53 protein-coding genes and 1 pseudogene (2 of these 54 running past the window's edge) are annotated in these 57,671 nt (G+C 46.3%); 21 read left to right on the forward strand and 33 right to left on the reverse strand.

Going from position 1 to position 57,671, the window contains the following annotated elements; translation table 11 throughout:
- The 7 genes from MKY28_RS23995 to MKY28_RS24025 all read right to left on the reverse strand — a co-directional run.
- Positions 1 to 216, reverse strand: the beginning of a protein-coding gene (locus MKY28_RS23995) for a carbohydrate ABC transporter permease (protein WP_340027812.1). The gene continues 699 nt to the left of window position 1, outside the view; the window shows 216 of its 915 coding nt (coding positions 1–216); it begins with the start codon at positions 214 to 216; the stop codon falls past the left edge of the window.
- Positions 217 to 567: 351 nt separating this feature from the next.
- Complete coding sequence (locus MKY28_RS24000; RefSeq protein WP_340937223.1) at positions 568 to 1,269, reverse strand: hypothetical protein; 702 nt, start codon at positions 1,267 to 1,269, stop codon at positions 568 to 570.
- 30 nt (positions 1,270 to 1,299) lie between these two features.
- Positions 1,300 to 2,595: an ABC transporter substrate-binding protein gene (locus MKY28_RS24005; protein ID WP_340937225.1), complete on the reverse strand. Its 1,296-nt coding sequence runs from the start codon at positions 2,593 to 2,595 to the stop codon at positions 1,300 to 1,302.
- A gap of 103 nt (positions 2,596 to 2,698) precedes the next feature.
- Positions 2,699 to 3,466, reverse strand: a complete 768-nt coding sequence (locus tag MKY28_RS24010; RefSeq protein ID WP_047840401.1) for a response regulator transcription factor — start codon at positions 3,464 to 3,466, stop codon at positions 2,699 to 2,701.
- A 5-nt stretch (positions 3,467 to 3,471) separates the two neighbouring features.
- The gene (locus MKY28_RS24015; RefSeq protein WP_047840402.1) at positions 3,472 to 5,295 is read right to left on the reverse strand and encodes a cache domain-containing sensor histidine kinase; all 1,824 of its coding nucleotides are present in this window, start codon (positions 5,293 to 5,295) and stop codon (positions 3,472 to 3,474) included.
- A gap of 243 nt (positions 5,296 to 5,538) precedes the next feature.
- Positions 5,539 to 5,727 (reverse strand): aspartyl-phosphate phosphatase Spo0E family protein, encoded by a 189-nt coding sequence (locus MKY28_RS24020; protein WP_340937226.1) that lies wholly within the window; start codon positions 5,725 to 5,727, stop codon positions 5,539 to 5,541.
- Between the two features lie 191 nt (positions 5,728 to 5,918).
- The gene (locus MKY28_RS24025) at positions 5,919 to 6,188 is read right to left on the reverse strand and encodes a hypothetical protein (protein ID WP_340937227.1); all 270 of its coding nucleotides are present in this window, start codon (positions 6,186 to 6,188) and stop codon (positions 5,919 to 5,921) included.
- Positions 6,189 to 6,602: 414 nt separating this feature from the next.
- Between MKY28_RS24025 and MKY28_RS24030 the strand changes: the two genes are divergently transcribed.
- The 3 genes from MKY28_RS24030 (at position 6,603) to MKY28_RS24040 (ending at position 8,778) form a co-directional block, all read left to right on the forward strand.
- Positions 6,603 to 7,388, forward strand: coding sequence for a hypothetical protein (locus MKY28_RS24030; protein ID WP_340937228.1), 786 nt, complete (start codon positions 6,603 to 6,605; stop codon positions 7,386 to 7,388).
- 174 nt (positions 7,389 to 7,562) lie between these two features.
- Positions 7,563 to 7,931, forward strand: a complete 369-nt coding sequence (locus tag MKY28_RS24035) for a PadR family transcriptional regulator (protein WP_445670908.1) — start codon at positions 7,563 to 7,565, stop codon at positions 7,929 to 7,931.
- The gene (locus MKY28_RS24040; RefSeq protein ID WP_237177547.1) at positions 7,897 to 8,778 is read left to right on the forward strand and encodes a permease prefix domain 1-containing protein; all 882 of its coding nucleotides are present in this window, start codon (positions 7,897 to 7,899) and stop codon (positions 8,776 to 8,778) included. Before MKY28_RS24035 ends, MKY28_RS24040 begins: the two co-directional genes overlap by 35 nt.
- 18 nt (positions 8,779 to 8,796) lie before the next feature.
- Here MKY28_RS24040 and MKY28_RS24045 read toward each other — a convergent pair whose 3' ends face one another.
- The 4 genes from MKY28_RS24045 to MKY28_RS24060 form a co-directional block, all read right to left on the reverse strand.
- On the reverse strand, positions 8,797 to 8,970 hold the full coding sequence (locus MKY28_RS24045) for an aspartyl-phosphate phosphatase Spo0E family protein (RefSeq protein ID WP_340937232.1): 174 nt from the start codon (positions 8,968 to 8,970) through the stop codon (positions 8,797 to 8,799).
- Positions 8,971 to 9,173: 203 nt separating this feature from the next.
- Entirely contained in the window at positions 9,174 to 10,166 is a 993-nt protein-coding gene (locus tag MKY28_RS24050; protein ID WP_340937234.1) for a hypothetical protein, read from the reverse strand.
- Positions 10,159 to 10,509, reverse strand: coding sequence for a helix-turn-helix transcriptional regulator (locus MKY28_RS24055; RefSeq protein WP_340937236.1), 351 nt, complete (start codon positions 10,507 to 10,509; stop codon positions 10,159 to 10,161). The genes MKY28_RS24050 and MKY28_RS24055 overlap by 8 nt, the downstream gene beginning before the upstream one ends.
- Before the next feature lie 256 nt (positions 10,510 to 10,765).
- A complete protein-coding gene (locus MKY28_RS24060) occupies positions 10,766 to 12,151 on the reverse strand; it encodes a transcriptional regulator (protein ID WP_340937237.1) in 1,386 nt (461 codons plus the stop codon).
- 264 nt (positions 12,152 to 12,415) lie between these two features.
- Here MKY28_RS24060 and MKY28_RS24065 point away from each other — a divergent pair, with 264 nt between their 5' ends.
- Positions 12,416 to 13,540 (forward strand): LLM class flavin-dependent oxidoreductase, encoded by a 1,125-nt coding sequence (locus MKY28_RS24065; protein WP_340937238.1) that lies wholly within the window; start codon positions 12,416 to 12,418, stop codon positions 13,538 to 13,540.
- 94 nt (positions 13,541 to 13,634) lie between these two features.
- Here the strand turns inward: MKY28_RS24065 and MKY28_RS24070 are convergent, their stop codons facing one another.
- Entirely contained in the window at positions 13,635 to 14,219 is a 585-nt protein-coding gene (locus MKY28_RS24070; RefSeq protein WP_340937239.1) for a TetR/AcrR family transcriptional regulator, read from the reverse strand.
- A gap of 281 nt (positions 14,220 to 14,500) precedes the next feature.
- Here MKY28_RS24070 and MKY28_RS24075 point away from each other — a divergent pair, with 281 nt between their 5' ends.
- Positions 14,501 to 15,715 carry an MFS transporter gene (locus MKY28_RS24075; RefSeq protein WP_340937240.1) on the forward strand — a complete coding sequence of 405 codons (1,215 nt, stop codon included), beginning with the start codon at positions 14,501 to 14,503 and terminating at the stop codon, positions 15,713 to 15,715.
- Between the two features lie 112 nt (positions 15,716 to 15,827).
- Here the strand turns inward: MKY28_RS24075 and MKY28_RS24080 are convergent, their stop codons facing one another.
- Positions 15,828 to 16,238 (reverse strand): DUF2000 family protein, encoded by a 411-nt coding sequence (locus MKY28_RS24080; protein WP_127548030.1) that lies wholly within the window; start codon positions 16,236 to 16,238, stop codon positions 15,828 to 15,830.
- Positions 16,235 to 16,798: a hypothetical protein gene (locus MKY28_RS24085; RefSeq protein ID WP_036673091.1), complete on the reverse strand. Its 564-nt coding sequence runs from the start codon at positions 16,796 to 16,798 to the stop codon at positions 16,235 to 16,237. The genes MKY28_RS24080 and MKY28_RS24085 overlap by 4 nt, the downstream gene beginning before the upstream one ends.
- A 217-nt stretch (positions 16,799 to 17,015) precedes the next feature.
- On the opposite strand from MKY28_RS24085, the gene MKY28_RS24090 reads away from it, so the two are divergent.
- On the forward strand, positions 17,016 to 18,257 hold the full coding sequence (locus tag MKY28_RS24090) for an ATP-grasp domain-containing protein (RefSeq protein WP_340937242.1): 1,242 nt from the start codon (positions 17,016 to 17,018) through the stop codon (positions 18,255 to 18,257).
- 66 nt (positions 18,258 to 18,323) lie between these two features.
- The gene (locus tag MKY28_RS24095) at positions 18,324 to 19,607 is read left to right on the forward strand and encodes an MFS transporter (protein WP_076253919.1); all 1,284 of its coding nucleotides are present in this window, start codon (positions 18,324 to 18,326) and stop codon (positions 19,605 to 19,607) included.
- 41 nt (positions 19,608 to 19,648) lie between these two features.
- Here the strand turns inward: MKY28_RS24095 and MKY28_RS24100 are convergent.
- From MKY28_RS24100 to MKY28_RS24120, 5 genes and pseudogenes are all read right to left on the reverse strand, one after another.
- Positions 19,649 to 19,771, reverse strand: a pseudogene (locus MKY28_RS24100) (alkene reductase); the annotation flags it as partial.
- Between the two features lie 384 nt (positions 19,772 to 20,155).
- Positions 20,156 to 22,222 (reverse strand): methyl-accepting chemotaxis protein, encoded by a 2,067-nt coding sequence (locus tag MKY28_RS24105; RefSeq protein WP_340937244.1) that lies wholly within the window; start codon positions 22,220 to 22,222, stop codon positions 20,156 to 20,158.
- Positions 22,223 to 22,452: 230 nt separating this feature from the next.
- Positions 22,453 to 23,559 (reverse strand): Leu/Phe/Val dehydrogenase, encoded by a 1,107-nt coding sequence (locus tag MKY28_RS24110; RefSeq protein WP_338707587.1) that lies wholly within the window; start codon positions 23,557 to 23,559, stop codon positions 22,453 to 22,455.
- Positions 23,560 to 23,846: 287 nt separating this feature from the next.
- Positions 23,847 to 24,476 (reverse strand): sporulation-specific diadenylate cyclase CdaS, encoded by a 630-nt coding sequence (gene cdaS, locus MKY28_RS24115; RefSeq protein ID WP_047840418.1) that lies wholly within the window; start codon positions 24,474 to 24,476, stop codon positions 23,847 to 23,849.
- Positions 24,477 to 24,685: 209 nt separating this feature from the next.
- Positions 24,686 to 26,200, reverse strand: coding sequence for a DUF6359 domain-containing protein (locus tag MKY28_RS24120; RefSeq protein ID WP_340938032.1), 1,515 nt, complete (start codon positions 26,198 to 26,200; stop codon positions 24,686 to 24,688).
- Between the two features lie 224 nt (positions 26,201 to 26,424).
- Between MKY28_RS24120 and MKY28_RS24125 the strand changes: the two genes are divergently transcribed.
- The 3 genes from MKY28_RS24125 to MKY28_RS24135 all read left to right on the forward strand — a co-directional run bounded on the left by MKY28_RS24125 (position 26,425) and on the right by MKY28_RS24135 (position 27,709).
- Positions 26,425 to 26,718, forward strand: a complete 294-nt coding sequence (locus tag MKY28_RS24125) for a hypothetical protein (RefSeq protein WP_076329895.1) — start codon at positions 26,425 to 26,427, stop codon at positions 26,716 to 26,718.
- Between the two features lie 153 nt (positions 26,719 to 26,871).
- Positions 26,872 to 27,027 carry a hypothetical protein gene (locus tag MKY28_RS24130; protein ID WP_017691064.1) on the forward strand — a complete coding sequence of 52 codons (156 nt, stop codon included), beginning with the start codon at positions 26,872 to 26,874 and terminating at the stop codon, positions 27,025 to 27,027.
- Positions 27,028 to 27,151: 124 nt separating this feature from the next.
- Positions 27,152 to 27,709 (forward strand): GNAT family N-acetyltransferase, encoded by a 558-nt coding sequence (locus tag MKY28_RS24135; RefSeq protein WP_340937245.1) that lies wholly within the window; start codon positions 27,152 to 27,154, stop codon positions 27,707 to 27,709.
- A 160-nt stretch (positions 27,710 to 27,869) separates the two neighbouring features.
- Here the strand turns inward: MKY28_RS24135 and MKY28_RS24140 are convergent, their stop codons facing one another.
- Entirely contained in the window at positions 27,870 to 28,646 is a 777-nt protein-coding gene (locus tag MKY28_RS24140) for a Crp/Fnr family transcriptional regulator (RefSeq protein WP_240768291.1), read from the reverse strand.
- Between the two features lie 376 nt (positions 28,647 to 29,022).
- Here MKY28_RS24140 and MKY28_RS24145 point away from each other — a divergent pair, with 376 nt between their 5' ends.
- The 6 genes from MKY28_RS24145 to MKY28_RS24170 all read left to right on the forward strand — a co-directional run bounded on the left by MKY28_RS24145 (position 29,023) and on the right by MKY28_RS24170 (position 33,236).
- Positions 29,023 to 29,454, forward strand: a complete 432-nt coding sequence (locus tag MKY28_RS24145) for a GAF domain-containing protein (RefSeq protein WP_340937247.1) — start codon at positions 29,023 to 29,025, stop codon at positions 29,452 to 29,454.
- A 109-nt stretch (positions 29,455 to 29,563) separates the two neighbouring features.
- Entirely contained in the window at positions 29,564 to 30,214 is a 651-nt protein-coding gene (locus tag MKY28_RS24150) for a response regulator (RefSeq protein WP_017691068.1), read from the forward strand.
- Complete coding sequence (locus MKY28_RS24155) at positions 30,207 to 31,322, forward strand: PAS domain-containing sensor histidine kinase (RefSeq protein ID WP_036673065.1); 1,116 nt, start codon at positions 30,207 to 30,209, stop codon at positions 31,320 to 31,322. Before MKY28_RS24150 ends, MKY28_RS24155 begins: the two co-directional genes overlap by 8 nt.
- 271 nt (positions 31,323 to 31,593) lie before the next feature.
- On the forward strand, positions 31,594 to 32,088 hold the full coding sequence (locus MKY28_RS24160; RefSeq protein WP_036616550.1) for an Lrp/AsnC family transcriptional regulator: 495 nt from the start codon (positions 31,594 to 31,596) through the stop codon (positions 32,086 to 32,088).
- Positions 32,089 to 32,100: 12 nt separating this feature from the next.
- The gene (locus MKY28_RS24165; protein WP_017691071.1) at positions 32,101 to 32,688 is read left to right on the forward strand and encodes a chromate transporter; all 588 of its coding nucleotides are present in this window, start codon (positions 32,101 to 32,103) and stop codon (positions 32,686 to 32,688) included.
- 2 nt (positions 32,689 to 32,690) lie between these two features.
- Positions 32,691 to 33,236 carry a chromate transporter gene (locus MKY28_RS24170; RefSeq protein ID WP_340027830.1) on the forward strand — a complete coding sequence of 182 codons (546 nt, stop codon included), beginning with the start codon at positions 32,691 to 32,693 and terminating at the stop codon, positions 33,234 to 33,236.
- Positions 33,237 to 33,393: 157 nt separating this feature from the next.
- On the opposite strand, the gene MKY28_RS24175 is transcribed toward MKY28_RS24170, so the two are convergent.
- Positions 33,394 to 35,766, reverse strand: a complete 2,373-nt coding sequence (locus tag MKY28_RS24175) for an Ig-like domain-containing protein (protein ID WP_340937249.1) — start codon at positions 35,764 to 35,766, stop codon at positions 33,394 to 33,396.
- A 211-nt stretch (positions 35,767 to 35,977) separates the two neighbouring features.
- Between MKY28_RS24175 and MKY28_RS24180 the strand changes: the two genes are divergently transcribed.
- Complete coding sequence (locus tag MKY28_RS24180; RefSeq protein ID WP_036616541.1) at positions 35,978 to 36,583, forward strand: methyltransferase domain-containing protein; 606 nt, start codon at positions 35,978 to 35,980, stop codon at positions 36,581 to 36,583.
- Between the two features lie 385 nt (positions 36,584 to 36,968).
- On the opposite strand, the gene MKY28_RS24185 is transcribed toward MKY28_RS24180, so the two are convergent.
- From MKY28_RS24185 to MKY28_RS24210, 6 genes are all read right to left on the reverse strand, one after another.
- On the reverse strand, positions 36,969 to 38,105 hold the full coding sequence (locus MKY28_RS24185; RefSeq protein ID WP_340937251.1) for a glycoside hydrolase family 88 protein: 1,137 nt from the start codon (positions 38,103 to 38,105) through the stop codon (positions 36,969 to 36,971).
- Positions 38,106 to 38,292: 187 nt separating this feature from the next.
- Positions 38,293 to 40,245, reverse strand: a complete 1,953-nt coding sequence (locus MKY28_RS24190; protein WP_076253930.1) for a glycosyl hydrolase — start codon at positions 40,243 to 40,245, stop codon at positions 38,293 to 38,295.
- On the reverse strand, positions 40,238 to 42,229 hold the full coding sequence (locus MKY28_RS24195) for a heparinase II/III domain-containing protein (RefSeq protein WP_076253931.1): 1,992 nt from the start codon (positions 42,227 to 42,229) through the stop codon (positions 40,238 to 40,240). The genes MKY28_RS24190 and MKY28_RS24195 overlap by 8 nt, the downstream gene beginning before the upstream one ends.
- A gap of 304 nt (positions 42,230 to 42,533) precedes the next feature.
- Positions 42,534 to 43,190 carry an SGNH/GDSL hydrolase family protein gene (locus MKY28_RS24200; RefSeq protein WP_047840427.1) on the reverse strand — a complete coding sequence of 219 codons (657 nt, stop codon included), beginning with the start codon at positions 43,188 to 43,190 and terminating at the stop codon, positions 42,534 to 42,536.
- A 135-nt stretch (positions 43,191 to 43,325) separates the two neighbouring features.
- A complete protein-coding gene (locus MKY28_RS24205; protein WP_076253932.1) occupies positions 43,326 to 43,655 on the reverse strand; it encodes an AzlD domain-containing protein in 330 nt (109 codons plus the stop codon).
- On the reverse strand, positions 43,646 to 44,350 hold the full coding sequence (locus MKY28_RS24210; RefSeq protein ID WP_036616527.1) for an AzlC family ABC transporter permease: 705 nt from the start codon (positions 44,348 to 44,350) through the stop codon (positions 43,646 to 43,648). Before MKY28_RS24210 ends, MKY28_RS24205 begins: the two co-directional genes overlap by 10 nt.
- A 445-nt stretch (positions 44,351 to 44,795) precedes the next feature.
- Between MKY28_RS24210 and MKY28_RS24215 the strand changes: the two genes are divergently transcribed.
- On the forward strand, positions 44,796 to 46,796 hold the full coding sequence (locus MKY28_RS24215) for a methyl-accepting chemotaxis protein (RefSeq protein ID WP_076253933.1): 2,001 nt from the start codon (positions 44,796 to 44,798) through the stop codon (positions 46,794 to 46,796).
- Between the two features lie 475 nt (positions 46,797 to 47,271).
- On the opposite strand, the gene MKY28_RS24220 is transcribed toward MKY28_RS24215, so the two are convergent.
- The gene (locus tag MKY28_RS24220; RefSeq protein ID WP_036673216.1) at positions 47,272 to 47,748 is read right to left on the reverse strand and encodes a MarR family transcriptional regulator; all 477 of its coding nucleotides are present in this window, start codon (positions 47,746 to 47,748) and stop codon (positions 47,272 to 47,274) included.
- 290 nt (positions 47,749 to 48,038) lie between these two features.
- On the opposite strand from MKY28_RS24220, the gene MKY28_RS24225 reads away from it, so the two are divergent.
- Both MKY28_RS24225 and MKY28_RS24230 read left to right on the forward strand, forming a co-directional pair.
- Positions 48,039 to 48,440 carry a RidA family protein gene (locus MKY28_RS24225; RefSeq protein ID WP_340937254.1) on the forward strand — a complete coding sequence of 134 codons (402 nt, stop codon included), beginning with the start codon at positions 48,039 to 48,041 and terminating at the stop codon, positions 48,438 to 48,440.
- A 24-nt stretch (positions 48,441 to 48,464) separates the two neighbouring features.
- Positions 48,465 to 49,961, forward strand: a complete 1,497-nt coding sequence (locus tag MKY28_RS24230; RefSeq protein ID WP_340937256.1) for a monooxygenase — start codon at positions 48,465 to 48,467, stop codon at positions 49,959 to 49,961.
- A gap of 188 nt (positions 49,962 to 50,149) precedes the next feature.
- Here MKY28_RS24230 and MKY28_RS24235 read toward each other — a convergent pair whose 3' ends face one another.
- The 3 genes from MKY28_RS24235 to MKY28_RS24245 form a co-directional block, all read right to left on the reverse strand.
- Positions 50,150 to 50,323, reverse strand: a complete 174-nt coding sequence (locus tag MKY28_RS24235; protein WP_340937257.1) for a hypothetical protein — start codon at positions 50,321 to 50,323, stop codon at positions 50,150 to 50,152.
- Between the two features lie 99 nt (positions 50,324 to 50,422).
- A complete protein-coding gene (locus MKY28_RS24240) occupies positions 50,423 to 51,616 on the reverse strand; it encodes a DUF2087 domain-containing protein (protein ID WP_340937258.1) in 1,194 nt (397 codons plus the stop codon).
- A 217-nt stretch (positions 51,617 to 51,833) separates the two neighbouring features.
- Positions 51,834 to 53,807 carry a methyl-accepting chemotaxis protein gene (locus MKY28_RS24245; protein WP_162158995.1) on the reverse strand — a complete coding sequence of 658 codons (1,974 nt, stop codon included), beginning with the start codon at positions 53,805 to 53,807 and terminating at the stop codon, positions 51,834 to 51,836.
- A gap of 266 nt (positions 53,808 to 54,073) precedes the next feature.
- On the opposite strand from MKY28_RS24245, the gene MKY28_RS24250 reads away from it, so the two are divergent.
- Positions 54,074 to 55,474, forward strand: a complete 1,401-nt coding sequence (locus MKY28_RS24250; RefSeq protein WP_036616509.1) for a serine hydrolase — start codon at positions 54,074 to 54,076, stop codon at positions 55,472 to 55,474.
- A 168-nt stretch (positions 55,475 to 55,642) separates the two neighbouring features.
- Here MKY28_RS24250 and nagZ read toward each other — a convergent pair whose 3' ends face one another.
- The gene (gene nagZ, locus MKY28_RS24255; RefSeq protein ID WP_340937259.1) at positions 55,643 to 57,361 is read right to left on the reverse strand and encodes a beta-N-acetylhexosaminidase; all 1,719 of its coding nucleotides are present in this window, start codon (positions 57,359 to 57,361) and stop codon (positions 55,643 to 55,645) included.
- Positions 57,362 to 57,392: 31 nt separating this feature from the next.
- A protein-coding gene (locus MKY28_RS24260) for a DUF1343 domain-containing protein (protein ID WP_340937260.1) crosses the window boundary here: on the reverse strand, positions 57,393 to 57,671 show its 3' end. The gene runs 918 nt beyond the window's last position; only the last 279 of its 1,197 coding nucleotides appear in the window; its start codon lies off the right edge, out of view; the stop codon is at positions 57,393 to 57,395.

The raw sequence follows: 57,671 nt of genomic DNA on the forward strand, positions 1-57,671 counted from the left end.
CGCGTCTGTCATAATATTCCGGTAATTCTCCAATCCAATAAAATGATGATCTCCCAGCAGCGGCCAATCGGTCAGGCTCATGTATAACGCGAGACCCATGGGAAATAACAGCAGCAGGGTAAACCCAAGCACCATCGGCGATACAAACAGCCAACCTGCGATCTGGGCCTCTCTGGCGAGCGGCCCCCCTCTTTTGCGCTTGCGTGAATGGGTCAATCAGGCCTCCCCCTTTTAAACAAATTTCCTCCGAAGCTGAACTCTGTGACGATTCTATATAAGGTGCTGTCTCAAAAGGAATGATCCCCTCGCTCCAAATCGCTAACGAATCGGCCGCATCTTATATGGCAGATTTTTAAAGAATGCACCGGGTAACGAATCTCAGTCATCTTATATCTCTATAAAATGTCGCCAGAACCTTGTAAATCGACCAAATGGACGAAATAACGTCTCTCTGATTCCTTAAACTTCATTTCCGTACAAATAGGCGCGAGTAACATGTGCTCGATTCGTTAGAACAAATGAACGCTAACATGGGGTGTCCCCCGTGATTCACGTGACTTTCACTGATTAGTTTGGACGGTTCAGACTGTCCACCGCATTGCGGAACCCGTTCACAGCCCTTCGCAACTGCTCCTCCGTGTTGCCTGTCACGACCGCCCCAAGCATGATCGCCTTTACCCCGGTATCGCGCAGCACCCGAACATCCTCCGGCACCAGCTTTCGCTGGGAAGGAACCAATACCGGAACCTGGGCTTGCAAGACCAGACGGCGATACTTAAGTACATCCGCGAAGCTCAGCGGTGTACCATATTCTTTTCCAGGTACAATGGATGCCTCCAGAGCGGTGAAGCCGAAGTGCGCTGCCGATGTTACGAGGGAAGCATCATATTCCTCATTGATCGCAAACGTTGGGTCCAGCCTCAAGTCATTCAACATGAAGGAAGGCAAGTGATGTGCATAGATGGAATAGAAATCAAAACCCAGCCCGGAAAGCCCCTCCACATCCTCCCTTTGTGCTCCATCAATACTGCCAGAAGGTACAACCCCAAGCGGGCCACCAAACTCACTGCGGATCGCCCGAAACACCTCGGCGTACATGTCCAATGGACCAAAATGATTCCCGCTGGCGCGATGACCGACATTATAATGTACCTTCAGTGCATCAGCGCCCTCTTCCATAGCTGCCCGTGCCAAAGCAATATCATTCTCAGGCAGGCTGACCACCAGCGACAGCGGTTCCCGTTCAAGTAATTCTTTGAAATTGCCCATTGTTCTCACCTCCGGTTTCGATCGAATGATTTAGGGTTGCAACACGCTTTGGATCTCTTCCTGCATTTGTTTCAGGTTATCCTCAGCTGTCGCTGTCTTGGCAAACAGTCGGTCAAATCCCTGCAATACCGCATTGTCGATATCCTGCCAACGGATATGACCGGGAATTAAGCGCGCTTTTGGCATTTCATCAATGACGGCCTGCACGATATGCTCTTTGCTCGGATTATTTGGCTGGAGAATGAATGCATCTGAGTTCAGAACAGAGGTACGCGGAGGTACAAAGTAGGTGGCTGTCGCCTGAATCCCCTGCTCACTGGCAAAATACTTCAACAGTTTCTTCGTTTCCTCTGGATGTTTGCTGTCGTTGAACATGGCATATCCGGCCTGCCCCAGCATCGGCACACTGCCTTGAGAACCGGAAGGCATAGGAGCGATGCTCCATTCAAAATCCGTAATTTCCCTTGCTTTGGAAACATAGCTGTAATTATCAAAGAACATGCCCACATTACCCGCATCAAAGCTGACCTGTTCGCCCGCCTTTGGGTGTGATTCATCGGTGAACATCATGCGTTCCAGTAATTCAAAGGTCTGTACGCCATAGGCATCGTTCCAGGTGAACGTTGTCATGCCTTCGTCGAATGGACCGCTTCCATTGGACCAGGAGTAGGAGGAAAGCACCGCCCAGGTCTTCCAGTCGCGAAAAAAGTTGGCACCATAGACTCGATTGGTCGCATCCTTACTGGTAACGGCTTTGGCGGACTCTTCGAACTGTTCCCATGTCCATTGTCCTTGGGTGGCAAGTGAGTTTGGATCAGTCAGGCCGGCTTGGTCGAACAGCGTTTTATTGTAAAACATGACCACCGGAGGTGTAGAGAAAGGTAGCCCTAGCAGTTGATCGCCATCACGGAACAAATCCAATGTACTTGGAATATAATCATCCAGCTTAAACTGTGCATCATCCTTGAACTCGGATACATCGGCCAAAATGTGGTTGGACTTGAATTGTGGTATCATTCGCTCTGATACCCAGGCGAGATCGGGAAGGGAGCCTCCGGCAGCAAGCACCGAGATTTTTTGCTGGTATTCTGCGAAAGGTACGGATTCCATCGTTACTTTGATGCCTGGATTTTCCTTTGTGAAGTCATCGATCAACTTGTTGTATACATCCATATGCGCCTGATTGCCCCACATCATGAACTTCAGCTCGACCTCTCCATTCTCTCCGCTTGCACTCCCAGATTCACTGTTAGAATTGGAGCTTGCGCACGCGATTGAAGCCATCATCATGAATATAAAAACCAGTATCAGTCCTGCTTTTTTCATGTAAATCCCCCTTATGGACGTCGTGGTATACATGTGCAACCAAAGTATAACGAAAGCATCGTTCCCCCTTAAATCACGTCAACTACAGAAATGGTATGGTTTTTCAAGAGATACTGAATCGGTCTCGATATTCTCCCGCGGTCCATCCCACCTGCTGCTTGAACACCAACATGAAGTGTTTGGGGCTCTGATGCCCGGATAACCGTGCCACATCATAGATTTTGAGACCCGTGTTGATCAGCAACCACTTGGCCCGCTCCATACGTGCCTCTGTGATGTATTCGGAATAATTGATGCCTATTTCATTCTTGAACAATTGGCTTAAATAAGTAGGGTTCAAGTTAACAAGATCGGCTATCGTCTGAAGTCGCAGATCTCCATCGGGATGTTGCTTGATGTGCTCCTTCACATCTCGGATAATCTTCCGTGTATCTCCAGCAGCTTGTTCTGTTTTCCCAGATGGCTCAGGGATAGAAAGGGTTGAAATACCGTATCTGCGATCCAGTAGCAATTGAATCTTTTGTATGCATAATGCCAGTTCATAACGATCGATTGGCTTCAACAGGTAGTTCAACACCCCGAACTCCATCGCTCTGCGTGCATATTCAAACTCGCCGTAGCCGCTAATGATGAGCATTAGCAATTCAGGGTACATGTCTCTTGCTTTGCTTACCAAAGTTAGTCCGTCCATTTCACGCATGCGGATATCCGTGATTAACACATCCGGCACCTCACATCTCAGAAAATCCAGCGCCTCGGTACCGCTCGATGCTTCGCCCGTTACCTGAAACTGAGAAGACACTTGTACGATCAGTTCCCTCAGTCCCTGACGGATGACCGTCTCATCCTCTACAAGCAATACTTTATACATGCACTTCAATCCCCTTTCGGTAGAAGTTGAATGGATATCGTGACCACCAGTCCCTGCCCGGGACTTCCATCAATGCTTAGGCTGCCGCCTTCTCCATACATGATGCGAAGCCTTTGGGCGATATTGTTAAGCCCCAGACTGTCCCCGGCATGGCAACGTAATGCCTCATTGGAAGGTTGTTTTGATATGGATTCATTTAACTCGTCAATCTTTGCCTGAGTCATACCCTTACCGTTGTCTCGTACACTAATCAGCAGCTCATGGTCGAATTTCAAGGCAGATACCCAGATTACTCCTCCATTTTCCTGCCCTTCAATGCCATGGTAGACTGCATTCTCCACCAGCGGTTGCAGTACCAGCTTGGGAATCAAATACTCGGTTATTGCTTCTTCGATGTCATAGATAATCTCTAACTTGCCGTTGTAACGGACCTGCTGAATGCGTACATAGGATTGTACAAAAGCAAGTTCTTCTCCAAGTGGAACCATCCGGTCCACCTTATCAATCGTATAACGCAGCAGCTTGCCAAGCGCCGTCACCATGTCCGATACCTCAGCATGCTTCTGGCGAATGGCCATCATGTTAATGGACTCCAGCGTGTTGTATATAAAATGGGGATTCATCTGGCTTTGTAACGCTGACAACTCGGCCTCCCGCTCTTGAATACCCAGCAGAAACACCTCATTGAACAGTCGATGAATCTCTTCCATCATTCGGTTAAAGCCCCGGCTAATCTGTCCGAATTCATCACTGCTGAAGTATGATACACGCTGGCTAAAATCTCCCTGCTCCACCCGAATCATGTGGTGCTTCAGTCGAATCAGTGGCCGGGTGATACGATAGGATAACAGAACCGCCAGAATCGCTATACCCGCCATACATAACACTGCGAACCATATTGTAAAGGTGAGCATCTCACCCGACTCCTTTTGAATCACAGCAATAGGTGTAAGACTGATCACCGAAAGCCCGGAATAGCTGGAATGGTGTTGTACATAGAGATAGAGTTGCCCATCCAGAATAACTTTTTGGTTTCCTGCATAGCTTTGAAGCTGTCCCTGCATTAGCAACTGGTCGTACGCAGACATTCCTCCGATTGAGGTCCGTTCGAACAGCAGACGCTGCTTGCTGTCTACAATCATCAGACTTGCATCTTGCTCATAATTCAGATTGGATAACAGTTGACCGAAAGCCTCCAGACGAATGTCAATCAAAATGTAACCCAATCGCTGGAGCGTTCCCGGATCTCGAAGCACTCTGCACACCGATATATACGATTCTTGCTGACCGCCCGTGTAATAGCCGGGTTGATGCGGAGGAAGCAGACGCCATGTCCCTTCCGAGTCTTCAAGCTCTGCAAACCATTCATCCTGCCTACTGTCCCATACCGGCTTGACCGCCAGTGAATCGAGATTGGAGAACAAAATACCGCTGTTGCTGATCAGATGAATTCCCCGAATCTCGGGCCGGTCATAAGCTTGACCCGATGTGTAAAGCTTCATTTTCAGATAATCCTCAGACCTCGCCCATGTTCCCGACCCCATTGAAGCGTTGTATTTGCCCAGAATGCCAAGCACCATCTGATCGTAAAGCGGCAAGAGCGACAACCGCTCATAGTCCTTCAGCAGCCGATTCAGATTGGCGTTAATCTGGCGAACCATATCAATGGTGAATTGCTCGGTCTTGCGATCCATCGTCTGCGAGAAATGCTTGTAGTTCATCAATCCCTGCAAACTTAGCGGCAGCAACGTCAGCGCCAGGAACAACAGGAGCAACTTGGTGCGCAGGTTTACATTTTTTCCGAAAAAAATGCGTACCTTGTCCATCATTTCCGTTCATCCCTCCCTCTCCCGATCATTGTATGAGCCCCCTTCACAGATCAATCTGGATATAACTGGGGTCATCATATCCAGTTTTAATGATCATCCGCTATCCTGCCAATCCTGGAATTGGTACGGAATTTCAAGTTATACGCATAGGTTTCAGGGTGAACGCAAAAAAAGCCGACTGTATCGCTACAGTCGACTACGCTATTTCTATAGAACACTAATTAGACCAAAAAACCGACTGCATTATGCAATCGGTTGTCTGTTCCTGAGTTGGCTTTTATATTTGAATCGATAATATTCATTAATAAGCTCGTCTAGTACCATGGACTGTCGGAGGACTTTGTTGTCCTGCATGCCATGATTCTCCGCCAAACGACTCAACTCTTGCCTGTTCCGTTCGATTTTATCTGTGATCTGTATCGGTTCACTCACAGCATGCACCCCCTCTTTGTATAACATTTTAGGATACATTGCCAAAAAATTCATATTATATTCCTTTGCAGAATAAAATGTTTATTTACAAAAGTTTTCAAAGAAATTCAACCTTTTTCATACTTATATGTTGAACTAAAGATTAAATTGTAAATAAGAAAAAAAGTATTCGGGACCCGAATACTTTTTACTTATTTACTTCGTAATGAATTTGCTAAATACAACATTAACATCCCTACAAATATCAATAATATTCCTTCAATTTTATACGACCAAATCTCTGAGTTTATAAAACTACCAAAGATATCAGAGGTATCAGACTTTACATTTTGGTATTCTGCAAGAACCAACATAGCTTTGCTCATACCCCAATCAGTACTTTGAGCAATAAACTGAAATCCAATAACAAATAATACAAATGAACAGATAAGGGCTACTAAGGAAATCATTTTACTTTTCAAATTTAAATTCTCCTTTGATAATACAATATTGGAAATGGGAACTTCAAAACTCAATTAAAGTTAAATATCATCTCAGTCTATTTCATGTTACGTATAATCTCAACAGATTCTATTTTCCACGTGATATTATTGCCAATCATCCTAAAAATTAGAGCGCCCGATTTGATAGCAAATATGCCAAAATCACCTCTCTAATTATTTTTTTACATTATTATCACTATTTTCATTAAAATAACAAAAATAATATTATGCAAATAAACTTATCATCAAAACAGGAGGTGTTATTATCTAAAATTATTCTTCAAACAAGGCAAAATCATCATATAAGACTTAATTAAGTCTATCTAGTTCTAGCCTAAATTAACTTGAGGAATATTTAATCTGACTAAAAAACTAAAGGAGATGCTAATCAAAATGATAAGAAAACTGTTAATCCCTTTATTGTCTTTAACCGTTACTCTTGGAGGCGTTTTTTATTCTCCCCCTACCGTTAAGGCATCCGATAATCCGGAAGTAGCTGCTAAATTAGTTGTACAAAAATTTTTCGATACTATGTCTGAAGGGAATTTCGCTGAAGCTACAGAGTTAGTTGTAGACTTGAGATACCCAAGTAAAGAGAAACAAATCGCAAAATACGAACACTACAATTCTGTAAGTGACTTTGAATCGATGAAAATCATTGATGCACATACAGAGAATGAATCGACAGTTGTTGTAACATTTCAGGGTAACGTTTCGGGAGTTGAATCCAAAAACGAACTATATGTTAAAGAGTCTGAAGATGAATGGAAATTGATTTTAGGTGATGATGATCCCGCTACTGTAGCGGCCTTAAATGTACCAGAATTCAGTACACATGCTATGGTTGATTACTATTCTTTTACTGGTTTTAATTATGGAAGAGCTCACTATACCATTAACTCTTTTTCTACACAGGGTAATGCTGTAAGTCTCATAGGTTGGCAATATGCTAGCAGTGATTACCATGCAGATGTTTCTTATCAAGTCGCTCAAGATTCTTTTATCGGATGGAAAACATTCGGAAATGCTTCTTCTGTTTACGGTAACTATACATCCGCTGCAGGTGATCGTTTCACAATTTCTTTAACAGGTGTTCCCAAAGGAAATGATTATCACATTCGCATTGTGAATTGGGCACCAGTATCCGTTGATGGTGCAGGGAATGTTTATACTAATTAGAATTCATTAATCTAAATTGCCCACTCGGCACCTTTATTTCTAGCAAAGGTTACGAGCAGGGCTTTTTTATGCTTTCGTTAAGAATAGATACAACTTTATAAAAGATATAATTCTTGACCTTGAATTATTTTCAAATATATGTTAATTTATCTACATAGAAATACATAGTAGGTGGTGTATGAGTTGAAGAATGAGATGATTAAAGGATATATCGATGGCATTGTGCTCTCCATCCTGAGTCAAAAAGATGCATACGGTTATGAAATATCTCAACACATTAATCAAGTAACCGATGGGGCATTTCTGCTCAAGGAAGGTACGCTGTATCCTGCATTAAAGAGGCTGGAAGCCAATACTTACATTGAAGGCTACTGGGGTGATCAAGAAGGTGGGCCTAGACGAAAATATTACAGGATAACAGATGAAGGCCAACTTCGACTTGAAGCGATCAAAACCTCATGGGAACAAAATACACATATCATCAATATTTTCTTAGGAGGAACGACGAATGGACATTCAATCTTATTTAGACCAAGTGTTTAAGAGAACCTTTTTATCCAAGCGAGAGCGCGATGAATTGGCTGAAGAAATGGCTACTCATTTACACTCTTCCAAAGAGCATCATATCAATGAGGGATGCACTGAAGAACAAGCCACCACAAAAGCTATAGCGTCCTTTGGCGATCCGATCAGCATAAGAACTAAACTGACTCAAGAGACTTATGGTCTATCAAGTAAACTGATCCTACAGTTTATAACCATGAGCTTGATCCTGTATTTAAGCTCCCTGTTCACAGGAGTAGCTCTTCATTATTATGATGTTCATAACAGAGTGGTCGAACTTTTCCCAATAGCCTTCATTACACTATGTGCCTTGAGCAGTGCTTTGCTGCTAACTCGCAAAAACATTGATCGTTGGTGTCTATTGTCCGTTCCCATTTTATTTGGATTAGGATATTTGCAGGCATATCTGGGTCTTTTCAAAAATATGTTTGGTGCCCTCGATTCATTTACGCTTTTTGAGAATTTATTTTTCAGCGGCGCTTATGACTTTTCAGGGCGCAGTAGCTTCATGCTTATTGGTGGTCTGATCCTAGCTATTCAAACACTCATTTTGTTTGTTATCAGCAAAAATATCTACATCTCTTTGACGCCCTTTGCCTTCTCTATTTTGTATACAGTTTCTCATATGGTCATTTTCGGATCATATTATCTGTTCTTTGGGGATCATTTTAGTTCATCTATCACCAATGGATACAATGTTTTTGCCGCCGGTAACATTCAACGCCTCTCAGATATCGGTGTGAAATTAGGTATGTGTCTTGTATTGTTTTTCACTTTAAGTTCATTGAAGAAGCTGATCTTTAAATCTAAGCTTCAAGCTGGATGAGTTGGAATGACATATTATTTACTTTTTCAGGTTCATTCTAAAGGAATATCGATTATATTCATTAATCAGCTCATCCAACGCCATCGATTGCTCAAGCACTTTCACATTCGGGATTCCATATTGATCTACCAAGCGACTCAACTCTTGCCGACCTTGCTCGATTTGGTCTTTCAAGATACTTAGTTCTCTCATGGCTGTACCCCTCTAGGACATTCTAGAAAAACATTTAATGTGAGTTTGCTATTAGTTTCGCTAATGACTATAAGTGCTTTTTAGAACATAATACGTTTTGCATAATATTGTAAAAATAAAACTTTAGAAAAGGCATTGCTCTCTGCCTAATCCTTTTTCAAAACACAAAACAGCCTACCTCAGAAGCAGATAGGCTGTTTGTTTTATTTAATATTTATCGTCTTTAATAATTGTGAATACGTCTCTTGCTGAGACAAACTAGCTTGCTGTCTGTAAGTTCCGTATAAATCAACGCATTTTACTGTCATGTGATCGTCTTGGTTCAATGTTGAAAGAGATAAGTTATAAAGTATTATATCTATACCGTTTTGGTAATCTTGTCGATTGCATTTATACTTTGCAAGTTCATAATTAAACAACATATATCTATGAGTCATTATCCGTGAATTGCACCCTTCATCTAAATAAAATCGTTTGATTTTGTTCTCATATTTTTCTAAATCAAACTCAATTTTAAGGGATTGTTCATTAGCAACTTCAATAATATTAATAAAAGCAGTTAACGTTTCCTCAGAGTAAAGTTCCAGGTAATTAAGATACTCAAGAATGAACTCTTGATTTCCAGACATTAGATTAATTGTTATGCGATTTCCTTGAGCCCATCTCTTAAATTTGGCGATCATAACCCCTTCTTCTTCTGATGGTTCAGGAATATCAACTACTCTCTCATAGATATCTGTATATTTTAAAGCCATTGCATATTCTTTACGTGCTTCAAACACACTTGCCTTTAGCAGGCTTGCATAAGCTTTGTAAGTAATTAAAGGATAAACCGTAATACGTTTAGTCTTTCCTCGCGACCTAAAACTTAATAGAGCATCAGATTTTCTTTCTAATTCTTCTGCCAATGAATAAACTTTTCCCCATAAGTGCATTGTACTATATACATTAGCCAATTCCTTGATCGCATCCAACTGTACCTCTTCATTCAGCTTCTCTACATAAATCTCTAAACGAATGGCTGCATTAAGATTATCAAATTTTTTTAAGCTTATACTAATCAGAAATATACGAAATTGGCACATAGCCAAACGTTCAGAGTGCTGATATTTTTCGCATTCAGACACACATTCATACAGTATAAGTGCTGCTTGCTTCATTCCTTTGTTATACAAATCTTCAGCTACTTCAAACAACTATATATGAATGATCATCTGTCACATGAGTAATGACTTGTTGAATACAATCCAGCTTGTTAAGTTTGGCACACTCATATAGATATGGTTCTAATCGTCTCCAGTGAGGTGCAGATTCAATGAAGGATTCTACTCCGTAACTTTCATAAAAGTAACCTTTTTCCAATCCCATGCCTGAAGTGATCTGATCCAGTTGGTTCATAGACATTTGTCTGCTGCCTTTAAGAATGGCACTCAACGTTCCAACGTTAACACCAGTAATATCAGAGAATTGTTGCAATTTAAATCCATGTTCCCTCATGTGATTCTCAATATATGCACGTATCGTAGGTGCAAGTTTCAATTCTCCCACCTCCATCAACCAAATGGAATTAAATATTCAATAATTTATAATAATTGTAATTCTAATCTTGTGTGTTACATTGGTCAATCTCCGCATAACAAAAAACTCACCCCCAATTCCGGAAGTAAGTTTATAGTAATCAACAAATTTCTGATTTAATAACTACAGACCGCCGCCTCCATGCACATGGAATAATGCTTGAATAGGTGACACATCATCGAGAGTAACCAATTGACTAACGTTAATAACAATAAAGCTAAGCAAGATTAAATGCAGGATTTTCTTTTTTATCATAATATCTCTGGACCTCCATCATTATTAATTTATACTGATGCTCAATTTCAGCATTTGCGATATTTCTATATTTCTCATATAACGCTACACAATGGATAATATCTGTTTGATTTTTTATTTTGACGGCTTCCCTCAAACAATGCATCAGCTGCTTTAGACCTTCTGGATATTCACAACGATTGAGATGGTAGATGGTCCGTTCAAGTAAAAACGTGATGTACATATCTAATTCCACCTGTTCAGTATATCCCTTTAACCGCGTAACTTCTGAAGTAATCTGGTCGCTGAACTTGTAGATGATATCATCAATATTATGATCAAATTTATTAGCTGCCTCTAAAATATTTATCATTGCGGGCAGCAATTCCATTTTATTTTGCTCTATATAATTCACGTAAGTCGGCAAAATACCTTGATCTCCCATCATTAACTTATACAGATAGGTATTTGCTTCCGTCCAGCCCTTGAATTTATCAATATATATCTGATCTTCTTCATCAGGTTCAGCAACTTTTGTTAGACTGGCGTAGAGCTCTGTATATTGTAGAGCTTCTTCGTAGCGTCCTTGTCTCTCACATGCGGAAGACTTCAGCAAATTTGAATATGCTCTATATACAAACAAAGGATATGCCGTTATCCGATCACTTTTATCCGTTTTTTTCTTTGTGTAGGATTGCAAAATTTTAGTTTTCTGCTCCAGGTCTTCGGCCAAGTCAAATACCTTGTCCCAGTATCTTAGAGCCAAGTATGTATTCGCCAGGTCTTTAATAGCATCCAACTGCCGTTCCTCATCCAACCGATTAATATACGGTTCAAAATGTACGGCTGCACGCAGATTCTCATGCTGGTCCTGACCGAGAGATAACGTGAAGATGCGATACTGGCACAGAGCCAGACGTTCCGAATGTTGGTATTTCTCACACTCCGCCACACATTCGTACAACATCCGTGCAGCCTTCGTCTGTCCACGTTCAAGCATGCCTTCCGCCATCTCAAACAACTCCGAGATATACGAGCGATCATCCGTCACTTCCTGGATAACCTTATGAATACATTCCAGCTTGTCCAATTCAGCACAGCGTTGCAGGAAAGGTTCCAGTCTCCTCCAATGAGGTGCCGATTCCACGAAACATTCAGCCCCATAAATCTCATAGAAATACCCCTCTTCCAGCTTCATACCTTGGGTAATCAGATCCAGTTGCGCCATAGCGATGGGCCGAGTCCCCTTAATAATTGCGCTAAGCGTTCCAGCGTTAACTCCCGATATATCGGCAAAATACTGCAGGGTGTACCCCTGTTTCCTGATGTAGTCCTCAATATATGAGCGTATCGTAGTTGTAGGTTCCATGTATCCCACCTCCACAATGAAAATCCATAATTTTGAATTTATATGATAAGCACAATTTTAATCCTAAATTTTACAGCGGTCAATAAAAATCGTGGCAATTCCCTTCACATTTATGCAAGGAGGCCTCGCTGTTCCTGCTTATAGAAAAAATCCATTAGAAGAATCCGTGAGAACGTGATACATTTAATTCAACTTACATATCCTACTATTTCAATAGGATTATACGACACAGAAATTATCAATTCAGTTCGAGGAGAAGGTCAGATGAAATTTGCCTTGTTTAGTCTCATGATGAATCTGCCTAATGCCGTAACCGGGGAAGCTCTGACGACTCAGCAGAAATTCCACAATATAATAGAGCAGGCAAAGCTGGCTGAACGACTGGGTTTCGATGCCTATGGAATCGGTGAACGACACGGTGCGCCTTTTCTATCTTCCTCGCCACCTGTCGTATTAACCGCAATAGCCGCAGCAACCACACGCATTCGGTTACTAACCACCGTCACTGTTCTTAGTATACTTGATCCAGTCCGGGTTGCCGAGGATTATGCCACGTTGGATCAATTATCGGGCGGACGGCTGGAGATGATCATCGGGAAAGGCAATGACCCTCGGCACTATCCGCTGTTTGGCATACGCGAAGAGGAACAATGGGACTCACTCGATGAACGCTATCATTTGCTAAGACGGCTGTGGTCTGAAGAGAATGTAACCTGGCAGGGAACGTATCGCCCTCCGCTTGAGGGAGTGACCACGTGGCCCAGGCCGCTTCAGCAATCCATCCCGATCTGGCATGGTAGCGCGTCCAGCATGGTCTCGACGGAACTCGCTGCCAAATATGGCGAGCCGCTCTTTACGTCGAATTCTTTCCATCCGCAAGCCAAATACAAAGCTTTAATTGATCATTATCGGGAACGCCTCAATTATTATGGTCATGATCCGCAGCAAGCAGTGATTGGCTCTGGTGCCGGCAGTCTCTATCTTGCGGATACGGGCGAAGAAGCCATTCGTCGTTATAAGCCATATTATGAAGCGTTCCATGCCACCGCCGCCGCACAGCATAACCAGTCGCCCTTCACCGATCTGGAGGATAACATTGCACGAGGTCCTGCGTTAATTGGCAGTCCGGAACAGGTCATTGAGAAAATTCTGGACTATCATGCCGCTTACGGACATCAGGTGCTGAGTATCAGCGTAGATGGACTGACGCATAGCGAGCAACTGGAGCAAGTGGAGCGTTTTGCCAAGGAAGTTGCCCCTATATTACGCCGCGAGCTGCCCAGTTCGGTATGGAATGAACCCCCGGTGTTAACCCAGCACTCATCCTTCCTTTCCTCTAATGTTACAGATTCGTGGCCCACAGCCATCTCACCTATATTCCAGGTCTAACAATCTCCCACGTACAATATACATGTGCTCCTTCCAGGGTGATTCCTACGAATCGCCCTCTTCCCTCTTCCTCCCACTTGTATCGTGGCTATCCCTATTTCTTCTTGGACTGAATGCCTTCCAACAATGAACGGAGCATCAGATCTACAAACGCATCATCCATCGCTTCCCCCGTCACTAACATACGATAGAACACCGGTCCATAGATCAGATCAATGTATAATCCAATGTCCGTCCCACTCTTTAATTCGCCGCGCTCCACACCCTTCTCCAGAATTCCCCGAGCTTCACGTCGACGTGGTTGGATGTACCTTGTACGGTATTCTTCGGCAAGCCCTGCATCCGACTGCCCTTCCCCTATAATCTGTGTAATCACTTTTCCTTCCCGACTGGTCAAAAAACGAACCAGATTACTCGCATGTATGCGTATATCCTCCAATACCGAGCCTGTATCCGGCACTGGCAATCTTGCCGTTGCCGCAGACATATATCCGTCCATGATGACAGCGCCTTTATTCGGCCACCATTTGTAGATAGTGGCTTTGCTCACCTGTGCACGTTCAGCAATCTTCTCGATTGTAACCGCCCCGAATCCCTGCTCCAACAACAACTCATACGATGCTGTAAGAATGGCATTCTGGGTTTCCATGTTACGTGGACGTCCTCTTTTGGCAGTCATCTTGAGCCCTCCTGGTTGTATAAAATATATTTAATCATCATTATTTTTCATAAAAACGATACGTTCATTATACTAAACTGCCATGAGTACACACAATTCCATCCTACGCTCACCTTTTCATCCACATTAACTTTCTCATTAAAATATGTAGAGCCTATTTACAATACTATACGTTTAGTTTATTATATATTTGTAATTAGTGAACACACCGTTTAGTAATTAACGTTTTTAAATATCACCTGTTTATTGGGAATACCAATTTAGAACTGTGGAGGATGATTATGATGGATATGAGACAACAAGTGAAGAAGGCACCTGTACCCACCTGGATTATTTTTTTGCTGGCATCCGCTTGTGGATTGATCGTGGCAAATCTGTATTATGCTCAGACCGTTATCGGTCCGATCAGCATGACAACGGGTCTGTCTTCTGCCGCTGCCGGATTGATCGTAACGTTGACTCAGATTGGTTATGTCATTGGTCTGCTGTTTATCGTGCCGCTCAGTGACATTACCGAGAATCGACGCCTGGTCGTTCTTTTCCTTATCGTACTGGTTGTTGCCCTGATTGCTGCGGCTTTCTCGCCCACTGCTGTTGTATTTCTGACTGCCTCTCTGTTCATTGGGATAGGTTCTGTGGTCGCTCAAATTCTGGTGCCCTATGCGACATATCTTACTTCCGAGGAACAGCGCGGACGGGTTGTTGGCAATGTAATGAGTGGTCTGTTGCTGGGCATCATGCTGGCTCGTCCTGTCGCAAGCTTTATCACCAGCCTCTTCGGATGGCAGACGATTTTTGTATTCTCCGCCATTGTCATAACACTTCTCATGTTGCTCCTATCACGTGCTCTTCCTGCTCGCCAACCTGAACCCACCTTGAAATACGGGCAATTAATCGTGTCCTTGGGCACACTGTTCAGAACGATGCCGCTGCTGCGCCGCCGGGCGTTCTATCAGGCCAGCCTGTTTGGTGCTTTCAGCTTGTTCTGGACTACGGTTCCGCTCAGGCTCGCTAACGATTTTGACATGTCACAGCAAGGCATTGCCTGGTTCGCACTGGCTGGTGTCGGAGGTGCTATTGCCGCTCCTATTGCCGGGAGACTGGCTGATCGCGGACTAACACGTATTCTGACGGGTGCTGCCATGGTGATCGCTGCTGCTTCGTTTGGTCTTGCTTATGCGTTCCAGAGTCACTCCACGTTAGCACTGATACTGCTTGTGATCGTCGCGATCACACTGGATATGGCTGTCTCGGGAAATCTGGTGCTGGGTCAACGCATTATCTACTCCTTAGGAAGTGAAGCGAGAGGACGTGTGAATGGCATATTCATGTCGATCTTTTTTGTCGGCGGTGCGATTGGTTCATCTCTTGGAAGCTGGTCTTATGCTAACGGAGGCTGGAGTCTCACAACGCTGATTGGCCTGATTATGCCGTTGCTCGCTTTGGTGTATTACTTTACGGAAAAGAAAGCTGCCGTTGCCAGCAAACATCTATAAGTGCGTGTTCAAAAAGGGCGGTTTTCAGTACCGAGAACAACCTCTATAACAATTCTTTCATATATAAAGAAGGGCAGAGTGATCTCTAAAGATCCGCTTCTGCCCTTTTCCCTTATTTCATGACACTGAATTTTTTGGTCGCTGCCCTAACTTGATCATCCTCGCCCCATACAATGACACCTACCACTTTGGTAGCTTCCAATTCCATCGAAGCAATCTCAACTGCATATTGTTCAAAGGCATTGTTGAGCGACTGACCTGTCTGTGAAAAAACAACATGGCTCAGTCCCCCGCTGTCATCTGAGCAGAGTTTGGCCAAATTGATCAGTTGATTCTCCCCGGCCTTCAGAATGACAGTGCTATATCGGATGCCCGCATGCTGAACGCCGCTATGATCCAGCACAGGTTGATCAGAATATAACTCCGGCTCATTCAGGGCTGCTTGTCCCATTAACAGAGCAGCCACATTTGCGGCGGCGCCAGGTTCCAGATTTTTATCCAATATAATAGCAATTCTTTTCATATGACTGTATTCACCCTCTGTGTATTTTGTGTAAAACATACCCATGGCATATTGATTCCCTCACGCAATACTTTGTATGTCACAAGCCCGTAATGATCAGCGCATAGCTGATTCGTGAGCGCAATGGACTTCTCCGTGTTGTGCATGACCTTCCTGCAAGCTTCAGGGTTGGACGATACGGTGCTGTTCTCTCTATAGGTTGTATCAAGTTCAGATAACAAGTATGTGGTTGCTGGATGATGATAGATAATATCGATCTGATCGGGACATACCGCATGGAAGCCGGATAGAACCAGCGCAGGAATTTTCTCCACAAAGCTCTCAGACACCGCTAGTTCAGAATCCATGATGAAGCTGTTGAGCTTAGGATACGCCCCGGGGACAAGCAAGCAGGATATGATCCCTGATCTCAAGTCTTCCGCAGCCGCTTCAAATTCAGGGTATGGCTTGATACGTTCCGAGTTGCCTAGCTTTTTCGCGATATGCATGCTACAAGTCAGGAATCCTTCATCGTCTCCCAGCGTTCCCAGTATGGCATATTTCTCTTTAACGATCTCCATTTATTTCTATTTCCTCCTTTTTATTTCTAATCCGCTAAAGATCGTATACCAAAAATTTCCTATTGTCAATTAACACTTTAACGCAACATAAATATGTATTTTGGTTCATATTTTTAACCAAAAGGTGTATTCAAAATGGAAAATATTGAGCTATAATGTTATGAAATGAATTTTTACTATTTTTAGTATGTTGTTGAAAGGGGCTATACGAGAACGTATGAAAACCATTGTATACATATCTGATTTTAGGCTTCCAACTGGATTAAACTTCGTTAAACCTTTGCAGAAATTGGCGGATCACAAGAAAATTCTGATTATTGAACGGCATAATTTGCATCATGATGAGGTCCTCAGGGACTTCTTTGATGAAATTAGATATGTCGATCATCTGGAGTCCGTAGATGCCATACGCGAGCATATGGTGCAGATCCGAGAATCCCATTCCATCTCTGCTTTGTTAACGCCGGGTGAGAATGCGATTGAGATCGGTGGTCAGCTCCGTTCTGAGTTCGGGATCCCCGGTATGCAGCGCAATCAGGCTGAGGCTGTTCGCAACAAATGGATCATGAAACAAATGCTGCATCAACGCGGAATTCGGACATCCGAAATTGCAATTGCTCTACATGAACAGGACTATATTCGTTTCACTGCTGTACACGGGTTTCCGATTATTGTGAAGCCACTCAGCGGATATGGAAGTATCAATACGTTCAAATTATCCAGCATGGATGAACTGGTACATTATCTACACCATACAAGACAAGCACAGCAAAGGGATTTGCTGGAGGAATTCATCCACGGTACGGAGTTTCATTGTGATTCCATTGTGTCCAAGGGCAAAGTTGTATTTGCATCTGTTTCCCAATACCTGTATAACTGCCTGGATATTGCGACGAAGCAGAAACCTCCAGCCAGTATTACGTTCCCTGAAGGCACGGAAGCTGATTTTATCCATCACATCAAAGAACTCAATGAACAGGTCATTGCTGCCTTGGGTATCAATCAATCCGTAACACATGCCGAACTTTTTCTGACTCCGGAAGGAGAAGTGGTGTTTGGAGAAATTGGTGCAAGAATCGGGGGATCACATGTTATGCCTCCTTGTATCAAGAACACCCATGGCGTTGATTTCTTCGAAGCCGTCACTGATCTGGAAGTTGGAATATATGAATTCAATCAACAGGAGACGAGCCATAAATTCACAGGCATGATCTGCTTCCCTTCACGCGCAGGGGTAATTCAACACATATCCGGGATAGAGGATTATGCGGATATCCCTGGCATCATTGAGTTTAATGTATCCTATCAAGTGGGGCAGCGCGCCGGGGACGTCAACGATACCATGACCCGATCAGGCTATGCTATCGTGGAGGGTGATTCGTTCGAGGAATTGCGTCAAACCCTGCTGGATATGTACGATCGTTTCAAGATTGAAGTAACGGTTGCTGAAACCGTATAAGATGTACGGATGATCCTCACTGTTTTTGGTCTGGAGTGACGGTTATCTTGGGGAGGGCTGGAATTATTGTCGTTATTCAAAACGTACGCGGGTCTGAGCCGCGATATCTATTATCTCTGTTTAGCCAGAACGATTAACAGCACGGGAGATTTTGTATTCTCCCTGATTACCTTGGTGCTTACGTTGCAGATGGGTATGAATGTGGTCAGTGCAGGGATCTTTGTGTCCATGGCAGCCCTGATTAGCGGACCCGGTGTACTGCTCGGCGGCTATTTAAGCGATCTTATGGGCAAAAAAACAATTATTGTCATCGGGCAACTGTTGTCTGCCATCCTGATTATAAGCTGCTCTTTTTGGTCAGGCACCATTACCGTTGGTTATCTACTGATTGCAGTCATGTTTTTCATCAGTATTACCCGGCCTGCTTATAATGCACTGATTATTCAACTGTGTACGGAGGAGAAAGAGCGAAAGTCCGCCTTTTCCCTCATGTATCTGGGGGCCAATCTGGGTATAGCCATCGGACCACTGATCGCCGGTTTTTTTATCAAGGACCACGTCAACATTGTCTTTATAAGTATCGGTACCGTGTTTCTGATATCTACCTTTATCATCATCAACCAAGTTAAGATCGGCACACGCAAGGAATTGGCATCAACAAACAGCGAACATGCTGGACAACAAGAACAACAACGATCGAGCCAACCACCTTCGCCGTTATTCAGACTACTGCTGAAAAATCCACTTGTTGCCTTCTTCATCGTTGTGTCATTTCTTAACTATTTTATCTATATGCAATACTCATTTAGCCTCCCACTCCAGATGAATCACTCATTTGGCGAGAACGGAGCAGCATATTACGGCTCTGTCATGACCATCAATGCCATTAGCGTCATTATTCTTACCACCGTGATCCTGTCCGCTACACGCAAATTAACTGCCCTAAACTCCATAGCCACAGGCGCACTCTTTTATGGAATCGGATTTGGAGCCTTGAACCTGCTCGGAACCTTCCCCCATTTTTCCATCGTCGCCTTATCCACGGTGCTGTGGACCATTGGAGAGATTCTCGTGCAGACCAATATCAATCTGTATATTGCTTCGCGTGTACCCGATACACATCAGGGCCGGTTTAATGGCTTGCTGTTATTCGTAGGTTGCCTGGGTTATACACTTAGCCCATATTTGACGGGCATTTTCATCAAAAGCATGGACATGGAAAGTGTATGGATCATTATTCTGGCTGTCAGTCTGTTCTATGCGTTGTCTATGATTATTCTCTGGCATATCGAAAAAAGCTCAACAAGAAGAAACGAAATGAAACCGCTGGATCACTCAAAGAATATCTGAACCTCAGGGCAGCCTGTTCTGCCCTTTTTTCCACTTTATTTTCACACCAAAACAGGCAAATGTGCATTCGCATTATACTCGACCAATTGCTGACCCGCATGCAGTCTCTGTACCAGATCTGGATTGGCGATAAACGGTCTGCCGAACGCAGCCAGATCTATGCTATGCCCAAGCCTCGTACACCTCTCCCTCAACTGTTGCATCTCATTGATCACTAAATGGACTAGAGCACATTGATCGAGAGCATAAAAAAAAAGGGATGTCCTATAAGTCATGAATATGACAGGGGACATCCCTTGTTCGTGTTATTTTGTTTTAATGAACCTGAGACACGCTATTCGCTCCCATTTGCCCAGATCTGAGATCTAACGAATCACAGAGACGTTATTTCGTCGATTCACTCGATTTTCTAGGTTTTGACAACGTTTTTTGACGAAATAGCATTACTGAGATTCTTTAAATCTTGCAAGCGTTGATGATCCGCCTTTTAAGGTGCGGTAGGTTCGTTAGCGCTTGGAGCGAGGCGGAATTCATTTTGAGACAGCCCCTTACTCCACCTTGAATCGCGCAGCCGATTCGGCCAGCTTTTGCGTCAATTGATCGATCGTATCCACCATGTTGGCCAACTGCTGTACTGTTGAAGATTGCTCCATCATGGTTGCTGTTACCTCTTCAACCGAAGCGGATACCTGCTCTCCTGAAGCCGACAAACTATGGGCAGACTCCAGTACGTCATCCTTGTTCTGTAACATCTCCTGCATCTGTCCTGCCATCGTAGCGATCTGTTGATTAATGACCGTTACCTTCTCCAAAATCAAATCAAATGCCTGACGAGTCTGCAAGACAAGCTCATCCTGTCTGGACGAGATGGTGTGAATTTCGGCAACACTTTGGTTGTTCTCGGCGACATCGGCCAGATTCTGCTCGATAATGCTGGAGATTTCCTTGGATTGGCGGGAGCTCTGCTCTGCCAGGTTGCGGATCTCTTCGGCCACAACCGCAAATCCTCTGCCATGCTCACCTGCCCTTGATGCTTCAATTGAAGCATTCAATGCAAGCAGATTGGTCTGCTTCGCAATCTGGCTGATGGCTTCCGTGATCTGACTAATACTGCCCGAACTGGTTTGAAGTTTGACGGTAATCTCCGAGATTTTCTCCACTTCCCGTTCGTTCACCTCGTTGATACGCATCAGTTCATTCACGACTTCATTCCCATTGTGGAATACCGTTTCGATCTCATCTGCTCTTGCCTTCACATCCTGTGCACTGCTGTTCATGGCAGCCACTTTATCGCCAAAGCTGTTGAATTTGCCTGCAATCTGCTCGGTATCTTCCGATTGGGCCTCCATGGCTTTGGCAATCCCCATGGACGTTGCCGATGTCTCATCAATGGATCTTGCCGTCTGTCTGGATGTCTCCTCCAACTCCTGAGTGCTGGCCTGAAGGACATGAATCGAACTATTCATATCGGTAATAAGGTTCCTGTTCTGCTCCACCATACCATTGAAGCTCTCCGCCAGATCCTTGAATTCGCTGTTATACTTGCCATTGGCCTTAACGGTCAGATTGCCTTGAGCAAGCTGTTGGAACAGACCGCTCAGACGTATGATAGGTCTTGTAATACTGCGAGAAATCAGCAATCCCACACCAATAGCCAGAGCAATCCCGATCAATATCACGATAACCATCTGGCGCTGCATATCCTCTATCGGACGCTTGATATCGTCATAATCGTCAATAATGAGCACAGAGAGATCTGCACCCGGAATCTGATTAATACGATAGTAGGTATCTTCTCGATCCATCGAAGTGATTTTCACTTTGTCGGTGGCTCTAGCCTCGATAATTCCCATCGCGTCCTTATCTTCTTCCAGCGTTTGTCCCACAACGGAAGGGTCCAGTGAATCATACATAATGATGCCGCTCCGACTCAGTACTTCAACTCTGCCTTGACCATTGATTTTAATGTCTCCGAGTTGCCCCAGGAAGAAGCTGCTGTCCACCGACATAGCAAGCACACCCAGGTTATTCCCCTCTTCATCGGTGATAGGCTCCGAGAATACAATAATGAGCTTCTTGCCAGTCTTAGAGACGACCGCGTCACTGATGAAGGATTTCCCCTGTATGGACTCCTTGAAATACTCCCGATCTCCCCGTGACTGACCAATGACTTCTGGCATGGTACCTGCCACCATGATTCCTTCCTTGTCAAATACGAACAGGTCTGGCTTGCTTCCTTCCGTTTCCGATATACTGTTGGTCAAGATCGTATTGGCCTTATTGAAATACGGGTTCTCATCCGATAAAAATTCTTCATCCGTCATGTCAGTTGTATTACGCAGCTCCAAGAGTTCCTTGAAGGTATTATGTACGGATATCGCATGACTCAATTGTTGTTGAAGCTGCATAGCTGTCCAAAGCCCTTCCCCAAGGCGGTCAGCCATAACATTCATTTCATCCTTGCTTTTCTTGACCACAACATCAGATGAAATCATATAACTTGTGGTTGTTGCACCAAGCAGAACCAACACAACCAATACACTGATCATGAAAGGTAGCTTGATTTTAAGCGACATATTTTTGATCTTATGTCCTACACCTTTTCTTTTCCCCATTTCCTTCTCCCCACTTCCCTGAACCATCTGCATCTGAACGATGTACATACATTATCGGAAAAATCCATAATAAAATTGATCAATTAGGGAGATATTGCCACTGTTTTTCTTTTTTTGAAATTCTGATAGCAACATAAAAAAATGGCCTGTCAGATCGACTATCCATCTTGGGAATGGATGTTGCCGTTATCTAACAGACCGTTTTAAGTTTTTTTATGAATCTATTAAGTTTACTTGCGCAATCTCCGGGAACTCAATGAGTGATGACCATTCTGCAAGAATGTACTGCGCGTATTCTTCATCTGTTCAATCCGTCGCTCAGCCAGACGATCTGCGGCAACATAGGTTGCGATGCCCTCGGTACGTGAGCTTTCGAATATTTTCTCCAGAGTGGAATAGATCTCTCCGATCTTGCTCCACGCCCGATCCGCGTTATAACCGTTCAACTCATCCGCAATGTTAATTACGCCACCTGCATTGATAACATAGTCAGGCGCATATACGATGCCCATATCATACAGCTGATCCCCATGACGGGTCTCCAACAGCTGATTATTGGCACAGCCCGCTACAACCTTTGCCTTGAGCGTTTTGAGCGTATCGTCATTAATCGTGCCGCCCAGTGCACATGGTGCATATATATCACATTCCACACTCGTGATGTCTGCGGGATCAACTGCTGTTGCGCCGAAGCGGTCCACAGCCTGTTTCACCGAGTCCTTATGGATATCCGTAACGATCAGATGTGCACCTTCCTCATACAGATATTTGCACAGATGCATCGCCACATTGCCGACACCTTGGACCGCTATCGTTTTACCCTCCAGCAGATCGGTACCAAATGCTTCTTTGGCCGCTGCCTTGATCCCCCGATATACACCCCAAGCCGTTGCAGGCGATGGGTTACCGGATGAACCATAACTCGCGGAGATGCCTGTCACATAATCGGTTTCCTGATAGATCAGGTTCATGTCCTCTTCCGTTGTTCCCACATCTTCGGCAGTGATATAACGTCCGTTCAATCCTTGAATATATCGTCCAAACGCCCGAAACATCGCTTCGTTTTTGTCGCGCCGCGGATCTCCGATGATAACGGTTTTGCCACCGCCCAGATTCAGGCCAGATACCGCATTCTTATATGTCATACCACGGGCAAGGCGCAGGGCATCTTCAATGGCTGCTTCTTCTGAAGCGTAAGTCCACATCCGTGTGCCTCCCAGCGCAGGGCCGAGTGTTGTGTCGTGTATGGCGATAATTGCTTTTAACCCTGAATTTCGATCCTGGCACAGAACCAGTTCCTCATAATCGTGATCCTCCATTGCTTCAAACCAACTCATGTGCTAACCGTCTCCTCCAACCATTTTTGCGATCCAATCGCATTGTTCTCTATTCATTGACCATCCTCTATTGTACCCATGAATACCCAGTTTGTGCAAAATCACATCGCAATGTCAGAGAAGCATCGATCGATGTTTCTCATATGGCGGGAGCAAAGCTGTCGAATTTCAGATTATAATTTTATCGTCTATCCATAGAAAAACCTCTCTCCCTTACAGGAGAAAGGTACAATTCTCTCAACTACATCAACCTATTCGCCCCGAGCAGGCCAATTAATCGTTCACATTTAAGGGAGCGTCTCAACCACATTGATTGGATGCAAATCGCCATCTACAGCAAATGAAGCCTGTCCTGTCTCCTCGGAGACAACTAATACAACCGCATCCGTCAATTCACTGAGTCCCAGTGCTGCCCGATGACGAGTGCCTATTTTTCGTTCATGCACTTCCGCTTGCGACAACGGTAGCACATTACCAGCGGATACAATCTGATTGCCACGAATCAACACAGCCCCGTCATGTAATGGCGCACCAGGAATGAATAGCGATTCCAACAACGCATGCGTCACTCTTGCATCCACAGTCACGCCTGAGTGAATGATCGACTCCAACGGAATCTCCCGTTCAATCACAATCAACGCCCCATATCTCCGGTCAGATAGATGCTGCACGCTCGATGTTAATTCGGCAAACTTCTCGGTAAAGGGTGACAGATAACAATCCAGATAAAACGAAGAGGCGAGAACCTCGATCTGCTTGATTTCCGCTCGAATCTCTGCAAATTGCCCCAGCAGGCAGGCACTGTCATTGTCAAATCGGGATAACGTCAGATTCATACGCTCTGCTACACGATGGAGGTCTGCCTTAAGCTTCTGCCTCATCGAGGAACTGTCACAGTCTGCTTGCTGAGTCATCATTCGCCGCCTCCTTGGTTGGGTTGGGCTTCACGCCGCATCATTAGTACCCATACCTTCCCCTCTGGAGCACATATTTATGCAATGGCAAGGCTGTAGGAGCTAATCACGATCTTCATTGTAACTGATATAACAAGCAAAAAAAGAGCCTGTCCGCAAAACTCCACGGTCAGACCCTATTCGCATAATAATTTGATGTTTGTCTACTTTACTTATTGCGCTTTGCCGTATGAACCTGTCTTAAATGTAGTCGGATCATACCATTTGTACCCTGCCGCTGGTGCAGCCCATGGCTCAAGTTGCGGCTCGGTTGATGCGGCCGGAGCTTCGATAGGAAGCAGGCTTGTTGCCGTATCCAATGTCAGTCCTGGCACTTGTGCCAGACTCGTGTAGCTCTCTTTGGCCGCGAGCCATTTCACAGTATTCACAAGGAACGTTGCATCATCCACTTCTTTGAATCCATCGTAGGTCTTCTTGGTAGCACCGGTCTCTTCACGCAAATATTTCGGAGTCGCGTCTTCTACAGGTGAAGAGTCACCGATAAATGCGGCTTTGCCTGCACCAACCTTTGCAATGGCAGCATAGGCTCCTTCAGCTCGTCCACCACCATTATATACGCCCTGGTCCACGGCATTGCCCCACTTGGATACACCACTTGGTACATACACCAAGCCTTTGGCTTTGTTCGGGTCTATAATCGCAATGGTCGATCCCGCATGCATGGCTACAGAATTAACACCAGCCGTAATGCCGAAGGATTGTGCAGGTGCAACGATATCCGATGCATTTACATCTCCAAGAGCATTGTAGCGGAAACGGACACCAAAGTTCGTCGCGAGCCAGTCTGAACTAGTCACACTCTGCATCGCTGGTGATTCGGCTTCAGCCGAAGACATGCCTTTGGCCGGATTCAGGAAGGCACCGCGGCGATAGCCGTTAAATACTTCGGAAGAATCCCAGCGGTTTTTGTTGCGGTCTGCATTATAGTGGTCGGAGATGAAGAAAATACTCCCTCCGTTCTGCACGTACTGCACCAGCGCAGCCTGCTCAGTCGCTTTGAACGGCACGTTGGCTTCGCCGATGACAAAGACGTGGTAATCTTTCAATTTATTATAGGTGATGGCTTGCTCACCGAATGTATACGGGATGCTGCGTTCCAGCTGATCCACGGCAAAGCCTGCGTTTCGCAAACCATTGGCAAAATCCGAAAATGCCCCGTCAATAATCCAGTCGGCAGCACCTGCTGTCTGGGCGTGGGTATTATCAAACAATACTTTCTTGCCGGTACCGTCCGGCAGTGTTGTGCCCGGGTTTGGTTCTGGATCAGGATTGGTTGTTCCGGAGGAAAGTGTGATGGACGTTGGGTTTTTGACTCCTGCATAGCTGTTGTAGGCACCTAAGGTTCCGGTTACGATGATCTTTTTGCCTACAAGACTGGGGTTGGACGCCAATCCATATTGCGAACGGAAAGATGAGGGAATCTGTACATCCAATAATCTGGCGTTGGTTCGCTCTGACGCTGAATCCGCAATCAGAACATTAAAATCATTGGCATAGGGAGATGTAAACTTCGCGGTAAGCGACCCGGTAGCATGTCCAACAATAATTCCTTCAACCGTTGCTGTGCCTCCACCGCTCTGGGCAGCGATGGCCTGAGATACCGTAAGTGGTGCTGCAGCTTGTACCGGACTTTGCGAACCCGGCCCCAGCAGTGCGGTTGCCATCATGATAAAGACCAGGAATGCCCCGATCCAGTGCTGCCATAACGCCTTCTTCATATTCCCTTTCTCCTCCTCCAAATTACCTGATAATGGGTTATCCTCCTTTAATTTAATTGTTCATATGCTGAATTCCTCTTTCTTTTTGTAAAGTTTATGAAAAAGTTTAGAAGTTGAGTCTATTGGCCCATACTGATTATCATTAGAATTCCATTTACCGAAGGAGTAAAACGATGATGAAGTTAATATTTTTGTTGCTCTTGTTAATTGTTCCGCTGATTATGGCTTATGTTGCTCTTCGTTCCCGCATGGTTACCCGAGTATTCCATATTCTTGCGCTACTCTGTTTCTACAGTGCGGCAACCGTCATCGCTGGTGATGTGTATGCGACGAATGCTCATATGACCACATTCACCACCGAGATTCACCATTTCCTGTTGAATGGCTGGTTCCTGTATCCGTCTGCATATCTCGGTGTATACATTCCCTATGTGCTGTGGATGAGCCTATTTTCAGAAAAAAGTTGAATTCGATGCGGACTTGGGATTGCATTTTGCCAGCGTTCATTGCATAATGAATATATAAACATGATAATGATTATCATTCTTGAACTTGTCTCTTTGTAACTTTCTACTGGATATGATTTTACGATTTTATAGATAAAGGGGAACGAACATCGAATGAATACAACTCTGCAAAAGGCTGATCTGCAGCTTGACGATTATTTGGATCTTCTGAACCTGGCAACCAATCTGGGTGATACGAGATGGCAAAAGGAAATTATCCGTAAGCTGGCTTATACTTATCCCGCAGTTCAATGTAAACAACCACAATAGCATTCGACATACATCATAGATCTACATTATGGCTCATGACCGATTCATTCGTTGAATCTGTTATGGGCTATTTTTGTTGTACAATGGACAGTAAAGTTATTCAAACGTGAAGGAGTGAACAACGATGCAATTGGAGACCGAACGACTCATCATCAGGGATATTCTGGAGACAGACTGGAAAAGTATACATAGCTACACATCCATGCCGGAAGTTACACAGCATACAGCGTGGGGGCCGAATACCGAAGAGGATACACGAGCATACGTGCAGTTTGTATTGGACACACAGCAGGCACATCCAAGAGAGGGCTTTGAACTTGCAATATGTTTGAAAAGTGATGGAACTCTCCTTGGCGGAGTCGGTATTCACGTGATGGAGAAAACCAATGCAGAGATCGGTTATGTCCTTAACCCCGCTTACCAAGGGAAAGGTTATGCCGCCGAAGCAGCCCGCGCTTTACTAGGTTTCGGTTTCAACGAACTCGGCATTCACCGGATTTACGCCAAGTGTCGTCCGCACAACACAGCTTCGGAGAATGTCATGAAGAAGATTGGCATGCAGCGTGAAGGTCTGCTGCGGGAGCACTGGTTCTACAAAGGTTCCTTTCATGACTCTGTGATCTATTCGATTCTTGCAAAGGAATATGCAGGTGAACAATTACAAAGAAACACAAAAAGCTGACTCCCATATATGGGACGCCAGCTTTTCTTTTACTCCGTAACGACCCCAATCGCCAATGGAGGTGAAGCCTTGAAGCCTCATTTGGAATCCAAATCAAATTTGTTCCTCGGGAATGCAACCGTTGTGCTTCCCTCAACTCGGAACACCGGAACAAGTTATTTTACAGTCGGCACAGCTCTACCGGACAGCTCGGGAATGTCGGACATCCGCACATACAGCGCAGGGCTGCCAGGTCACGAATCATCAGTTTGCCGTCCATCATATCCAGCGTACCTTGTTCCTTCCATGCCCCCAGCATCCGCGTTACGCTCTCCCGGGTAGCTCCAATCATCTCGGCAAGATCGGTATGGTTCAGCTTCATATCCAGCACAATACCATCCGGTGTAACCCTGCCATACGAATTGCTGGCACGGATCAGTGTCGAAGCGAGCGCACCCGCCTTGCCATAGAGCAGCAAATCACGGAATCTCGACTGGGTGATCCGCTGCGATAGTGCCATCCATTGCAAGAATTTCAAGGCAAGGTCGCCATGTTTGCTGAGTATACTTTCCAAATCGCTAAGCGAGATAATGGCCAGTTCCCCTTTTTCCGCCATCTCTGCACTGTAGCTATGATTCAATCCGCCGATGCCGCCGAATTCACCGATGAGATCGCCGCTTTGCTGAATGGATAAAATAATTTCCTTGCCATCCTCCGTCGACTTGGTCATTTTCACTCGTCCCGAACGAATGTAGTACAGATATCCGGCTTCATCGCCTTCGAGAAAGAGACTATACCCCGACTTCACCCGTTTGGGCTGCATTTTTGCTTCAATCAGGTCCCATTGCTCAGATGTAACGAACGAAAGGATTCCGCCTGTTTCCCGTGTCATTTTGCCCGCCTCCGCTTGTTTCTGCTCTGCTCTTTGGGTTGTTCTTTCTACAAATACTGTACCCATAACCTTCGTCCCCCTCGGTGATTCCTTATGTATCCATCATACCGCGAAAGTAGCGCGAGGGTTATCGGGGGATTACCTGATCATTAACGAGAAACTCCCTGAATTTGCTGTGAGAAAAGTCACATTTCACCGATATGCCTCATCCTTCGCATTTCTTCAATCCCTTGGTGCACCTGATTCAGGAGTCTTCCACTGCCTAAGTTCAGTAGATTATAGAACGGAAATAGGGGTTTTCCCTGAATTACAACGTACGAGAAAGGGTCTACAATAGAATTAACATTGTAATACCCTTACTTTAAGATGATCCTGTTCAAAGGTTAATGATAATTATTACACGTCACGTACGTTATAATTTCGAAAAAGGAAGTGTCCTCTCATGCATGATGAACTGCCATCTGGCATTCAGGAGATGATCGACGGCCTGCGCCTGAACACATCCAGCGACTTCTGTGGACTTGCCTGTCTGAATGGGACGATGCTACGCTGGAAGTACACCTCTGGGGCTAGTAATGAACGGGTGAAACGCATGGAAATGCGCCCCGGACAAGATCTGGTGGGCACAGCCCTTCGGACTGGACGCACAGCTCGATCTGATACCCAATCCGCCGGGGAGCATACACCCGGTCGTTGCCCGTTAATGCTTGCTGAGCGGTTGGTAAGTGCCATAGCGGTACCTGTGTTCCAGGAAGGAAGCGTGCCTGGCGCCGTGCTGCTCGTTGGCAGCAGACTGCCTTGCACCTTCTCATCGGACATGATCCGGCAGACGGAGCAAATCGCTCTACATCTTCAGCCGAAGGTGTTTGGATAAAAGTATGAACTAGAGCGTGAGAGAAGCTATTCGGAGATTAAAGCTCTGAATGGCTTCTTTTTTTGTTATGATATAGATAGAACTAAGGAAGCGGACAGGGGGAAATCATGTGATTCAACTATTAGTTGTAGACGACCATGTTGTCGTGCGTTCCGGGCTGATCGCCTTACTTGAAGGAAAGAATGATATACATATCGTTGGAGATGCCGCAGATGGCGATGAAGCCATTGCCAAGGCTCAAGAGTTGAAACCAGATGTGGTCTTAATGGATTTCAGCATGCCGCCAGGCAAAGACGGTCTGACCGCTACCGCTGAATTGAAGAAATTGATGCCAGATGTCTCCATTTTGATACTAACCATGCATGACGATGAAGAATATCTGTTCCGCGCCATCCACGCGGGAGCATCCGGATATATACTCAAAAGTGCGCCGCATGAAGAATTGCTTGCTGCGATTCGTTCCGTAGCAGAGGGTAGCGCCTATCTGTACCCCAGTGCGACCAAGCGGCTGATGAGTGAATACCTGGACAAAGCCAAACAGGAAAACGCCGGACCGTATGACACGTTATCCGAGCGGGAGAAAGAGATTTTGTCCTGGATTGCCAAAGGCTACGCCAACAAGGAAATCGCCGAACATCTGATCATCAGTGTCAAAACGGTCGAATCCCACAAAAGCAATCTGATGGAGAAGCTTGGCCTGCGTACACGACCGGAACTGGTGAAGTTCGCTATGAAAAAGGGGTTGCTGAACTTTGAGTAGTGCACGCAAGAACAGATTAAGTGGACTCGCAGACCAGCCCGTACGCCTCCTGCTGAACGAAATCGATAATCACATTACGGATAACGAATTTCGCAGCAGGCTGAAGGGTTCTCTGCATCAACTGAGTGATCTGAAATTTGCCTTGGATGAATCCTCCATTGTAGCCCTGACAGACCGCAAGGGTAAAATCCAGTATGTGAATGATAAATTCTGTGAAATCTCGCAGTATGAGCGCGAGGAACTGATCGGTAAGGATCATCGAATCATTAATTCTGGATACCATGGCAAAAGCTTTATGAAAAACCTGTGGGAGACGATATCCTCAGGTAAGGTATGGAACGGGGAAATTCTCAATCGTGCCAGAGATGGCAGTCATTATTGGGTCAACACCACCATCGTGCCTTTCCTTGATAACGACGGGGAGCCATATCAATACCTGGCTGTACGCAGTGAGGTCACCAAGCTGAAATCCGTCGAAGCCGAATTGCAAAAGATGATGTCCCAAGTGATGAACATTCAGGAAGAGGAACGACGCCGGATCTCGCGTGAACTGCATGACGGGATTGGACAGAGTCTCTTCTCTCTGGTGATTCAGATGGATCGCCTGCTGGCAGACCAGCCTCAACCGGGGGTTGAAGCACTTCGTAAACAGGTCACGGGTATCATGGAAGATGTACGCGGTATGGCATGGGAGCTGAGACCATCCGTTTTGGATGACCTGGGTGTTGTTCCGGCGATTCGTACGTATATCGAGAATTACACCCGTCACTACGGGATCGAAGTTGATCTGGAATGTAATTTGCGCAAACGACTGGAGATGAACCGGGAGATAGCCATCTACCGAATTATTCAGGAAGCATTAACCAATGTCGCAAAGTATGCCGATGTTGCCGAAGCACGTGTTACTATAGAAGACGCTGAGAACATGACGATGGTTATTATTGAAGACCAGGGTGCCGGATTTAGCGAAGCAACCGCTGGCAATGGCGTTGGATTGTTTAGTATGGAAGAGCGTGCCCGTGGTGCAGGAGGAACGTTGAGAGTTTCTTCCGAGCCTGGCGAAGGGACTACCGTTACCCTTTTACTGCCCAAGACAGCACAGGGATAACCCTACATGCTTCGTATCACACTTTGCGCTTCACTCCAGCTTATCTATTATTTAACGGCTGCTCGCTATTAGACTGTGCGAGTGGTCTTTTTATTTTCCGATTGGTCGAAATGACAAAATGAAGGCTCAAAATCGGTTAAATTCAATAATCATGATAAATAGATTGACTCCAGTTACGATTCGTCATTAAACTATGAATACCACATACACATTGTATGTTTAGTAAAATTTCATTGTTCATTTCATATAGCGAGAGAAAAGGATGGTCAACATGTCAGAGAAACGCTCCTCCAAAGGAGGAGAAATTCCACAAATGTACAATCTGGACGAGATGGATCGCAAAATCATCGCCGCGCTTCACCACAACAGCCGGATATCCTATACGGATCTGGGTACACAGATCGGGTTGTCACGTGTGGCTGTTCAGGCCCGCATTAATGCGTTATCCGAAAAAGGAATCATCGAACGCTTCACCGTTGTAATCAACCCTGGCAAGGTTGGGCTTCAGGTCTCGGCCTTTTTCAATGTCGATGTCGAACCGCCCTTCCTGGATGAAGTCGCTGAGAAACTGGATGAAGAGCCAGCCGTCACCAGCCTTTATCATATGACAGGCCCGAGTACCCTGCACATGCACGGTATTTTTGCGGATATGGAAGAGATGGAGCAGTTTTTGCTGGAGAAGCTCTATAAGATGCCGGGTATCGTCAAAGTGGAATCACAGCTATTGTTGAAACGTTATAAAAGCCGGATGGGCATGAGACTCTAGGAGGAAATCAGCATGGGTTGGAAAGATTACAACGGTCTCGTCATCGGAATGGTACGAACCGGAATTCTCGGATATGGCGGCGGCCCTTCGGTGATCCCGTTAATCCGTTACGAAGCCGTTACGCGTTACAAATGGGTCAGTGATGAGGAGTTCGGCGAGATTTTGGCTATCGCCAATGCCCTTCCGGGTCCCATCGCGACCAAAATGGCCGCATATCTCGGTTATAAAACCAAAGGTGTGCTGGGCGCGATCGTGTCTGTACTCGCTCATATTTTGCCGACAAGTATTGCCATTATTGCTCTGCTCGGTTCCATGTACGCGCTACGCGAGTCGAAAGTGGTAGCAGGCATGGTAGCCGCCGTAAGGCCAGTCATTTTTGTCATGCTGGGCATGATGGCTTATGAATTTGCCATGAAAGCCTGGAAGGGACTTGGTAAAGTTTTTGCCGCCCTATTCGGCGTAATTGCCTTTGTACTATTACAGCTGCTGGATATCCATCCGGGGATTGTGATCGCGGTTTTCCTGGGATATGGTGTCTTCCATCTGGATCTGGTTCAGCGCTTCAAGTCCAAAGGCGAGTCCGATAAGGGGGTGTCCTAAGGATGCTCCAGACGTGGTGGGAATTATTTTGGGGATTTTTCGTAGCAAACATCTTGGGATATGGGGGCGGTCCGGCTTCCATTCCGCTTATGCAGGAAGAGATTGTGAACCACTACCAATGGATGACCACCGAGCAATTCGGTGATGTACTGGCGATTGGTAACGCCCTTCCCGGCCCGATTGCAACCAAAATTGCTGCATTTGTCGGGTACCACGTAGCAGGCTGGTTTGGGGCAATTATCGCAAGTTTTGCCACAATCGTACCTTCCGCGACCGCACTAATTATATTACTTCGTCTGTTGAACAAACATCGCACGTCACCAAAAGTCAAAGGCATGACCCTGCTTGTGCAGCCTGTTATCGCCGTACTCATGATTCTGCTCACATGGGAATTCGGGCAGCTGTCCACTGATTCCATCGGCATCTGGCAGACGTTGATCATTGCAGGCATCTCGCTCTGGGTCATGACCAAAACCAAGCTGCATCCGGCCATTCTGATCGTGATCGCTTTTGCCTATGGTGCGCTGGTACTGTCTCACACGATGTAGTAGTAGAACATACAGGGAACGATCCCTTAATAAGACGTTTCAGATTCGTCAGCGCTTGAAGACACGCCTAGTTTATAGACAAAAAAACGGTGATACCAGCTATTAGCTGGCATCACCGTTTTATTTTCGCGTTTCACGCTCACATATGGAAAACCAATTACTTCGCTTCAACCACTACCGTTACTTTGGTTTTCACACCTGCAAATGTCACCGTAATTGTTGCTTTACCTTTGCCGTTCGCCTGAATAATGCCATCTTTCACCGATGCTGTTGCAATACGGGAAGATTTCCAGAGAGCCGGTTTGGATACATTAGCTTCACTGCCATCAGCATACGTTGCAGTTGCAGCCACGGTTACCTTTTCACCAGGTTTCATGGTCAACGTTACTTTATCCGTCTGCAAGTATTTCAGTGTATCCACATCTACAGCAATGGTGACAGACTTGCTACCGTATTTTGCTGTGATTTTGGCTTTACCTGAACCTGTAGCTTTGACTTTACCTTTGGTTACTTGAGCTACTTTGTAGCTGTTCGTTTTCCATTCAGCTTTGTCAGAAACATCACGCTCGCTACCGTCGCTCAAGAAGGCAGTTACCGTCAGATCAGCTGTATCGCCTGATTTCAGGGAAAGAACTGGCTCGGAAGCTTCAATACGTGAGATGACATCCACTTCAACTTGGATCGTCACTTTTTTGGAGCCGTATTCTGCTGTGATGTTGGCTTTACCACTGCTGTTACCTGTGATCACGCCTTTTTTCACATCCGCTACACGTGAGTTGCTGGATTTCCAGGTTGCTTCGGATGTTACATCCAGCGTGTTTCCATCCTCATCCGTACCTGTCAGAAGAATGGTTTGTGTTTCTTTGGCGGACAGAACAACGAAGTTCACATCTGCTTCCAGTCCACTTGCCATACCTACTTCAACAGGTAGAGTCAGCGTTTTGCCTTCAATCTTCGCTGTGATGGTCGCTTTACCTGTAGCAACACCTGTGATAACCCCTTTGCTATCTACCTCAGCGATTTTGTCGCTGCTGCTGCTCCAGGTTGCATCTTCAGATACATCTTTGGATGTTTCACCATACAACGCCAGCACTTTAGCCGAAGTCGTTCCACCAACGGCTACTGATGCTTTTTTCTTATCCATCTCATACTTGTCTGCTACGTCTACATTCACTGTGAATTTAACCGTTTTACCGCCATAAGCCACAGTGATCGTAGCCGTACCGGATTTGTATGCGATCAGATCGCCGTTTGATACATATACAACGTCTGCATTGCTTGAAGTCCACGTTGCTTTGGAAGTTACAATCTCTGTGCTTGCATCAATATACTCTGCATTGGCTACCAATGTCTTGGACTTGTTACCACCCGCAACACTCATGGAGAGTTTGTCATTTACATCTTTGATATCCAAATATCTTGCCGTATCTACATCCACAGCAATTTCTACGGTTTTGCCACTATAGGTTGCTTTGATCGTTGTTGAACCTGCGCTAATGGCTGTGATCTGGCCCTTGAATACCGTTGCAACCTTCTCATTGCTGGATGTCCATGTCGCCTGATCCGTTACATTCACATCGCTGCTGGTTGGATAAGAAGCTGTTAGAACAACATTAGCCGTTTTGGTTGTCTCGCTCAAACGGAAGAAAATGCTTTGATTTACCACGCTCAGTTTGCTAGTTAGATCCACATCCACGTCAACGGATACTGATTTCGTACCGTATTTGGCTGTGATCTTGGCAGAACCTGCCGAGTATCCTGTAATTTCGCCTTTAAGAACGTCTGCGACCTTCTCATTGCTGGATGTCCACTCCGCCAGATCCGTTACATCTTTGGTTGTCCCATCTGGATAAGTAGCCGTCACTTTTACAATTTCGCTTTTGTTCAAAAGCAAGTTAACTTGCTTTTTATCTACATCTACACGTTTAACCACCTCAACGTTAACATCCACCGTGACGCTCTGGCTGCCGACTTTGGCTGTGATAACGGCTGTACCTGCACTTTGTCCAGTTACTTTACCATTCACAACAGTAGCAACCTTCTCATCACTGGTAGACCATTCTGCTATCTCGGAAGCCTTATCATTCGGTGTATTGTCACTGTAGATTGCTGTCAAAACGATATCTTTTGTATCTCCCGTGCGCAAATCCAGACTTTGCACGTTTTTCGAAAGGGCTTTGACCTTCTTCGTTACTTTCACTTGAACGGTCTGACTCTGACCCTGGTAAGCTGCCGTAATCGTCGCTTTACCTTCTTTTTTGGCCGTGATTGCACCATTATATACAGTTGCTATCGAAGTATCTTCGCTACTCCAGGTTGTACTAATCGTTACATTAGCCGAGGTATTGTCTGAATATACCCCTGTCACCGTAACAGACCCAGAATCACCAACTTCGAGCGACATCTCATTCTTGGAAACCACAATTTTGGACAGTTCTTTATCTGCCGCAGCGGCCAAGCCTACGTTGGAAATACTCAGCATCAACACCAGCATCATCACCATGTACTTGGTCAATCTTGGCTTTAACATCATTTCCCCCCGATTATCATCATTTTTTTCCTTATGTTTTATGTCGGCAAGTTCTTTCCAGATGTTTAGACTTTCAGGAAATTTTCAGGGAATTCTATGGAAATTAATTTATCTTCTATTCCTGTTTCAACCGATCATACCTGCGAATATTGCGCATACCTATGTATATTGGCAGTCTTGAACTTCTTTTAACAGGATTGGAGGAAACATAATGCATCAGCCTTTTGATTACATCGGGTATTGGGAGGAAACATATCGTTCGGGTGAAACTTCCGGGAGGGGTTCATACGGGGTTTTGGCTGAATTCAAGGCCGAGGTCGTGAACGGACTGATTCAACGTGAAGGGATTCATCGTGTCATTGAGTTTGGATGTGGGGATGGCAACCAGTTGCAATACATGAATTATGAGGACTACCTGGGCGTGGATGTAGCGGCTTCTTCAGTAAAGCGTTGTGCTTCCCAATTTGCCAAGGATTCTTCCAAGAGTTTCATGCTGTATACACCAGGCCTATGGATTAACCGAGGTTTCCTGCAAGCCGATCTGACGGTCTGTCTGGATGTGTTATATCACATCACGGATGAAACGGATTTTCGCAATACCCTCTATGATATTCTGCACTCCTCAACAGCATGGGTGGTGCTTTACACCCGTTTGAAAGAAAACGGCAACCCGGGGATTGATACAATCCAGGACCGTAATCTGTTCGAGTATCTCTTCGACTATCCTGATTTCAAAGTTCATGAGATTATTCCGCAGCGCTATCCAGATCAATCTTCTGCCGACTTTGTCATCCTGAGACGTACACCTTCGAAGTGAAAAGCGATCTTTTCAGTAAAGCATAGCTAACTCTGCACCCCAACTGGACCCGTAAGAATGAGATATTCATAGGCCAGATACTTCTTTTGTCTTCTTTCGATTATGTACACCATCCACCTGTCCACTCACCTTGATTTGTCTATTCAAAGCTCAAGCTTAGGTATACTCCGTCTCCAATAGAAGGGATATCGTTCCTAATACTGGAGACAGCCTCACGTGGACAGGTGATGATGGTTTGCTACTGATGCTACTGACAACTAAATACTGAATATATAACTGGTTAACTAGTTGAATCTAATCAAATAATTCGAAGGCTCACAACACAAAACCTTACTAATCCGTTCTCATCTTCGGTTCTTCCAGCCCGTAGTTCTCAATTCTTCTTTTAAAATAACCCCGCATGTCCACGCAGCTTCGCCAGCGCTTCCATATAGAAATAATCGCCGTATATAATCGGCACATTCAACCCTCGCCCTTCCGGGTAATGCACCGTTCCCTGCATGATCAGACCTTCTTCCGCTGCCGAGTCGCCAGAGCTATAGTGCTCATGCAAGCCGCGGACGATACGTTCTCCCGCGGCAGCATAGGTCTCCCCGCGCGGCGACAGCTTCGCCAGCTCAAGCAACCCGCTCGCGGCAATCGCCGCAGCGGACGAGTCCCACGCCACCTGATGCTCCGCAGGTGCGCGGAAATCCCACATCGGCACGATCTCTTCGCCAAGCATGGCGAGGAAGAAATCGGCCGCACGCTCCGCTGTCTCCAGATATCGGGCTTCGCCCGTATACCGGAAAGACAGCGCAAACCCGTGCAACGCCCAGGCGGTCCCCCGCGCCCAGGCGGAACCTGGAGCATGGCCCTGTCCGCCATGCTCTCGCAGCTTCTGCCCCGTGTGTGGATCGAACTCCACCACGTGGCAGATGGACCCGTCCGCGCGGATGAATTCGCGCGCCACGGTGTCCGCATGTGCTTCCGCCAGCCAGCGGAAGCGCGGGTCGCCGCTCTGCTCGGATGCCCAGTAGAGCAGCGGCAGGTTCATCATGCTGTCAATGATGGCTACGCCGCGCGTATCCATTGCTGACGAGCTGAAGTTCCAGGCGCGGATGAACTCACCGCGCACGTGGAACCGGGCTGCGAGCAGGTTGGCGGCAAGCATGCCGCGCCGCCGTCCATCCATGCTACCCGTCTGGCGGTAGTTGGCTACGCCACTAAGCAGCCAGATGAACCCCAGATCGTGATCCACCGATTCGGGATCACGCAGACAACCTTCCAGTTGCCGCTCACAGCTTTCGGCAATGCGATGTAGCGAAGCCGCCGCTTCACTTGCCGGCGCATCCTCATAGACCAGCCATAACAATCCAGGCCAGAAACCTGCTGTCCACCATTCCGGATCATTCCGGTCATACGTCCCATGCGGGGCAATGTGTGGAAATGTATCCTTGATCCGCTTTGCATTCCGAATTGTCTTGGCAGCGCCCTGTTGCCACGCTTCCTCGAGCCATTTTACCGACGTTGATGTGTTCATGAACATAATCCCTCCTCGATTCAATACCAGACATCTATGCTTGATGCTCCAGCTCATCCTCAACTTATCTATAGCGTCCAATAGCTATCAGTTAAATATCACTAATCATCCACGAATAACACTTTTAACTATGCTTCGAGCTGTTTTGAGATGTTTGGAGATCTAATGATCCTCAACCTGAACACCTTCAGTTAACCTCGCCCAATCGGATCGCAAATGACAACCTACGTGCTCCGTTCACTTCAATCCGGGCTTCCTTCAGTAAACCATTACGGGAGGCCACGGCCTGTTCCTCCAGATGAATTATGGCTCCCTGATCCAGCGCAGTGGATTCTACATACGCCCCTCGATACTCCGTTCGTACGCTATGATCCGTATGGGTAATCACCGCCTGTTCATGACCATCATGGAACATCAACGGAATGAGTGCCCCTGCTGCAGCGATCTCTCCTTCGAATTCATACGTTATAGTCAGCACATCCGCCTGTTGTACATAATGGGTAAGCAATGTTTTAATTCCGGGTAATGGACCGACCCATGTCACGGCAAAAGCATTCTCCAAGGCGTTCACGCCATCTTCTGCCGCTCTTTCCTCCAGATGCTGCTCCACTTGGTTCCGTGTATCATGGTCCACCTTCTCATACACAATGGAACCACCTCCCTGAGCAGGGTCTAATCCAACATCCCGATCATATGCACCACCGGATGGAATCCCCTCTGCAAGACTGTGCCATACCCCATCTGGTGTCTTCCAGGTAGGACAGTAACTGAGCGGACGAACCGCCCCTTCGGCAAATTCCGTAAACCCGGCCTGCACATGGCTGGCAGCGGACGGACCAATCAGACCAGGTAACCCCATCTGTTGAATCCGTACCAAACCAGGAATCGTATACGGATCATTCATCGCCGTGTGTAATACCAGTTGCTGACCAGGTATGGAAGCAATCACAGTTTCAAACCACCCATCGGTCTGCAAAACCCTGCTGCCTAACTCGGAAGGAAGGTATACTTCGCTCACATCGTCTCCCGGATCACTGAGACAAGCGTGAGCAAGCGCTGCTGCCGTCCACAGGTTGTAACAGGTGTGGTTGGTATAGATTTCATACCCGTGCCGATCTTCTGGCGCGTATTCATTGCGCACGATTTTCAAGCGTCCATCATCCATCTTCCAGCGCTCCACAGCAGCAAAACACCGATTGGCCGCACGTGCAAAAGCACCCGCCATCACCGGATCTCCCGCCTCCAGAGCCTGCGTTCCATGTGTAGAACATACATAAGCTGCGGCAGCTTCATTCCACTGATGCTGGGAGCTGCGACCACGGGGTGGAATCTCACCTAGCGGCGAGAGCGACAGTAACGAGCTGAAGGCACCATGGCGCAGCTGCTCACGTAACGTATCGGCAGTGGTTCCCTCGTAACCTGCTTCGAGCATCACCCCAAGGTGATAACGGGTGGCAATATCATAGGAAAATGGACAATTCGGGCGGTCCAGCGGTCCATCCTGATACAACCCAAGGGCTGTAAACCGGGGTAGATGATAGGCTTCCAGATATCGATCCATCCACGCAGTACCCTCATTCGCCAGCTGTTCATGCCACCGCAGATATTCGCCAGAGATCATAATGGCGTTCCAGTTAATCATGCGATTGGGATTGTTCATCTTGCTCATCGTAAATACATAATCTTGTTCAGGACTGATCGTCTTGAGTGCCTCAGCCCAGATCTGTGCTTGTTCAGGCAGGTGTGGTTTCAACAACATATAAGCTCTCATCATGAGCACCGGAAAAAAATCAGGGTGATTGTCTGGTGCGCTACCATTGACTACGGCATCAATGCTCTGTGACAGGGCTATTGCTGCCGATTGGAGCAAATCTGTACGCCCTGCATCAATCAGAACTGCCGCAGCCATCGCATAGGCCGGTGTAGAATAATATCTCTCCACACCCGAGAACGGGTCGATAATTGCACCCTGGCTGTCCTGATATGGTGTGTAAGCGCGAACAACACTTTCAACAAGTGCCAACTTGCGCTCCCTATTCCAGCCGTCTGCCGGAGGGCGGCCCGCTTGTTCTGCCAATGTACGGTAATGTTCGAGTTCATCTTTCCATGGATATGTGGACGCAGATGTATATTTACTCACGCATGCTCACCTCGGTTTCTTCCATTTTCGGTTCAATGATGAAGCGTACCTCACATACCGTTTCAAGCGAATTAGGGCGTTCTGTCCGAACATCTGTCTCATCAATTGCACCTGTCCATGATAGTGACGTCCGATAGAATGTGACTGGAACATTTCCATGATCAACTGTGTTCATAACCTCCGTAAAAACCTGCCACTGGTTCGCATCATACGTCATATGGACCGTTCCATGTATGCCTTGCCAGCGAAGGTTACCGCTCTTCACCACCTCAGGTTGTACTCTGCTCATCCAGCGCTCCACTACGCTCGAACATCCTGCATCTGAATCATCCACCGAAGAGAATCGTTCTGCCGAAGACACCACCCTGCTCTTCCATTGAAAACGGTCAATCAGACGCAATTCTGCTCGATCTCTACTACCGTCAGGAGAAATTTTCCAATGAAATTGGCGCGTATACCGAGCCAGTGAAGCAGCCCCAGGGTATGCGGATGTCAGATCTAAAGTAGTATCCAGCTCACCGCCACCCTCTGCCAGCTTTGCCTCTAACACATGGGCTTGCGCTTGCCGACCGGAGCATTGCTCCTGGCCTTCAATGAGCGGAACGTTATGACCGGATGACGAGATGTGGAACAGCTGCTCTCTGCCTGGCGCAAAATACGCTTGGGTATACAACCCTGCTCCTGGATCACACAGAATATTCTCACCACCGCAATGGAAAATGAACTGCCCCAGATCATTATGGTTGTGAGGTTCATCGTTATGCCCGCCTTTAATGGAAATAGCCACATGAAGGGGTGCGCCGTTCGCATGTTTTGTATCCGGAGAATCGAACGGTCCTTTTGCAATCATCCAGCCCAGATTTTGAAAAATAAATCCCCGTTCAGCCTGCGCAGAGGCACCTTCATCACCATACACTGCCGGATCGCTCCACATCACGTTCCGCAACAGATGAGCCCAGCGATGACAGGGATCATCGGTAAGCAGTGGAATATGAAATGGAAGATCTATCTGCAACCCCACCCGGGATGCGAGCAGAGAAAGCAATCCGGAAGGGATCTCTTCCTGCTCGGCACTGTCCGAATAATTCACATATGTGCCGCCCGACAGATGAACTCGCAGCGGGAAGGCTGCGATAGTTGTTATTTTGGAACCCGTCAGCAGATCTAGTTCGCTCTCACTGTACTCACGAAGCATCTCGGCATAATAGGTGAAATAACCAAAGCCATATACCCAATATCCAATGCCTTCGGCACAGCCGCCATCCTCGCCATATCCGCTCAAGAATGCGTTCAAACAGCTGACCGTATGGGAGATCGATTCCTGTAGTGTGGACTCATCCTCGAGCAGCAACAATGCGGCCATGCCACAGCACCCACCACAGACCGCCGACCAGTTGTGATCCGCTGTCTGCCAATGGAACTTCCGTTGCTCCTGGTAAAGCGGGATGAAGATTCGCCGCTCTGCTTCAGACCTGATCCGCTCTATGACAAGGCGATCCAGCCGCTCGGCGTGAATGGTCACAATCTCGGCCAGCATATGTACTGTCTCTGCGGCGAACAGATCGATGTTCCCATCCACCTGATTGACCTCTCCCGTACCCAGATGCGCGGGTAAACACCACGTATACTCACCACACACGTCCCACAACATTTCTTCCAGCGCTTGAAGGGCATCCGTCCTAGCCGTGTCCAAGGCGAGCATCGCCACAGCAGCAAGTCTGCCCCTTCGATCGAAATAAGCCTCTTCATAGGCTTTCCGCTCACCCGTATCGCTGAACTGTCGATATAGACGGAACGACAAGGAAGGCATGGGTTCATTCAAGGCACGTTCACCGTAAGCCTTCAAGTCTGTGTATAACGTAGCCAATTCAGGCCGGGATAACTTCTCCAAGAGTCTGTCGGCACTTAAGGAACTCAATGCTCTGCTCTCAGTACCACGTTGGTTTATATTTTCATTTTCGACTTCGTGAATGGAATCTTCCACTGGATTCACCACTCTTCGTTAATGGATTGTCATGCCCATATTATAATGTAATCGATTTCATTTTACCGGATATGATAGCATTTTTGAAGAATTATCCATTAGAACCCTTTCCACGACGGTACTCCCTTCTCCTTCCTAACCAAAAAAAACGAAGAACCTTCGTCAGGTCCTCCGTTGAATTCGGCCTGTCACCACAGGCTTTTTATGGTTATCTCATATTCTTAACTATCTTATATCCTCATCCTCAATTAATCCTGAATACCTATAATGCTGCTGCCCATATCGTAGCTGTCCGCTGTTGTTATTACACAATCGCAAGCGAAGAATTCTGTACAACAGACAACCATTGGCGTGCAATCAGCTCATGACCTGCTGCGGTTGGGTGTACGCCATCCCATAACCAGTACGCTGCATCCGCCTGTTTCAGAGCGTCATTAAACGTCTGCTGCAATGGCACCCACACAGCTCCAAATTCTTCAGCAAGACCTTGGGCCAGTTTCTGATATTGACCGACATACTCTTCCCAGGCTTCCCATTTCTCCGCAGTCGCTCCGGTTCTCAGAATAAACGGCTCCATCAAAATCAGCCCCGTATCTGGCATCACTTCCCGAGTTTCTTCGAGCAAATGGCGATACGCCCGTCCGAAACGATCCGTTACCCCGCTAGGTTCACCATTCATCGTGCGCCAGGCATCATTAACCCCAATCAGGATGCTGATCAGGTCCGGTTTTAGACTAATGGTATCCTCATTCCAGCGTGCGTACAGGTCCGATGCCCGATCCCCGCTGATGCCTCTGTTATAGAAGGTCTTTTGCTTGCCCGCCAGTTCCATACCCAGTTTGCTGGAGATCAGATACGCATACCCGTGTCCGAGAAAATGATTTGGATCATCATTGCGTGATCTTCCCCCATCTGTAATCGAGTCTCCCTGAAACAATATAACGGATGGACTTGTACTCATGATTGAAATCGTTCCTTCCTCTTGTGCAAAATGGAAACACTGAACACCTCAGTCTCCATTTTATCCCTTTCGGCTACAATAGAAAATAGCGTTTTCATAACTGAGTTTCGCCACATCTTATGACTCTCCTAGCAATTATCCGATCCAATATCGCAAAATCATCATAGCCACAATACCGACCATTACAGTTCCCAGCAGACTGCGTGTCCAGATGGCTACTGCAATCGTAGGCAGGGATGCCCACAGAGCTGCATTTTGCGTAATCGGCACTAACTGGTTGCCCGACATGAATAGTTCCTGACCAATCAGCGCTGCCATGACCGCTACGGGTACATACTCCAGCCAGCGTAACAACCACATCGGAATTTGTATCTTGCTGAACAGCATCAGTGGCAGTACACGCGGGATAAATGTTAACAGTGCCGAACCCATAATAATCCAGAATACATCCCATCTTACTTCCATCGTTCCATGAACACTCCCATCGTTGCCGCAATGACCGCAGCCACAATGACACTCATGCTGCCAAGTGAAGCCATGCTGGCGAAGATTACACAGACCACGGCGATAATAGCCACATTAATGTGTATTTTTTTGTTTTTGCGATGCACCAACTGGAGTACAACCAGTCCAATAAACATCGCTGGCAGGGCATAATCCAGACCCAGTCGTTCCGGGTTAGTGATCCAGCGTCCAAAGTACGCTCCCGCCATATTAGCCACGAACCAGTTCAGATATGCGGTAATATTCAGACCGTGCATCCAGCGTTCACTGAGCCTTTCTCTGCCAATTGCACGTGTCATCGCAACGCCGAAAGACTCATCGGTAAGCAGTGAACCAATCCACATATTTTTAAGCGGGGTCAGATGCCGAAAATACGGTGATACAGCCGCACTGAGCAGCAAATGGCGAAGATTCACAAAAAATATGGTGAACATAATGGCTACTGCTGACCCATTCGATGCGAGCATGCCTGCTGCAATGAACTGAGCCGATCCTGCATATAAAATCAGGCTGAGCAGTGCCGTTTCCGCCAGACTCAGACCTGCGGTCATTTCAATGACACCCGCCGCAAAGCCAATACTCAAATAACCAAGCAGGGTTGGAATACAATCTTTGACCCCCTGCATGAATGTAGCTTGATCCTGGACCTCTTCCATGTCCTCCTGTCCAGATATCTGTAGTGTACTTTGGTCCAACTGCCGTACAACCCCTCTCCAATTTCTGTCCCCATAAACCGATATATATGGATGTAGATCCATCCAAGTCCATTCTTCATGAAAACAACTTCTTTGTGTATTCAACATGCCCAGTTACATGCCTTATGGATTTCACATTTTGCAAAATTCACTTCACATAATTCAGAAATATAACACATGATGTGCACTAAGGGAGAGACAGATTAATTTTTATAGAACAGATGTAATCCTAAATACCTACAAAACCAAAAAATATTTTCGCGAAACTCATAAATTATGTTGAATAAACGCGAAATTTGTCATACGATAGCACCAGAAACTTCTGGAAAGGATGGAATGAAATATCTTTTACCAGATGGGCTTGTCCACTAGACATGGGGATGGGTTACACAGAGGGGGAATGTGTATGAAAAAAATTCGTAAACAAGGGGTCAAAAGAACAATGCAGATGAGAGAGAAACTGATTTTGTCATTTGCCATTGTATTGCTCATTCCAACCATTAGTCTGGGCATTATCTCGTTCCAAACAGCTGATGCCAAGGTTGAAGAGAAAATGTATGAGAACGCGATCAGCAGTGTTACTGTGCTCAACCAGACCATTGACCAGATCATTGGTGCAACACGCAAAAATGTTGATTTCCTGGCAAGTCAGCTGGATGCAGGCAATGTCGGACCCAATCAGGGTGACGAAACAGATACCATCCGTACCTTGCTCGACGCTTATAAGGAAACGCATGATGACGTGGAACTTGCCTCCATCGGTACCGATCAGGGCGTATATATTAACTCCCCTGTAACTGCGGTGAACAAAGAAGGATATGACCCGCGCGAACGCCCGTGGTATCAGGCTGCTACGCAGAACAAAGATGTCCCTACCGTAATTACCCCCTACTTATCAAGCAATACCGGCAATGTTGTTGCTTCAGTAGCTCAGACTTCAGCGGATGGCCATGGTGTCGTCTCTGTCAGCCTGTCGCTTGAAGCCCTCTCGAAGACGGTTAACTCCACGAAGATTGGCGAGAAGGGTTATATCTATATCATTGATAATGCCAATAAAATCATTGTACATCCTACCGAAAAACCGGGGACCGAAGGAACCATGGCACCCTATAAAGATATTTTCGCACAGAAAAACGGAAGTCTGACCTATACACTAAATGGAAACCAGGAACACGCCTTTTTCTCCACCAATGAAACGACGGGCTGGACCGTGGTTGGTGTCATTGACAGTGGGGAAGTGACGGCATCTGTGCGTCCAATCCTATACACCACACTTATTGTTGTAGCGATTGCAATTGCGGTAAGCTCCGTCATTATTTTCTGGATTGTGCAATCAATCACCAAACCACTGAACCGCTTGGTGAAGGCATCTGACGAAATTAGTAATGGTAATCTGACCATCGAGGTTGCTGTATTAGGACAGGATGAATTCGGCAAGCTGAGCACCAGCTTCAATAAGATGAGCGAATCCCTGCGAACCGTTATTCAGGACGTGCGACACACGGCTGACGAGTTAACCGCCTCATCCACACAATTGGCAGTCAACTCATCGGAGACAACCAAAGCAACAGAGCAAGTCGCCCTGATTACGGAAGAATCCGCAGCTGGACTTGAGAAACAAACAAACAGCCTGAAACATACGGCACTACAGATGAATGAGCTTGCTGGAGGTGTAGGACAGGTAACGAACAGCACACAGCAAGTATCCGAAGCTGCCATGCAAGCAAGTGAGCTCGCGGATAAAGGGAATGCAACCATGCAGACGGCCGTATCTGAGATGAGTTCCGTCAGTCGCTTTGTGCAAGGTATGGCAGATACTGCTGGACGACTTGGACAGCATTCCACATCCATTGGTGAGATGGTATCTGTCATTACAGATATCGCTGCACAGACCAATTTGCTTGCTCTCAATGCTTCTATTGAAGCAGCACGTGCAGGTGAGCATGGACGTGGCTTCTCCGTTGTTGCCAGCGAAGTCCGCAAGCTCGCGGAACAATCCAGCCTTTCAGGCCAGAAGATTGTAGAGATGGTCGGAGCGATTCAACAGGAGATTTCAATGGCCAATCACAGTGTACAGATCGGGCAACAGGATGTAAGCAACGGCATTCGTGCCGTTCAGTTTGCAGATGAAGCTTTTGCCCAGATTAGTGAGGCTGTTGGGGTCGTCAATCATCAGCTTGAGAACATTGCAGCCGCCTCACAACAGATGTCTGCAAGTACAGCCGAAGTGGTGCAATCCATTGATCAGATCCACGCTATATCGGAAACCAATGCCGATGGAACGGAGAACATCTCCGCAGCTACGGAGGAGCAAGTGGCTTCCATGCAGGAGATATCATCCTCTGCTGATTCCCTTGCCCATCTGGCTCACAAGCTGCAGAAGCTGGTGGAACAATTCAAGCTGTAATCGTTGAACTAAAGATTGTTTACACTAACACTACGATGACAGAATAACCTTCCAATTGCTGTTATCGTGTAAAAGATTAGTTCAACTTATATAATAATAAGTCTGTAACATCAAAATCCCCTTTGCCATCACGTTGGCAGAGGGGATTTTGGTAATGATAGGACGTGAAATATGGCTGGATCGAAGGCGAAGGACGCTTCTTCTTCCTGATGAGCATCATCGATGTGTTCACCAACGTGTTTCAACTTGAGATCAATACTTGGCTAAAATATTGCATTTTGCGGACGAGGTTAAGCGTGTAATATTCTTGCCCTCGGTTCCTTTGTTTTCTGCATACTTTGTGCATGTCTTGTTTTCTGTCAGTTCTTCACTTTAATAGACCGCCCGATGAATTAATTATAAGCAGCCTCCCACTTGAACTGTATCCCCAATTGTTATTGATGTCTAACCTATGTACAACAATTTATTGGGTACGTTACCGATAGAAGTCCACCATATCTCCAAACAGCCGTTTAATAAATTCGAGCTCGCTTTCGTTATATCTTTCCAAAAATTCGTACATTCTTTGCTTTTCCTTCGTATGAAGCTCATCATGAGCAGCAAATAGCTTTTTGCCGATAGGCGTTAGCCGAAAATACACTTCCTTTTTGTTGTCGTTGAACTGGGATTTTCGCACCCAACCTGCCTTTAGTAATTTATTTGCGATCTTGGAGGTATTTCCTTTACTTAAATTGATTCTCTCCGCGATGGAAGTGAGATTGATCGGCTCCTGCTCTCCGATGCATGCAATGGTGTGCAGTTCCGTCATATTCAAGCTGAATTCTGATTCAATATGCTTCCGGATATCCTCCAGGTATGAGGCAGTTATTCGGGTTTCATATTGCTCTTTTTGCTCAAGAAACTGAACGAAAAATTCATGAATGGCCGTTTTGTTTTTACTGGCAGTATCCATCATTATGCTGGCTCCTCGACTTATTTGTTTTATTATATCATAGATTGTTCTCTGAGAAACATATGGGCATACCCATATTGGGATTGGGGTTGACATGGTAAATAGAAACCAAGTAAAGTTATATTGTTTTGTATGAAACTAAAATTATATATAATTTTCATCACACTTGTTTTAACAGGCAATAAAAAAGGTTCTAACGAAACAATAATTGATGAAGGAGGTTTGACGGAAATACTTGTCCACTTTTCAAGAGGAAATTTATAAAATATGGAAATGGAGCATACCTGCCTATGGAAGTCGTAAATCCGAAGACCTTGACGGATAAGGTTACATCTGTAATTTCTCATGTCGTGGTGACTACTGCCTCCAAATTGGCTTTCATCTCAGGTCAGGTTTCTGTAGATGAAACAGGATTATTGGTCGGTTCAGGGGACTATTACGCGCAAGCGATTCAAGTGTTCACCAACCTTAAGTATGCATTGGAAGCCGTGCGAGCGGATCCCTTGTACATTGTAAAAATGAATATTTTTGTTGTAAACCACAACCCGGAATTGATTTCGATTATTTTTGAGGCAGGATTTCATGTGTTTGGCCCTAACTGGCCGAAGACAGCAAGTACGTATATAGGCGTTCAAGCACTAACCGATCCTGAATGGCTTATCGAAATAGACGCTATCGTGATTTTCCCATAATGTATAAGAAAAGAGGGTTTTGATATGAAATATGAAGTCATCCTGATTGGTGGCGGACCTGTCGGCATGATGCTGGCTGGGGAATTGGCATTAGCCGGTGTAAAGGTCTGCGTCATTGAGCGATTAAAAGAGACAACCCCTTATTCACGCGCGCTTACCGTACATCCCCGAACTCTTGAAATATTAGATATGCGTGGAGTGAAATCACAATTAATCAGTCAAGGCCGCTTACTTTCGAGAGGACATTTCGCCGGATTAGAAACTCCTTTGGATTTCACCGTTTTGGATTCTTCTTCCAATCACACTCTATTTTTACCGCAGAGTGAAACGGAGAAGGTGTTGGAGGAATGGGCGCTTAGCCTTGGCGCAGAGGTCTGGAGAGAGGTTGAGGCTCTATCTGTACACCAGGATGAGGATGGGGTTGACGTTAAGATCGCAGGAACTCATGGAGAAACAACGTTAAGATCAGCTTATGTGGTAGGTACAGACGGAGCCAGAAGTTTGGTTCGCAAGCATGCAAATATATCATTTGAAGGTACAGATGCGACCTTCACGGCAATTCTGGGGGATGCCATTCTATCTGATTTGGCTCCTATGAGTGTCATATCCCGGATTACAGAAAAAGGATTGGTCAGCATCATGCCGATCAATGATCATATGTATCGGGTCTTGATGATCGATATGGAGAGAAGTAACATCTCTAAGGATGAGCCCGTTACATTGGAAGAGTTTCGTTCATCGCTCATCCGTACGACCGGAAGCGACCTGGGATTGAACGATGTGAAATGGATGTCCCGTTTCGGAAATGCGACGCGGCAAGCGGGACGATATCGGAATGGTCGATTGTTCTTGGCGGGAGATTCGGCGCACATTCATTTTCCCGCTGGTGGACAGGGAATGAATGTTGGCTTACAAGAAGCGATGAACTTAGGCTGGAAGCTTGCAGGAGCAATCAAAGGCTGGGCTCCGGACTGGCTATTGAACAGTTATCATGCCGAACGCTTTCCATGGAATACGGCCTTGCTCCGGAATACCGAGGTCCAAACCTTGCTTCTGGACGTGACTCCCCCTATCACGGAACTTCGAAGCATGTTAGCTAAACTGATTCAAATACCGGAGGCAAATTATCAAATCGCCGCACAAGTTTCCGCAATGGATGTACATTATGCTCCAGACGCCGAAGCACCTCCCCATCCTTTAAATGGGAAACGTTTTAAGGATCTAAGCTTAAAGCTGAAAGACGGGCAATTGATCAACGCCTATCCGTTACTACACAAAGGTACTTTTCTTCTGCTGCATTTCCATTCTAATGAACAGAATAGCGGTCAATGGGAATCGTATAACAACCTTCAAGTTGTACATGCCTCTTTGGCTGAGGCTGACGCGGATTGGAACGACGTCCACACGGCGCTTATTCGGCCGGATGGGCATATTGCCTGGGCGATTCTTCTATCCGATCCAAATCCAATGCAAACCATAAATGAAGGAATCACTCGCTGGTGCGGAGACATTACCGTGTAGTCATTCGTTCGAGGTGCACAACTGACTTCCCATAGGGTGAACTTGTATTTGGGGCGTCTGAATGAACTATCACGGTATGCTGCACTTAAAAAAACGCAATGCAATGTTCTCCATGAGTATGAAAATACCGCTCAAGCGTTATTCAACAACGCTCAGGCGGTATTTTCATTTCTGAGAAAGAAGGTACTTTACGCTCCATTTCGTTCCGCAGCTGCAGATCGGCGACGCAGGGACAATGAAATAATAGCCGGGATCAGTCCAATGGCAACCAAAGCTCCACCAAGCAAACCAACGGATGCTAGCAAGATGCTTTCTACAACAATACCTCCGATTACAGCCTCTACAGCTGTCCAACTGCACAATAGAATTATTGGAACTCATGATGATCCCTGAAGCCTGAGAAAATTAAGCAATTCTATGCATTCGCTTGAATAAGAGGGGTTTGGTCCGGAATAACGGAGTTAAACCGATTGCTTTTTATCTCCGTGGTACCCTTGATCTCCGTAGGGCTCTAACTGTTCAAACCAGCGATTCAGACATTTGGCGAGTGCATCTTTGGGATCGTTATACGGGTTATCGTCTTGTTTCAATGTCTCCAGCACCTCGATCACAAACGCATTCTCTCCATATTCATTCCATTCAGCCTGCAATCTTCGATTCAGATGGCTACCCATCTGTAACATAAACCGTTGTCCGTTAATAGTTTTCAGGTTAAGTGTGCTGTCGATATAAACTTTGCCGTTACGTTCATTCCGAATCTGGTAGACGCCCGCTTCCGTTTTGACTTCTTTGGCCTGTTCCTGTAATTCTTTGCGACGATCCATCTTCTCCTGCTCCCCCTTTGCTTTGCGCTCCGGTTTTCCAACTTCGGCGCTCTGTTGATCTGCGTGGCTTCCCAGCCAATACTGACTGCCGTCTGGCTCACGTTCCAGCAAACCATAGTCGACGAGATACCTCCGTATTTCCACGTAATCATCATGAACTTCCTTCAGCAGCTCATTGACCTGTTTCTCGGAATATTTGCGCTCTGTCTCGAATCGTTTGGCAATTTCGGTGAGCACAATATATTTATGTTTTTGCTGCATATGAAACGTCGTCAGCCGACCGCCAGTACCCTCTGGAAAATACTTGTTTAGCACCTTTTCCCGATCCTGTTCTGTGATATCAAATGAGTTCGGATGGATCGTATGTTCATGTCTTGTCACCGGCGATACCCATTCGGCTGGAGCCTGTGTATCCTTACTTTTGAGAAGTTCCATTAATGCCAGGAATATTTTGGCCTGCCGTTCCTTCTCCTTCAATACAAACCGATGATTCCGAATGGTGGAAGCACTCCCGATGCCAAGGGTCTTCTGTACTTCAGCATCCTTCTTGCCTTCATAGAATTGTGACAACAAGCCCCGCTGGACATCAGACAATCCGGTTACGCTTTTATCCAGCTCCAGCAAATATTCAAATACCGATCCATGAACCTTCTCAATATGCACTCGCATATAACGGGCTGCCTCATAGAGCACTCCTTCTTCAGGATAGATAATCCCCGATTCCGTCCTGTATCCGCAGCAGACACATATATAGGCGGGACCCTCCTCCATATAACCACGCTTGATCTCTTCCAATGAAGCTGTTTGCAACCAGGATTCCGATAATTTCATGTAAAAGCTCCTTTTTATCATTGTATGGTCATTCCAACCGTATATTAATAAAATATTTTATAATAATGTTTGTTTATTTATAGATATAATATATTTTTGTTTGTTATATGTCAATATAACGGAAAAGAATGCTGTGTTTAAAGACATAACGGATGCCCCTTGTTCAACAGAAAAAAGACCGCAGGGTCGCAACCCTGCAGTCTCATTTCAATCTCGGTTACAACTTAAACCGTTCAATCATGCTTTGCAGATCTTCAGCCATACGTGACAATGCTGCCGAAGAAGCTGCAACCTCTTCCATTGTAGCCAACTGCTCTTGAGCAGCCGCTGATCCATCTTCCGTTCCAGAGGCAATTCTGTCTGACAGAACCATTGTATCACTTACTGCCTTGTTGATATGACTCATGCCCCCATCAATTTGACGGGAAGCCGTGGATACTTCTCCAGCTTGTGCAGCCACCAACTGTACCGCAGTACGAATGATATTGAATGCTTCGCCTGCTTCTGTAACCATCTGCGAACTCTTCACCATACCTTCTCCCGTACGGGCAAAAGTGGATTGCACCGCATTGGTTTTCTCCTGCATCTCATGCATAAGCTCATTAATCCGCTCGGCTGAAGCGCCTGAACTGTGAGCCAGTGTCTTCACTTCGTTGGCTACAACCGCGAATCCGCGCCCTTGCTCGCCAGCTCTTGAAGCTTCAATGGATGCATTCAATGCAAGAATGTTCGTCTGCTTGGCAATGGCCGTAATCTCGGCCACAATCACAAGAATCTCTTCATTTTTCGCGCGCAGATCCTCGATGACCACAGACATGGCTTTGCTCTCATCATTCACCTGCTGAATATGGGTAACCGCTTCTTCTACTGTAACCATACCTGCTTCCGACTTAGTGGATGCATCCAGAGCGATACGAGCGGTATCTTCAGCACTTGATGAGATCTCTTTGACTCCAATGGACATTTCGCCCACGAGTTGACCTGTAGCAGCAAGACTATTGTTCTGCAAAGTCGTTCCCGCAGCTGCATCCTGCATCAGTTCAGCCACCTGTTCTGTGGCTTTGGATGTCTGCTCGGAACTCGCCATCAGTTCTTCAGAAGATGCCGCCAGCTGGCTGGATGTATCATGCACCTCTCCAAGCACACTACGTAGTGAAGTCGTCATCGTGTCGAAGCTTTCCCCGAGCTGTCCGAACTCATCTCGGCGCTGTAAACCTACCCGAACGGTGAGGTCCCCGGCGCTTACTTTGGATGCTGCCTGCGTTAATTGCAGCAATGGCCGGTGAATACTGCGGATAATGAATATAAGCAGAATTAACCCGATAACCAATGCAGATGCCACAATTGTAATTGCACGGATCAAAATAGGCATTACCGCTTCACTTGCTTCGGAAGGAACCATCTCGCCAACAATTTTCCAACCTGTCACCGGATTGGTGAAATACACAGCTTCCACTTCGTGACCATCATATGTATACTTCACCGTTCCACTTTCTTTCGTATACATCTCATTAATGTAGCTTTCATCCGACTGTGTACCGGATTCAATATTGTAGTGGAACAGGAATTTACCCCCGTTATCTAGCATGTACAGTTTGCCTTCTTTACCAATACGTATCTGATCAACGGATTCTTTCAGATGATTGAGACTGACATTGGCCCCGAATACCCCTTTGCCATCAGCCAGCTTGGCAGCTGCCGTTACAACCCATTCACCTGTTGTGACCGATTGGAACGTATCCGAGATTACAGGTTCGTCCTGGGACATGCCCATCGTATACCATGAACGTTCACGTGGATCATAGATCTGTTCCCCGGGATCAGGAGATTTCATCCAGCTGCCATCTTCCGCACCTGCGGTGAGTACACCCAGTTCCTTATGATTCTGAGACATCCGATCCATCTGCCTTTGCAGTGCAGGGGATTTATTAATAATATCGTTTGAAGTAATACCCGCAGCCATCTGTGCTGCGTTATCCTTCTCCATATCCAGCATTTGATTTATCTGCAGACTAAGCATTTCTGTTTTGGCTTGTGCGGAACGAATAATTTCCATTTTAACCTGGTCAGCAGCTTTTTGATAAGACAACCAACCAACAGTAATGCTCGGTACAATCAGGAACAGGAGTAATGCAGCGATCAGGCGTTTTTTTACGGTTAAAGTAAACCAATTTCGAATCCTTTTCTTCATATAACTATCCCCCATCATAATCTTCACCCATCCTTTTATCGGACAATCGCTGTAAAAATATTATGTATAGATACTAAATTAGAATAAATTTAATCTTTTCGATCAGTTTAGATGGATTCACCTAATCCTTCTATTCGTTTTGACCCCCTTAGCGAGATCGTTTACAATGCTCATAAGCTGGTTATTCATGAAACGATTGGAAGGAGAGGATTCAAATCTTACGCAAGGCAAATGAAAGGCAACATGTTTCCACTGTATATTCATCCATGTTCCGCATTCTGTTAGCGCTCATCCTGTGTGCAGGCCCGATTCTGGGACAAGCTGGTATTACGGCATCCGCAGCGCAGGCGACGCAAGCAGTTCACATTGAAGTGAATGGTGAGCAACAATCCTGGAAGAACGCACCACTTATCATCAAAGGTTCAACGTTTGTTCCACTGCGGGATGTGGTCACATCGGTCAAAGGCACGTTGAAATGGGATAATCGCACGAAGACGGCTACCATTACCGTTGGCAGAGACAAGCTGATCCATCAGGCTGGCAGCAATTCCATTAAAGTAAACAAGGTCGATCTGGCTACAGGTGTGAATTCACGTACCGTTAACGGTACGTTGATGGTGCCTGTCCGAGCCATGGCTAATGCAATCAAAGCAGACATCAAGGTCCAACGTACAGCCACGGGGCAGATGAGTGTAAGTATGGTCACTGATCAAGTCAGCATGCTGAACAGCGAGGTTGCCAGCGTCGATACATATCTGCGCGAGATCAACTATCCAGGTATGGCTCTGATCGCCCGCGATGGTGAAGTACTTCTAAAGCAAGGCTACGGACTTGCCGATGAACAGACGCTGAATCGACCGGATCAAAAGACCCGAATCGCATCGCTGAGCAAATCCTTCACGGCCGCGTCCATTCTGAGTCTCGTGGAGGATGGTAAGATTAATGTGCAAGATCCGATCTCCAAGTATATCTCTGGTATACCAAAGGGAGATCAGATCACGCTGCATATGCTGTTATCCCAGACTTCAGGTCTGCCATCCGCATTTGGTCGGGGTGAAGGAACTTCTATGGAAGAGACTGTAGAGGAGATTCGCCACAAAACGCTGAAGTTTGAACCAGGAAGTGCCTATCTGTACAGCAACAGCGGGTATGTTTTACTTGCATACGTCGTTGAACAGGTATCTGGCATGAGTTATGCCGACTACGTGCAGCAGACGATACTGAAACCACTTGGTATGAAAAATTCGGGAGAGGCCTCCCGTAAAGTGCACACGATTAGTGGTTTTGTTCAAGAAGATAACGCATGGGTAACTGCACCTTACTATGTGTCTCAATCCGGATCAGGAACCATCTATTCCACGGTGGACGATATGCTGAAATGGGATCGTGCGCTGTATACGGACAAGATTCTAAGCCAGGATACGATTGAACAGATGTATGAGCCTTATTCTGATAAAAACTATGGCTACGCCTGGATTCTTAAAGAGAATGGCGCAAACCGTACCGTCTTCCACAACGGTAGTGGTGGCGGGTTTGCCACAGCCTTTTCACGTAATCTGTCCGATGATATCACCATTATCCTGCTTGGCAACCACGCAGGTATGGACATGACTTCACTTTTGGATGAAGTTGAGACACAGACAGCCAAAGCACTGCAATTGCAATAATCTATAATTAATAGCTTATAATGAGCAAAGAGACGGTCCTTTAAAGGATCGTCTCTTTGTGTTGTATATGTTCTCATTTTAACGACTCACACTTCCGTTTCGCTCAACCCACAATCCATCTCTTCTCCATCCTGCAAAAGGTAGTTTTACTCATATTCTTATTACTGCCTAGGAGACATCCGCTCTTTCATCATCTGTCTGCTTTAATGTTACAGGAAGTTTCCCCGCAAAAGGAATGCGCCCCATCAGCGCCTGAGCGACGCTATCCATGGCAAGTGGCCGGCTCTCGTAAGCCGCTACATAGACCTGGGCATCCGGAAGCGCCAGCAGATCGTAGGGGCTTCGCAATGCCACAACAGCCAGCGGTTTGCCCAATTGCTGTATCCAACCAATCAGCCTGCACTGTGGATCGCCGGAGGGACTTCCCGCATTGTAGGTTCCCACCACAATCTGCCGAATGTCATCTGCTTCCGCTGCCTGAAGCAGACGTGCGGAACGAATGGCGACTTCCTCGGGCGTGACCGTCAGATCGACAACATCCAGACCATACATGGATAAGGCTGAGCCCAAGGTGAACGTCTGAGTCAGCTGTTCGTCGGCAATTGTCGTCACGGACGTGGCAACCGTTATGACCAGCGTGCGTTCCGGCTTCAAAGGCAGCATATTCAGCTGATCGCGCACCAGTGTGATACTGTTCTCGCTAATACGGCGAGCAACCTCTTGGTGTAATGAACTGTTGCGCTCCGACCCACTGGATAGAGCAGGAGCGTTTGATGCCTTTGGCAATGATGCATTCGATACTACGCCATACACTTCCTCATCACCTGCACCACCCGTTTCACTCTCTAACAAACCACGTTTCGCCTTGTACATCAGCAAGCGATTCACCGACTCATCAATACGTCTCTCGCTAATCCGCCCGCTCCTCACAGCTGCTAACAACGCATCAAATGCCTCTGCCTGAAGCTTAGCCGTATGGCTAATTAACACCAGATCTGCCCCGGCCTCTACCGCCATTACGGCTGCATCGACAGTGCCATAGTTCACGGCAATGGCATCCATCTCCATGCAATCTGTCACGATCATGCCCTGATAACCCAGTTCCTGGCGAAGCAGACCGCTTAATACGGTTTGCGATAGCGTTACAGGCAGACGCTCTGGCTCCAGTGCAGGAAAATAAATATGCGCCGACATCATGGCATCGACACCTTCGGCGATAGCGGCTCGGAATGGAATCAACTCCAGGCGCTCTACCCGTTCACGATCATGAGTGATGATTGGGAGGTCCAGATGGGAATCGGTATCCGTATCCCCATGCCCCGGGAAGTGCTTGGCTGTCGCTGCAATTCCAGCGTCCTGTATTCCCGCAATGGTTCTGGCTCCATATTCTGCAACGGATTGTGGAGATTCGCCGAATGATCGTACACCGATGACCGGATTGGCCGCGTTATTGTTTACATCCAATACCGGAGCAAAGTTCATGTTAATGCCCATGGACTTCAGCTCCAACCCACTGATATATGCCGCCTGATATGCATCGTCAATGGAACCGGCAGCGGCAATGGCCATTGGTCCAGGCATCAAGGCGATTCCTTCGGTAATTCGTGCAACCATGCCGCCCTCCTGATCAATGGATATCCAGAGCGGCACATTACCGCTGCTTTTGGCAATCTGTTGTAACCCTGACGATAACCGCTCTACCTGCTCTGGCGACTCAACGTTGCGAGCAAAGTAGATTACGCCACCGATTGGATACATTCGGAGAAAGGATTCCACATCGCCAGCAGCTTCGGTTCCATGAAAACCACAAAGTAGCATTTGCCCGACTTTCTCACGCAAGGTCATCTGTTTCAGCCTCGAATGATATAACTCTTTTGGCCCACTCATTTCATGCCTCCCTCCGCTAACAAACATCCGTTCATTCATATAACAAAAACGGCTTTCGCCGCTCCTTCCATTCCGCTACCTGTACATTCCACGCATCCATTAAACGAATGAATTCCGCGCGGTCATGAATCGTTTCCCTGACTTCCTTCCCCCCTGCCAGCAGGTCGATAAAGTACCTTGAACCCGGCTCTGGTGGCTCCAGCCAGCAGAATTGCTCCGGATAGAGTGACACCAGTTCATGCAAAAGCACCAACCCTGTCTCTACCGCCCGGAATTTCCCGCTGTCCGTTACAAAAATCCTTACGCCACC

Source organism: Paenibacillus sp. FSL R5-0473, assembly GCF_038004565.1.
GTDB classification, from domain to species: domain Bacteria; phylum Bacillota; class Bacilli; order Paenibacillales; family Paenibacillaceae; genus Paenibacillus; species Paenibacillus amylolyticus.

What these genes read in the sequence shown, in the direction of transcription:
- MKY28_RS24170 (WP_340027830.1), top strand. Translation starts at nt 32,691, where the DNA reads ATGCTCCAGACGTGGTGGGAATTATTTTGGGGATTTTTCGTAGCAAAC.
- MKY28_RS24160 (WP_036616550.1), top strand. Translation starts at nt 31,594, where the DNA reads ATGTCAGAGAAACGCTCCTCCAAAGGAGGAGAAATTCCACAAATGTAC.
- cdaS (WP_047840418.1), bottom strand. Translation starts at nt 24,476, where the DNA reads ATGATGACTCAGCAAGCAGACTGTGACAGTTCCTCGATGAGGCAGAAG.
- MKY28_RS24130 (WP_017691064.1), top strand. Translation starts at nt 26,872, where the DNA reads ATGAATACAACTCTGCAAAAGGCTGATCTGCAGCTTGACGATTATTTG.
- MKY28_RS24140 (WP_240768291.1), bottom strand. Translation starts at nt 28,646, where the DNA reads ATGGGTACAGTATTTGTAGAAAGAACAACCCAAAGAGCAGAGCAGAAA.
- MKY28_RS24220 (WP_036673216.1), bottom strand. Translation starts at nt 47,748, where the DNA reads ATGGATACTGCCAGTAAAAACAAAACGGCCATTCATGAATTTTTCGTT.
- MKY28_RS24120 (WP_340938032.1), bottom strand. Translation starts at nt 26,200, where the DNA reads ATGATGGCAACCGCACTGCTGGGGCCGGGTTCGCAAAGTCCGGTACAA.
- nagZ (WP_340937259.1), bottom strand. Translation starts at nt 57,361, where the DNA reads ATGAGTGGGCCAAAAGAGTTATATCATTCGAGGCTGAAACAGATGACC.
- MKY28_RS24180 (WP_036616541.1), top strand. Translation starts at nt 35,978, where the DNA reads ATGCATCAGCCTTTTGATTACATCGGGTATTGGGAGGAAACATATCGT.
- MKY28_RS24045 (WP_340937232.1), bottom strand. Translation starts at nt 8,970, where the DNA reads ATGAGAGAACTAAGTATCTTGAAAGACCAAATCGAGCAAGGTCGGCAA.
- MKY28_RS24145 (WP_340937247.1), top strand. Translation starts at nt 29,023, where the DNA reads ATGCATGATGAACTGCCATCTGGCATTCAGGAGATGATCGACGGCCTG.
- MKY28_RS24030 (WP_340937228.1), top strand. Translation starts at nt 6,603, where the DNA reads ATGATAAGAAAACTGTTAATCCCTTTATTGTCTTTAACCGTTACTCTT.
- MKY28_RS24060 (WP_340937237.1), bottom strand. Translation starts at nt 12,151, where the DNA reads ATGGAACCTACAACTACGATACGCTCATATATTGAGGACTACATCAGG.
- MKY28_RS24075 (WP_340937240.1), top strand. Translation starts at nt 14,501, where the DNA reads ATGATGGATATGAGACAACAAGTGAAGAAGGCACCTGTACCCACCTGG.
- MKY28_RS24175 (WP_340937249.1), bottom strand. Translation starts at nt 35,766, where the DNA reads ATGTTAAAGCCAAGATTGACCAAGTACATGGTGATGATGCTGGTGTTG.
- MKY28_RS24210 (WP_036616527.1), bottom strand. Translation starts at nt 44,350, where the DNA reads ATGGAAGAGGTCCAGGATCAAGCTACATTCATGCAGGGGGTCAAAGAT.
- MKY28_RS24205 (WP_076253932.1), bottom strand. Translation starts at nt 43,655, where the DNA reads ATGGAAGTAAGATGGGATGTATTCTGGATTATTATGGGTTCGGCACTG.
- MKY28_RS24135 (WP_340937245.1), top strand. Translation starts at nt 27,152, where the DNA reads ATGCAATTGGAGACCGAACGACTCATCATCAGGGATATTCTGGAGACA.
- MKY28_RS24010 (WP_047840401.1), bottom strand. Translation starts at nt 3,466, where the DNA reads ATGTATAAAGTATTGCTTGTAGAGGATGAGACGGTCATCCGTCAGGGA.
- MKY28_RS24065 (WP_340937238.1), top strand. Translation starts at nt 12,416, where the DNA reads ATGAAATTTGCCTTGTTTAGTCTCATGATGAATCTGCCTAATGCCGTA.
- MKY28_RS24225 (WP_340937254.1), top strand. Translation starts at nt 48,039, where the DNA reads ATGGAAGTCGTAAATCCGAAGACCTTGACGGATAAGGTTACATCTGTA.
- MKY28_RS24250 (WP_036616509.1), top strand. Translation starts at nt 54,074, where the DNA reads ATGTTCCGCATTCTGTTAGCGCTCATCCTGTGTGCAGGCCCGATTCTG.
- MKY28_RS24165 (WP_017691071.1), top strand. Translation starts at nt 32,101, where the DNA reads ATGGGTTGGAAAGATTACAACGGTCTCGTCATCGGAATGGTACGAACC.
- MKY28_RS24090 (WP_340937242.1), top strand. Translation starts at nt 17,016, where the DNA reads ATGAAAACCATTGTATACATATCTGATTTTAGGCTTCCAACTGGATTA.
- MKY28_RS24000 (WP_340937223.1), bottom strand. Translation starts at nt 1,269, where the DNA reads ATGGGCAATTTCAAAGAATTACTTGAACGGGAACCGCTGTCGCTGGTG.
- MKY28_RS24105 (WP_340937244.1), bottom strand. Translation starts at nt 22,222, where the DNA reads ATGGGGAAAAGAAAAGGTGTAGGACATAAGATCAAAAATATGTCGCTT.
- MKY28_RS24215 (WP_076253933.1), top strand. Translation starts at nt 44,796, where the DNA reads ATGAAAAAAATTCGTAAACAAGGGGTCAAAAGAACAATGCAGATGAGA.
- MKY28_RS24015 (WP_047840402.1), bottom strand. Translation starts at nt 5,295, where the DNA reads ATGATGGACAAGGTACGCATTTTTTTCGGAAAAAATGTAAACCTGCGC.
- MKY28_RS24005 (WP_340937225.1), bottom strand. Translation starts at nt 2,595, where the DNA reads ATGAAAAAAGCAGGACTGATACTGGTTTTTATATTCATGATGATGGCT.
- MKY28_RS24245 (WP_162158995.1), bottom strand. Translation starts at nt 53,807, where the DNA reads ATGAAGAAAAGGATTCGAAATTGGTTTACTTTAACCGTAAAAAAACGC.
- MKY28_RS24070 (WP_340937239.1), bottom strand. Translation starts at nt 14,219, where the DNA reads ATGACTGCCAAAAGAGGACGTCCACGTAACATGGAAACCCAGAATGCC.
- MKY28_RS24230 (WP_340937256.1), top strand. Translation starts at nt 48,465, where the DNA reads ATGAAATATGAAGTCATCCTGATTGGTGGCGGACCTGTCGGCATGATG.
- MKY28_RS24125 (WP_076329895.1), top strand. Translation starts at nt 26,425, where the DNA reads ATGATGAAGTTAATATTTTTGTTGCTCTTGTTAATTGTTCCGCTGATT.
- MKY28_RS24085 (WP_036673091.1), bottom strand. Translation starts at nt 16,798, where the DNA reads ATGGAGATCGTTAAAGAGAAATATGCCATACTGGGAACGCTGGGAGAC.
- MKY28_RS24040 (WP_237177547.1), top strand. Translation starts at nt 7,897, where the DNA reads ATGGACATTCAATCTTATTTAGACCAAGTGTTTAAGAGAACCTTTTTA.
- MKY28_RS24110 (WP_338707587.1), bottom strand. Translation starts at nt 23,559, where the DNA reads ATGAGTTGGTTTGAAGCAATGGAGGATCACGATTATGAGGAACTGGTT.
- MKY28_RS24240 (WP_340937258.1), bottom strand. Translation starts at nt 51,616, where the DNA reads ATGAAATTATCGGAATCCTGGTTGCAAACAGCTTCATTGGAAGAGATC.
- MKY28_RS24080 (WP_127548030.1), bottom strand. Translation starts at nt 16,238, where the DNA reads ATGAAAAGAATTGCTATTATATTGGATAAAAATCTGGAACCTGGCGCC.
- MKY28_RS24185 (WP_340937251.1), bottom strand. Translation starts at nt 38,105, where the DNA reads ATGAACACATCAACGTCGGTAAAATGGCTCGAGGAAGCGTGGCAACAG.
- MKY28_RS24200 (WP_047840427.1), bottom strand. Translation starts at nt 43,190, where the DNA reads ATGAGTACAAGTCCATCCGTTATATTGTTTCAGGGAGACTCGATTACA.